Consider the following 57,671-nt stretch of genomic DNA (forward strand, 5'->3'; position numbering starts at 1 on the left):
AGCGTACATCTTTTTGAGACGTGCGTTTTCCTGCTGAAGCTTTTTAAGCTCGCGTTGAGTATCGTCTTCGTCAGTAGCTTTCTCCTTTTTCCAATTGTAAAGCGTAGCTGTACTGATCTGATACTCTCGACACAGGTCGTCGATTTTTGCCCCGGCATCCCATTTGGCCAGGACCTCAAGTTTCTGAGACTTTGTGAATTTACTTTTCCGCATGTTGGCGCGATTTAGAGGGTGAGTAAGATAAGGTTATCTTTCTACTAAATCGTGGTGGCGTCTAATGGGAAGCGTACACCACCGTGATTGTCATTTATGTCCTCCAGGAGTTGCTCCATTATTAGGTATAATTCCGGAGGGGCAGTGGTTGCAGTAACTTTATGTCGTGCATTTGTATAAACGGTGTCCCAGTCGATGTCGTTGAGCTTGAAATAAGCGTAGTGTTCCTTGATGGTGGCCGCCAGCACTTCGAAATTGAAGACTGGGTCTTCCTGTCTGGCCTTCGATAGAGGCTGTTGGCAAAGCTCCGGGATTTGGTTAATTCTCGTGTATTGGTACTTGCTGTAGCCACTCAGCAGAGTGAGCGTATCCCCCTTCAGTCTGTAATTGCCCTGGTAATCTGCAACGCTCCCTTCTTTAATTGGAATGCAGGAAACTTTGGTAATGTCGTACAGCTGAAAACTGTCGGCCGTGATGTGGATGATTCTTCCGTAGCCGAGTGACTCCCAGGAACCTTCAATGGATTTAGCCGGAGCTGATGACTGATGGCAAGAGTAGCAGAGTAAAAGAAGTACCGGGAGTAATCTTATGTCCAAAATCGTAGCTGTTTTGATGCACCGGTGGTTAACAGGTACGGGTGTTTACGAGTAACACGATTTCGGTGATGCAAAGGTTACAGCCTATGGACGGTAACTGGGTGTGCTAAGAAAGATTTGCACTATCGAAGAATTGATCGTCAAATTGGCACAACATATGGTGGGTGATCGATCCGATAATTTCAAGCCCATTATAGATGAGGGCTGGGTCTTCAACCAATGACCCATTCCAATCCTCAAAGTGTTTTGACAACATCAAATCACTTATTTTTTCTGATTTTGGGATCGAAATTCTTCTCTTATGATCGAAATAAAATCGTTCTTCTTTGCTCGGAGTAATTAGCCTGCCGTTAAATTCTTCTAGAAAGATGTTCAGTTCTTTCCCAGGATAGGAGTATAAAACGTTGAATTCTATCTCCTCTGCAAGGTGGAGCCCTTTTTTCAAGAGGCTGCACCATCGTTGATCTTGTTCTTTTAGTTCGATTAGTTGGTGACTCATTCAATTTTTTACTAGCCCAAGGTACTAGTTTGATGTGTTTTGTGGTATCCCTCCGCCTAGGGTTTTCCCAACTGCGACAACTCCCCCCCCTCTGTTCGACCCAACTTTAGCCAGCTCTTTCTTCCCTTGCTCCATTTATCCCTTTCTCTGCACCCGCGGCCCCGCCCCAAAAAGCAGCTGAGAAGGAAAGAATAGCTTCCGCCATTAGGTCATTCCCGCCTTCCTTGTATTTAGGTGGGTGAGTAAGCGCAGTGTCACGAACGGCATATGTGTAAGCTTTTCATTTATTCAGTTATTCTCTCATTCAATTATTCCCTACCTTTGCGGCTCCAAAAAAACGAAAAATATGTCCGCAACCGCAACCGCGACCAACTACAAAGTCAAAGACATCAAACTGGCCGCATGGGGCCGGAAGGAAATTCGCCTCGCCGAAGCTGAAATGCCCGGTCTGATGGCACTCCGCGAGGAGTTCGGGGCCTCCAAGCCACTGAAGGGCGCCCGCATCGCCGGCTGTCTTCACATGACCATCCAAACGGCCGTCCTCATCGAAACTCTCGTTGAGCTTGGTGCCGACGTTACCTGGTCCAGCTGTAATATCTTCTCTACCCAGGACCACGCCGCCGCCGCTATCGCCGCCGCCGGTGTGCCCGTTTTCGCCTGGAAAGGTATGAACGAAGAGGAGTTCAACTGGTGTATCGAGCAAACGCTCCACGCCTTCCCCGGTGGTGAGCCCCTGAACATGATCCTCGACGACGGTGGTGACCTCACCAACATGGTCTTCGACGATTTCCCGCACCTGGCGAAAGGCATCAAAGGCCTCTCTGAAGAGACTACTACCGGTGTACACCGCCTCTACGACCGGATGAAGAAAGGCACCCTGGTGATGCCCGCCATCAACGTGAACGACTCCGTTACCAAGTCGAAGTTCGACAACAAGTACGGCTGTCAGGAATCTGCGGTTGACGCTATCCGCCGCGCTACCGACGTAATGATGGCCGGTAAAGTTGCCATCGTCGCCGGCTACGGTGATGTGGGTAAAGGAACCGCTGCTTCCCTGCGTGGTGCCGGTGCCCGCGTGATCGTCACTGAGGCCGACCCCATCTGTGCCCTCCAGGCCGCTATGGACGGATTTGAGGTGAAGAAAATGATGACCGCCATCCACCGTGCCGATATCATCGTTACGGCAACCGGTAACTTCAACATTCTCACCGAGCAGCACTTCAAGGCGATGAACGATAAAGTCATCGTTTGTAACATTGGCCACTTCGACAATGAGATCGACATGGCGTGGCTCAACAAGAACTACGGTAACACGAAGGACCAGATCAAGCCGCAGGTTGACCTCTATAACGTTGACGGTAACGACATCATCATCTTGGCCGAAGGCCGCCTGGTGAACCTCGGTTGTGGTACCGGTCACCCCTCTTTTGTAATGTCCAACTCCTTCACCAACCAGGTGCTCGCGCAACTGGAACTGTGGGAAAACAGCGACAACTACGAAAATAAGGTTTACATGCTGCCTAAGCACCTGGACGAGAAAGTTGCCCGCCTGCACCTCTCCAAGATTGGTGTTGAACTCGAAGAACTGAGCCACGACCAGGCTGAGTACATCGACGTGCCGGTTAATGGCCCGTACAAGCCGGAGCACTACCGGTACTAGGCTTTTGGTATTATTGGTCTATTGGTCAGTTGGGCTGTTAGACCGAAAAATAGAAAGCGCCGATCCTCGTTTTGAGGGTCGGCGCTTTGTTTTTGATGATAACTTGGTTGAGGGTATCCTCACCCGAAATGCTTGGGATTTAAGTTCTTCGGCGGAGACACCCTCAAGCATTTACTCAATGTGCCCCCTGTTTCAACAAGTAAGCGACAATCTCATTATTTCCATTACGCATAGCAGCGTTCAATGGAGACCCTTGACCATTGTTGCGAATATTGACATCTGCCCCTTTAGCAACAAGTAATTTTACGACGTCCATCTGTCCATTGCGTGCGGCGGCATTCAGTGCAGAGCCCTGTCCATTTGTCTGAGCATCGACGTCGGCACCGGCATCGATTAGCAGTTGAACGATTTCCTTGTTTCCATTTCGGGCAGCGGCGTTGAGGGGGGATCCCTGACCATTATTATGCACGTTCAGGTCGGCACCTTTTTCGATTAAATATTTGACGACCGCTGCTTGCCCGTTGCGGGAAGCCGCATTGAGTGCAGACCCCTGACCGTTGGTTTGTACGTTCAGGTCCGCACCGGATGCGATCAGCAATTTTACGGTAGCCAGGTTTCCGTTTCTGGCAGCTGCGTTAAGGGCTGATCCCTGTCCGTTATTCTGGATGTCGAGATTGGCACCCCGGTCGGCAAGCAACTTGATTACCTCATTATGACCATTGCGGGCAGCGGCGTTGATGGCGGAGCCTTGTCCGTTGGTCTGGCTGTTGATGTCCGCACCTTTGTCTAGCAGCAAGGCTACGGTCTTGACGTGCCCGTTACGAGCTGCGGCATTAAGGGCTGATCCCTGGCCATTAGTTTGAGCGTTGATTTCCGATCCTGAGGCAAGGAGCACCTTCACCAATTCGTTGTGTCCCCCTCTGGCGGCAGCGTTCAACGCGGTGCCGTAACCATTGGAATTAGTAAGCACATCGGCTCCTTTTTTAAGCAGAAAGTTGACCATGTCCAGGTGGCCTTCTTCGGCCGCAGCATTTAAGGGTGGGGCATCCTGACTGGCATAATTGTCAATGCTTGCACCTGCATCGATGAGTTGGTTTATGATGTCTAGATTGCCAGTACGCGCTGCAGATACGATTGGCGTTCGGTCATGCGCTCGCCGCCAGGTAACTTCGCCATTGTCCTTGTTGATGGTTTCGTAGTCGGGGGTTGTGGTGACACAGTTGGCATCAACCGTTTTTAGCAGCGTTGAAATGTCTGCCATGTTTTCTTCCCGGATAGCTTTGTTTAATGCGGTACAGTCACTTTCTACTGTTGCTTCAGCCTCCAGTAGGGTAAGTGGTAGGGTAGCGGCATTTCCGAAAGCAGATGCAGGCCAAAAGAGATTTAGCAGACATAGCAGGGAGAAAGCTTTACTGGTGGTAGAGAGCATTGAAGCTGGAGGAGAGAAAGTTGTCATTGTAGTGGGCGTTTGGAGGAAAGAAGATGGTTTCTGATTAATTGTTATTAGGGGTACTTCCTTTTTTTAGAATGGTTACAGATGGGCCATGGGTTCTCTTTTATATCCACCGGGCGGTTAATCCTGGGACAGGTACTCAAATAAGTAGTGCAGGTTTTGAACCAACTCTTCTGAATGGTATATACTTTATTCGACAGCCTGTTACTCTCTGGCCGAAGGCAATAGAGTAAGGAACTAAAATTCAGAGAAGGGTGAAATACCCCACTCTCACCTGTCGTTTTCTCCACAAATACCTTATTCCCATGCGTACACTACTTACCCTTGTCGCCTTGTGTTGCGGCCTTTCTGTATCCGCCCAATTCGGCGTAATCGCTAACGCCAATTTTCACGAAACAAGATCCACCTTTCTTGATGGTTTGGAGGGCGCTGACCCACTGGAGCTGGAGAACGGCTGGGAAGTGGGCGTTAACTATTGGTTTCGTTTACCCCAAAAACGGGTAGAGTTTATGCCGACGGTTTACTACGGAACTACAAAATTTACGGGTAATCAGGACCAGGGTTTCTCAGAAGCAGGCTTCCAGTTCAAAGTGAACGTTTACCCTTTCGACTTTGGCGGCGATTGTGATTGCCCAACTTTCGGTAAGCAAGGCCCTCAGTTACAAAAAGGCTTTTTCGTCCAATTATCCCCAGGCTATGCCTTGTATATGCCAGAGGATAGTTTTGTGGAATATGAAAACAAGTCTGGCTTTACCATGGGCGGTGCCGTTGGTTTGGACATTGGCCTGAGTAACCTGGTAACGGTTACTCCTATGGTGGGCATTCGTTATGGCCTGAGCCCGTACGCTGATGTATTTTATACGGATGTCAATGGCCAGCCGCTTGGTATTGATGATCCATCACTGACGACCTTTCAGGCCGGTTTGCAAGTAAGCTTCCGGCTGGATCACCGCAAGTATTAACACGCTTTGCCGTCGTAATTTCCCGGCAACAGTGATTTGGATGCTCATCTCCTGATTGTACCTTAGTGGTGTTATAAGCATTAACTCATGTCGCAGTTGCTCTTTATTGTGGTTCTTATTGTACTGGTGGTGGTTCTACCCACCCCTTCCAGGAAAGCCGCATAGCTTAACGCAACCGACAAAAGCCGCTTTCCTCTACAGGGAAGCGGCTTTTTCTTTACCCCACCTTTTGGAAATTATGTCTCACAACCTAAACAAGTACAGCAAAAACGTTACCAGTAATCCGGAGCAACCAGCTGCCAGGGCCATGCTTTATGCCACTGGGATGGATGATGACGATATGGAGAAAGCGCAGATTGGCGTGGTTTCCACCGGCTGGGAAGGTAACCCTTGTAATATGCACCTGAACGGACTGGCCGAGGATGTGAAGCAGAGCATCAATGAGCAGCCGGACCTGATTGGTCTGATGTACCATACCATTGGGGTTAGTGACGGCATCAGCATGGGAACCGACGGCATGCGTTACAGCCTGCCCAGCCGCGACGTGATTGCCGATAGCGTAGAGACCGTAGCTGGTGCGCAATGGTACGATGGCCTGGTAACTGTAGTAGGCTGTGATAAGAATATGCCCGGCGCCATGATCGGCATTTCCCGGTTAAACCGGCCCGCCATCCTTATGTACGGCGGCACCATTAGCCCGGGGTGCTACGAAGACGAAAAACTGGACATTGTATCCGCCTTCGAAGTGCTGGGTAAATACCGGACTAACGAAGTTGACGAAAAGAAATATAAGGGCGTCATCCGTCATGCCTGCCCGGGCTCCGGGGCGTGTGGCGGGATGTACACAGCGAATACTATGGCTACGGCCATCGAGGCGATGGGTATGTCATTGCCTTACAACAGTTCTATCCCAGCCAACCATCCGGACAAAAACGCAGATTGCCGCCGGACCGGTGAATTCATGCGAAACCTGCTGGAGAAGGACATTAAGCCAAGCGACATCCTGACCCGGAAGTCCTTCGAAAATGCCATGGTAACGATCATCGCCCTTGGTGGCAGCACCAACGCAGTGCTGCACCTGCTGGCAATGGCCCATGCGGGAAATGTTGATATCACGATCGATGATTTTCAGAAAGTAAGCGACCGGGTGCCGTTCATTGCTGACCTCAAACCTAGTGGTAAGTACGTCATGGAAGACCTTTACCTGGTGGGCGGCGTGCCTGCGGTGATGAAGGAATTGCTCAAACACGGTTTGCTGCACGGTGATTGCCTTACCGTTACGGGTAAAACCCTGGCGGAAAACCTGGCGGAAGCCGAACCCCTGAAGGAGGGACAGGACATCATTAAGCCTTTCGATCAGCCGATTAAGGAAACAGGACACCTGCGCATTCTTTACGGAAATCTGGCCACCGAAGGCTCGGTAGCAAAGATCACGGGCAAGGAAGGATTGCACTTTATGGGCCCCGCTCGTGTTTTTAACTCGGAACTGGAGGCCAATACCGCCATCGGTAAGCGCGAAATCGTAGAAGGTGACGTAGTGGTTATCCGCTATTCCGGCCCGCAGGGCGGGCCCGGTATGCCGGAAATGCTGAAGCCAACGAGTGAAATTATGGGCCAGGGCCTCGGCAAAAAAGTAGCGCTCATCACCGATGGTCGTTTCAGCGGCGGCACCCACGGGTTCGTGGTGGGCCACATCAGTCCCGAAGCCATGGTTGGTGGGCTGATCGGCCTGTTGGAAGATGGAGACATCATCCGGATCGATGCGGAGCAAAACATATTAGAGGCGGAGCTCGATGAGGCCACGATCGCCGAACGGCGGGCAAAATGGACGGCACCCGAGCCACGGGCAAAATTCGGCGTCCTTAAGAAATACGCTAAGTCAGTTAGTAGCGCCTCCCTGGGGTGCGTTACCGACTTATAATTTATTGCGGCGCGAACGCAGGTGCATTATTAAGAATTTAAAGCAAGGTTTATGAGTACTACGGCAACCCTTACTTCTTCGAACGGCCAGGCGCCTACCACCACCCGGATGAACGGCGCTGCTGCCGTGTTGCAATGCCTGGTCAACGAAGGCGTCAACACCATCTTCGGCTACCCAGGCGGCGCCATTATGCCTATTTACGATGCGCTGATCGACTATGAAGACCGACTGCAGCACATCCTGCCCCGTCACGAACAGGGAGCAATCCATGCCGCCGAAGGCTACGCCCGGATCAAGCGCGAAACCGGCGTTTGTATGGCCACTTCGGGCCCCGGCGCCACCAACCTGATCACCGGCCTGTGCGACGCACAGCTGGATTCTCTTCCTTTGGTGGCCATTACCGGTCAGGTTCCCGGCTTTCTGCTGGGAAGCGATGCCTTTCAGGAGGTAGACGTCATCAACAGTACCATCCCCGTGACAAAGTGGAACTACCAAATTACCGATCCTAAAGACATCGGTTGGGTAATGCGGAAGGCTTTCTATGTGGCAAATACCGGACGGCCTGGCCCAGTGCTAATCGACATCACCAAGGACGCACAACTGGCGATGGTGGATTTTCATTATCCGGAACAGTTGCCCATCCGGAGCTACGTCCCGTACAATAAGCCTAAAACCAGCCAGCTGGAAGCTGCTGCAGCGCTGATTAATGGCGCGAAACAACCCATGATCCTGGCCGGACACGGCATCCATATTGCCCACGGCCAGAAAGCGTTCCTTGAATTCGTGAATAAGACCGGAATTCCGGTCGGTGTTACCTGCCATGGCCTGTCAACCATCCCTAATTCGCATCCGCTGTTTACGGGAATGCTGGGGATGCACGGCAATTATGGCCCCAACTTCCTCCAAAATGAGTCCGATGTAATTATTGCCATCGGTATGCGCTTCGATGACCGTGTGACGGGTAAGCTGTCGGAATACCTGCCAAACAGCAGAGTGATTCACATCGAGGTGGATCCGGCAGAGATCAACAAGAACGTGAAGACCGAGGCTCCAGTGCTTGGTGATGCTAAAGAGGTCTTGGAAAAATTACTTCCACTGGTGGATCAAAAAACTTACCCTGCCTGGGTTGCCCGCTTCAATGAATGTGAACGCATTGAGCATGAACGGGTGATTCACGAAGCGATCAGGCCAACCGAAGACGGACAAATCCGGATGGGGCAGGCGATTCGCGAAGTCAGTAACCAAACCGAAGGTAAAGCCATTGTTTGTACTGATGTAGGCCAGCACCAGATGATGGCCGCACGGTATTACCAGTACGAGGGCCACGACCAGTGGGTCAGTTCCGGCGGAGCCGGAACAATGGGCTACGGATTGCCCGCCGCCTTTGGTGCAAAGTACGCCGATCCCAGTCGCCAGACGGTTGCCTTTATCGGTGACGGCGGATTCCAAATGACCCTGCAGGAACTAGGCCTCTGTGCACAGTGGAACGTGGGGGTCAAAATCGTACTGTTAGACAACAACTTCCTCGGCATGGTTCGCCAATGGCAGGAGCTGTTTCACAATGAAAGGTACAGTTCGGTAGAACTGGTGAACCCCGATTTTGTCACCATTGCAAAAGGTTTCGGCGTCCCCGGCAAAACCATTCGGGACCCTAAAGACGTCAAATCTGCCATTGCGGAGATGCTGGGGCATGATGGCCCCTACCTGCTGCACGTTCACACGGTGAAACTGGATAATGTATTTCCGATGGTACCCAGCGGTAAGTCTGTTGCAGAGGTGATTCTGGGGCCGGAAGACCTCTAAGCATGCTACCGAATGATCGGCCAATTGTACAACTTTCTCCTTTTGCGTGCGCTGCGCGCACTGCATTCAGCGCGTGCTTTTTTAACCCTTCCCTGCACCTGCGCTCGCGCCAAAAAAAGATATAATGAGTACCGAAATAACTAATTACACCATTACTGTTTTTACAGAAGATCAGGCCGGATTGCTTTCCCGGGTGGTGGGCATTTTTAATCGCCGTAATCTCAGCATCGCCAGTCTGACCACCAGCCAGAGCAGTGATCCGACGATTCACCGGTTTACCATTGTGGTGAAGGTGACGGAGGAGATGGTGATTAAATTAGTGGCTCAACTCGACAAGCAGGTTGACGTACTAAAAGCTTTTTATTACGAGGATTCAGAAATCGTCCACCAGGAAATAGCCCTGTATAAAGTCCCCGTCGATGTTTTTAGTAATGGCAGTGAGGTCGAACAGCTGATCCGAAAGCACAACGCCCGGGTATTGCTCATCGAGCCAGAATACGTAGTGATCGAGAAAACCGGTCACGAGCAGGAAACGAATGCTTTGCTGGATGACCTGCGGCAATTTGGCATCTATGAATTCGTGCGTTCGGGCCGTGTAGCGATTGTGAAACCGATGGAACGGCTGAACAACTACCTGGCTACGATGGGTAAGGGGATTAGTTCTTCGTAAAGAAGTTCATAGGTGCTTCCACTGCAATCTGCTCGCTTCGCTCGTTATGCGCTGCAGGTTTAATTTATCTGAGGTGCAAAAGTAGACCTTAAAAGTAACCCGAGGGTCTTTTTTGGCAGCAGCTATGGGCGGTTCGACCCTTGAATTATGGACTATAAACAACGATCTGCGTATGTTTGCTCATAGAATCAACCTGATCACCTATGAAAAGCATTACCACCCTTCTAATCGCACTTTTCCTGATTTCGTCGGTGATGAGCTGCGGGAAAAAGGTGCAAACACTGGTCGATTCTGGTGATTACGACCAAACGATCGAACTGTCCATGCGTAAGCTGGTCGGGGACAAGAATAAAAGCCCGAAATACGTGAAGGCGCTGGAAACCGCCTTTAAGCGTGCCAATGCTGAAGACATCGATCGAGCCAACCGAATGAAGGGAAGTGCTACCGCCGACTGGGTCCGGATACACAGTATTTACCGGAAAATAAACGATCGCCAGCTTAATATAAAGCCACTGATTCCTCTCGTAGACAAAAACGGGTATGAGGCTGACCTGCGATTTGTCCGGGTAGGGCCCATGTTAAACGAAGCGGGAAACCAGGCAGCTGTTCAGCTCTATACCGAAGGGGAGCGCCTGCTGGCGCTCGGCAGGCAGGGGGATAAGGCTGCTGCCCGGCAGGCTTACGAGTCTTTTGAAAGCATTGCCTATTACCAGCGGGATTACCGCAATGCAAACAGCCTGATGCGGGAGGCAGAAGAACTTGGTCGGTTGTACATTACCGTCGAAATGATGAATGCAACGGGCGGCTACCTCCCGGCGGGATTTGAACAGGAATTACTCCGCATCAATGCCAGCGAAATGCAGGACCGGTGGCGAATTTTCGAAGCGGCCAAAAAGCCGGGCCGTCAGTACGATTACGTGGCACGGATTATAATGCGCAACATCGACGTAAGCCCGGAACGCTCCTCCGAACGGCAATACATCGATGAAAAGGAGATTATTGATGGAACAGAATACATACTCGACGAGCGGGGCAACGTAGCAAAAGATAGTCTGGGTAACGACCGGACCAAACCTAAAAAAGTCATCATTCGAGCCGATGTCTTTGAAGTTTTTCAGAATAAGACGGCTGTTGTCAGTGGTAGTTTCGAGCTCTATGACATCAATCAGCGCCGGGTGGTCGATCAGGGTGACCTGACGGCAGAGGCTGTTTTCGAGAACTATGCCAGCACCTTTCAGGGCGATCGCCGCGCGCTCTCTTCCCAAACCAGGCTCCGGATCGGTAACCGCCCGCAGCAATTCCCTTCCAACGAAGAGTTGATCCTCGATGCGGCAGAAGTGCTCAAGCCGATATTGGCGGAACGGATTGCTACTAGTTATAAGTTGATCTAGTTGTCGGGTGTCGAGTTTTCGAGGTGTCAAGTTTTCGGTGCGCGCTTTAGACAACCCGACACCCCGACAACTAGATTTTACACGTCCACCGACCGGTAAGCCTCAATAACCTTAAGCTCCCCTTCCTTCCCATCCACGGAATTGCCATGTTCCATGCCGTAAACGCCGGTAAAGCCTTTGCTGTGGATGTGGGACAACACATTTCCGTAGTTGATTTCGCCCGTGGTTGGTTCTTTGCGTCCGGGGTTGTCGCCGATTTGGTAGTAAGCGATCTCGTCCCAGGCAGCGTCGATGTTGGGGATGAGGTTACCTTCCTGGATCTGTTGGTGGTAGATGTCGAACAGGATTTTACAGCTTGGGCTGTCAACACCCTTACAAAGGGCGTAAGCCTGGGCGGCTTTTGTGAGGAACAGGCCGGGGTGATTTTGGTAGTTCAATGGTTCAAGTACGATAATTAGACCGTGCTCTTCGAGAATACCAGCCCCTTGTTTGAGGGTTTCCATTACATTGGCAAACTGGTACATCGGTTCCAGACGCATTTGTACGAAGCCAGGGACTACCGTCATCCATTTGGCGTTACAGCGTTTGGCTACTTCGACTGAGTTGCGGATGTCTTGCAGGAAAGCGTCGCGGTGCTCGCCCGCACCGTTAGTGAGGGTGGGTTCGCGCCAGTTGATCTTATTGGCGACAAAGACACCCATTGTCATGTTGTTTTTGGCGAGCAGGTCTCCGATTTTAGCCTGCATTTCCGGGGTCCGGTTGGGCATCCCATTATCTTCCCATGCGGTAAAGCCCTGGTCGGCTGCCCATTGAATTTGGTCCAGGATGTTGTCTCCGGCGTGGGATTTAAACATCCCACCGTGCGGTGCGAAGGCCAGGTTGTATTTTTCAGCGGAGGGTAGGGGAGTCGCCGCAGCCACCGTGGTGGCGCTTGCCGCAGCGCCGGCGGCAAGTAGAGGAAGGGAGGCGGTAAATTGAAGTGCTTTTCTGCGTTGCATGGATCGGTTGATTTTGGTGTTAAGATAGGATTTTGGGCGGGTACGCAGGTGCAAGGAAAAGGGATGAATGAGCAAAACCCCGATATTATTGCCAAAATCACTCCATGCGCTCCTTCTTTCTTTTACGGCTTTCCCTTTTTTTCTCCTTTTCCGTATCCGCCCAGAACTACATCGGGAAGCAAAAAGACATCGATCAGATTAAAGGCTGCAAAACAAGTCCTCCACTGACAAAGCTCATTTCCACAGCATCATACCAATAGCTACCTTTGTGTGGTCTGACAAAGACATTGTTCCCCGGCACTTGTGCCGGTAAAGAGTCGGCCGGCACAAGTACCGGGGAACAAGTTTCTACCTATCCAAACTTACCATGCTTAGATTAATAACACTTTTTTCCGTTGCGCTGTTTCTTTTCTCCTGTGGTGAGGATGTTAATCCTAACTTCCAGGAGGAGGTAGCCAAGCCAGAGTTTTACCACCGCTCGGTCAAGCAATTGACCGATGTGATTGTACACGACATCTTCAGTCCGCCAGTAGCGGGTCGAATCTATGCGTATTCCTCTATCGCAGGCTACGAGGCCATTGCTGCGGGGGATCCTGCGCTTCAGTCGCTGGCTGGCCAGATTCCTCACCTCAATGAACTCCCTTCGGCGCCAGCGGAGGTGGAGATCGCTTACCCGGTTGCTGCTGTCGCAGCGCAGCTAAAAGTGGGAAAAAGCCTCATCTTCAGCGAAGAAAAGATCGAAGCTTTTGAAATGGAAATCTTTAAGGAATTCGCTGAAATCGGCGTTCCAGAAGCAACGATGACCGCTTCTGTGGCCTTTGGCCACGCCATCGCCGACCACGTTATCGCCTGGTACGACGGTGATGTCTACAAGCAATCACGCACCTTCCCTAAATATTCCATCACCAACGATCCCAGTAAATGGCAACCCACGCCGCCCGATTATATGGACGGTATAGAACCAGCCTGGTCAAAAATCCGCACTTTCGCCCTGGATAGTGCCCAGCAGTTTAAGCCCTTGCCTCCCACCGAGTACAGTGAAGAAGAGGGCACCGCCTGGTGGGATGGTGTGTTGGAAGTTTACAATGTTTTCAACGGTGTGGAAGAAACGGAAATGGAAGAACGCAAAGCCATCGCTCAATTTTGGGACTGCAATCCTTACGTAAGCCATCATGTTGGCCACGTAATGTTTGCTACAAAGAAGATTACGCCTGGTGGCCACTGGGTCAATATTTCTGCCATCGCAGCACGTAAGGCAAAGGCGGACTTTGCCCAGACGGCCGAAGCCTACGCGATGGTTTCTATGGCTATGCACGATGCTTTCATCAGTTGCTGGGATGAGAAATACCGCTCTTCGCTCGTCCGTCCGGAAACCTTTATTAACCGTCACATTGATGAGGAATGGCGACCACTATTGCAAACGCCTCCGTTTCCGGAGCATACTTCGGGCCACTCGGTGGTCAGCCGGGCCTGCGCCATCGTGCTCACCGATATCTTTGGCGACAGCTTTGCCTTTGATGACGATTCGGAAGAGGAGTACGACCTGCCTACCCGCAGTTACGACAGCTTCCTGGCGGCAAGTGAAGAGGCTGCGGTCAGCCGCCTTTATGGCGGTATTCACTACCGGCCAGCCATCGACTACGGCATCACCCAGGGTGAAGCTGTTGGTAAGCATATGTTGAGCCGAATCCAGCCGCGGGCGGCGATTACGCAACGGGAGGAATAGCCAGTTCTCAAAATTCGGGGGCTCATCATCCAGCATTCAGGACACAGCATTTATTCAATTGAAAATCTCGAATTAATATGGTCAACTCCTCCTCTCGGCTTCTTCCTGTTTTTTTTAGCCTGATCCTGCTGACTTACTTTATCCTTCTGCAGTTGGCCATTCACTTTGAGCTGGATTACGTGTTGATCGGGGTCTTTGTGGAGCTATTAACCATTCCCGCACTTCTGGCCCTGGTGGCCTATTTGGGGTTTAACTTTTGGAAAGCAATAAGAGGGGAGAAAGTGCAACGACCTGTGCATTGGATTGCGGTAGGTCTGCTACTGGTCTGCGTGGGGATGCTGGTATGGGCTAGTTTGTAGTCTGCCTTTCTAACTTTGCTCCGTAATCTTTTTCTCTTGCACCTGCGTCCGCGCCTGAAAATTGAATGGGTGAATGCAAGAATGTGTGAGTCGCTGCCGCTGTGACCACTCACTGGGCTGCGCTTGTTTGCCATGGTGAGGGAGTGAGGCGATACGAACGGTACTTGCGGTTGCAACTCGCCACTCAGCAACTCGCTCATTCCCTCCATTCATTTTAAACTTTAAGACCACCTTAAGCATCACTCCTTGCTTCGATACGTTTACCGACAAAACAGCAACTTCCGTCATTGTTTTGACAGGATTGGCCGTCGAAAGCCCATCACGTAGAACCAAAACGCGGAAACATTGCTTTCTTTGCAGCAAACTACCAATCAAATATGAATAAGCTACTCTTTTTTGCCCTAATGCTATGTACGGCCGGGCTATTTGCTCAGACTGCCCCACAGAATTGGTGGGATCTTGACCGTACCGACGACACCTTCCCCGGCGTCAGTGCTCAGAAAGCCCACAACTACCTGAAGGGCAAAAAAGCTCAGGACGTTGTCGTGGCCGTAATTGACTCTGGCGTCGATATAGAGCATGAAGACCTCAAAGACATTATCTGGAATAACCCGGGGGAAATCGCTGGAAACGGCATCGATGACGATAACAATGGCTACGTAGACGACGTGCACGGCTGGAACTTCATCGGCGGTAAAGATGGCCGCAATGTCAACTACGAAAACCTGGAAGTGGTGCGCCTGTACAATACCTACAAGGCAAAATACAACAACCGCAACCGCGATGGCCTGAGTAAGGCGGAGAAAGCTGAATTCGACCTGTTTAAGGAGTACGAAAAAGTCATCGAAGACAAGAAGTCAGAAATGGGCCCGCAGGCAGGTCAGATTATTGGAATGATGAACATGATCGATGGTGTGGTTAAAGAAATCGGCAAGAAGCCGACGGATATTACTGCATCCGACATCGAAGCACTTACCTCCGATGACCAGGGAACAAATGCCGTAAAGCAAATGGTGGCAAGAGCGACCGCTCAAGGCGGTTCTTTTGCCGATTTCTATGACGGAATAGAAGGCTACGCCAGCTACCTGAAGCAAACGATCGAATACAACTACAACCCTGATTTTGACGCTCGCGATATCGTAGGCGATAACCCGGGCAACCTGGATGACCGTAACTACGGTAATAACGACGTAGAAGGACCTGATGCCATGCACGGTACCCACGTAGCTGGTATTATTGCTGCAGTTCGTGACAATAATGTTGGAATGAACGGCGTCGGTGGACCAAGCGTGAAAATCATGTCTATTCGTACAGTTCCTAACGGAGACGAACGGGATAAAGACGTTGCAAACGCCATTCGGTATGCCGTTGACAACGGTGCATCCGTAATCAATATGAGCTTTGGTAAAGGCCAGAGCCCCTACAAAAAGGCCGTGGATGCGGCGATGAAGTACGCCGAAAAGAACGATGTTCTTCTCGTACACGCTGCTGGTAACGATGGGAAAATGTTGACGTTGAAGAACCACTATCCAAACGATACCTACGAAGGCAAGAAGAAAACGGTTAAGACCTGGATTGAAGTTGGTGCTGCTACGCCCGATTACGGTGATGGATTGGCTGCTGGCTTCTCGAACTACAACAGTAAGTATGTTGATGTTTTTGCTCCGGGTGCGCAGATTTACTCCACGGTTCCCGACGACGGTTACAGTAACCTGCAGGGGACTTCAATGGCTGCTCCTATGGTAGCAGGTATTGCTGCCCTCCTTCGCAGCTACTTCCCTGATCTGAAAGCGACACAGGTCCGTGAGATCATTTTGGAATCCGCAATTCCGGCTAGTCTGATGGTAACCAAGCCGGGCTCTGAGGAAATGGTTGACTTCTCTGAACTGTCTACCACCGGTGGTCTGGCCAATGCTTACACTGCCGTGAAGCTTGCTGAGCTTACGAAAGGCAAGAAGAAAAAAGTGGCTAAACGTGACGAGTCGCTGATGATGTTTAAGTAAAAGGATTAAAGAAAAAGGGAGGAGAGGTCGTTTGGCCCTATTCCTGATTTCTTGAACGGGTGAAGGCTGTGATGGTCTTCGCCCGTTTTGTTTTGCAGCACCACGAATGGTGAATGATTGAATGGGAGAATAGCTGCCGAAATTTCCATTTGCTGCCCTTTGGGCACCCAGCCTGGTGAACAAGAGTAGCCAAGCGAGTGGAAACGGCGGTAGCTACTCAATCATTCTCTTATTCTCCCATTCTCTAATTCACTATCTTGTCGGAAATTTAACTTACACCAGATGAGACTACTACTTCCTTTCTTCGCCTTATTCTGTTTTTCCCTTTCAGCCCAGACTGGCCATCCAGAAACCGCCAAAGCGGCGGCCGCCATTGAAGGAAAGGTGATCGAGTGGCGTCACCATCTTCATGAGAATCCTGAACTCAGTAACCGGGAGTTTGAAACGGCTAAATACGTGGAAAAACATCTGCGTGGGCTGGGAATGGAAGTTCGGACTGGCATTGCACACACTGGTGTTGTTGGTATTCTCAAAGGGGGGAAGCCAGGGGGCGTGATCGCCCTTCGGGCAGATATGGACGGACTACCGGTAACGGAGATCGCCGATGTCCCCTTTGCCAGCAAGGCCAAAGCAATGTACGAAGGCAAAGAGGTTGGGGTGATGCACGCTTGCGGGCATGACACCCACGTAGCCATGCTAATGGGAGCTGCCGAGGTACTAAGCGCTCGGAAAAAAGATATTGAGGGCACCGTTATATTCATGTTTCAGCCCGCTGAGGAAGGAGCACCGGCAGGAGAGGAAGGCGGTGCAAAATTAATGGTTAAAGAGGGTGTACTCTCTGACTATGGGGTAGAGGTAGCTTTCGGCATTCACATTAATTCCCAAACGCCGGTTGGCCAGGTTAACTATAAGCCCGGCGGCGCAATGGCGTCGGTCAACAGTTTTAATATTGTGGTGAAGGGGAAGCAAGCACACGGTGCCCGGCCATGGGCCAGTGTCGATCCCATTGTTACCTCAGCACAAATTATCATGGGGCTGCAAACAATCGTTTCCCGCCAGCTAGACCTTACTAAAGAGGCTGCGGTAATTACTATTGGCAAAATCGACGGTGGCGTACGCTCCAACATCATTCCTGATGAAGTGACCATGGTAGGGACCATCCGGTCTTTGGATAACGATATGCGGAAGGAAATCTTTGCCCGAATCAAAACAACGGCTACCAATATCGCTGCCGCTGCCGGAGCCGAGGCAGAAGTTACCATCAATGAAGGGTACCCGATCACATTTAATGATCCGGAGATTACCCGTCGCCTTATGCCAATTGTTGCGGCCACCGCCGGCGAAGACAACATCAACCTGGTCCGAGCCATTACCGGCGCTGAAGACTTCAGTTTCTATGCTGAAAAAGTGCCCAGCCTCATCGTCTTCCTGGGAGGGATGGACCCGGCAAAGAATCGTGATGAAGTCGCAGGGCACCATACGCCGAACTTCCAAATTGACGATCGCGGACTAAAACTGGGTGTGGAAATATATACTAACATCGCGCTGGACTATTTGAACGGCAAAGCGCGTTAATGTACCTGAGTGTGAAGAGTGTTTCCTGGCTACGGCAGTATTTTTGCCGAAATAGTCAGGAGTCCGCTTAACTCCTGCACTTAGCGAACATCCCCCTTGTTTCCGCAATTCTATTTGTATGCATTCATGTTTTAGGAATCTGTTTTTTTGTTTAACTTTTCTTTTTTCTACCCCGCTTGCCGGGCAAATCGATACATCGTTCATTCAACTTTTTGATAATGATCAACGAATAAATACTGGTCTCAAGTTTCGAAATAAGTCAGTTGTTTTCGCAACATCTGCGGGTGAGGAATTTAAACTTGAAAGCCAGGGCCTGTCCTTTCGGATTGGTGGTAGGTACAAATGGGCGAGTTATACTTTTTCCATTCCGATTTCGGACCTTGGTACGGGGACAGATGAGGATATGGGGACGAGTTTTGGCCTTGGGGTCACGCTTTTTTTAAGGCAACAACTGCTACACGCGAGTTTTCGGAATACGAAAGGCTTTCGTTCAGAGATGCAGGGGGCTGGCTCGGAATTCCGGGATGATGTATCCTTATTTCAAGCAACTGTCTTTGGCTTTCAAGTCATGAATCCAAGCAGGTTCAGCCTGCGGTCCAGTTTCAAACAAAGAGACCGGCAATTGCAGAGCAATGGTTCTCTCCTCCTTGGAGGCTTGATTGACCGACAGCGAATGCGATCTGAGAACGGTATTAGTATTCCGTTGAACAATGGCAATCAGTCAGTAGTAGCTCGTTACGCCCAAACCAAACTTGGATTCGGGTTGGGTTACGGTTATACCTGGTTGTTTAAAGATCACTGGTTCATTACTCCGATGGCTATTGCCGGACCGGAGTTTCGTTTTGTCGCTTTTGATGAGCTGGACGAAGATCGTAAACGGGAGAAGATTCATACCAGCATGCGGGTACGTGGGCACCTGGGCATAGGTTGGAACGGAAATCCATTGGCAGTTGCGGTTACGGCCATTTATCTCCCCAGCCTTGATGTCACAGACAACCTGGAAACGCAAACCGATGACCTTACCCTTGAACTTCGGATTACCCGACGTTTTTAACGCTTGTCGGGAACTAAACTCCCCAACAAGCAATCAATTTTACTCATGCCCCTGCTCATTATTGGCTTCGCCGTTATTTTACTGCTCGCCGGCGTATACCACTTTGTAAACCCTGCCTTCTACCGGCCCTTTATGCCCGATTGGTTTCCCAAGCAGTTGGCTAATGCAGCTGGCGGGTTGGTCGAAATCCTGATTGGAATCGGCTTGTTGATCCCTGATTTGCGAGGATACGCACTTTGGGCAGCATGTGGACTAATGATTATCTTCCTGCCACTACACGTTATTGACCTGTTTAGGGCAAAGCCGGTCATCGGTCCGCATTGGGTCGCAGCGATAAGGCTTTTGGTTCAGCTGCTACTGATCTGGTGGCTTTGGCGGGAGGCAACTAACTTCGTAGATTAGCAAAGACAAGCACTTACTCAGTTAATGCTTTATTAAATTCGGGGGATTTCTGGTGAAACAGGTATTTCTTCGCACACTAATATGCAATCCCCGTTAGTTTTACATCAAGAAGCCAGAACCTAAAAGAATAAATTATGGACATTCAACTTTCAGAAGCAGAATTAGCCGGTGATCGCCGCGGTAAAGTAGCGGCAGGCATTGGCTTTATCTTATTCGTAGTTCTTTTGCTCATTCCACTCTTTTTTCACCTGAACCCGCCTCCGGGGCAACCGGGTATTGCGGTTCTTTTGGCTTTCGATGATGCCGGTAGCGGAGATGCACCAGCACCTCCCGCCAGCGCGCCTGCACCTGCGGAGCCAGAGCCGGTGAAACCACCCCCACCAACTCCGGAAGTTGAACCAGAACCAGAGCCGGTGAAACCACCGCCCACGCCAACCAAACCTGAGGTAAAACCAGAACGAGAGGTTATCCAGCAGGAAACTCCCGCTGAGATCGCTATCCGTAAACGGAAAGCACAGGAGGAAGCCCGGAAGCAGGAAGCTGAACGCATCCGTAAGCAGCAAGAAGCAGATGTGCGTCGTCGGGAAGAAGCGACGGCAACCGCCGCCCGCGAGCAAGCAGCCCGTGAGCAGCGCGAGCGCGAAGCCCGTGAAGCCGCCATTGCAGAAGCCCGGGCCAGAGAAGAAGCCGCCCGCCAACGCCGTGAAGCAGACGCTGCTCGTCTTCGGGACCAACTCGGTGGAAGCCTGAGTAATAACAGCGGATCTGGCTCTGGTGACAGTAATACACCCGGCACTCAGGGGGATCCAAACGGTGTGCCCGGTGGAGCCGTTACCGCTGGTTCTGGTAGTGGTCGGGTATCTGGCTTAGGTGGCCGAGGTCTCGTTTCCAGCCCCGCCGTTCGGGAAAGCTCCCAGGCCTCAGGTACGGTGGTCATCTCCGTTTGTATCAGTCCGGAGGGAAAGGTTACCAGCGCTAAGTTTTCCCAATCGGGTAGTAATACCTCCAACCCTTCCCTGATTAAAGCAGCAACCAATAACGCACTAACCTGGAAGTTTTCTCCCGACGGTGCTGCGCCACCTACCCAATGTGGTAAGATCACCTACACCTTTAAGGTGCAGTAATTAAGCCTCGGCTATCATGACCACTCTCTCGCCGGGAAGGCCGTAGGCCTGACTTGGGGGACGAGTGGTCATGATCGTCCCGAAGCGCTCGTTGGATAAACCCAACTCCTGCTTCAGTTTTGCCGCGCTGCTTCCTGCGGCGAACGGCAAACGAGTGATTCTATTTTGCGACGCTTTTTACAACTTAATTACCCTGGTTTCTTTTCCCTCAAGCTCGAGTCCCTGGATCATAACTTCCTTGATTCCACGGGAGATGTCCTCTCCGGTGCGATAACCAGCCAGCATCTCCTGGTAGGGCTGAAGATCTTCCAGCGTAACCGTTTTATCGTTGCCATTGAATAGTACCATTATTGTCTCGTCACCAGCCCGGCGGAAGTAAATGTACAGGCCATCTCTGGGCACAAATTGAGTAAAGGATCCTTCTGTGAGGGCTTTACTGTTTTTCCGGAATACGGCCATGCGCTGAATAAAATCATGCAACTCTTCACTGGTGCCGGTTCGCTTTTCATCGTCGAAAAGGTTGGTTTCATCTCCTGGGAATCCGCCCGGGAAGTCGACTCGACCTCCTTCCCCGAAGGCGCCTCCGGCGCCGGTGAGACCAACTTCTGTACCGTAATACAGCATGGGGATACCACGCATGGTCAGCAGCATACTTAGAGCGCTTTTTACCTTTGTCTTATCCTCGCCCAGGGTGGTGAAAATGCGGGCGATGTCGTGGTTGTCAAGGAAGACAACGTTTTTGGTCGGGTCCGCATAAAGGTAGTCTTTGGCCAACGTGTAGTAGATACGATTGACACCATTCGTCCATCCCGGAGTCTGACCAAGTGCCTCGTTGATGGCATAATAGAGTTGGAAGTCGGTTACGCCCGGTAAGTGGGTATCAAAATCCTGGTGAATGCCACGCCCACCAGTAAACCAAGCCTGGATGGCTGCGCCGTGTACCCAGGTCTCTCCGTAAATGCCCAGGTGAGGAATTTCCTGCTGCAGCCGACGGTTCCATTCTGCGGCAAACGCACCATCTGCATAGGCATAGGTATCGATTCTATAAGCGTCCTGATCACTGAAAAGGGTCCACCAAATGCTGTTCTGAATCAGGTAGTTGGCCAACTGTGGTTGCTGTTGGTTCAGGTCAGGCATGTGCTTATCAAACCAACCATCAGTCATCAATCTACGGTCATATTCACTTGCGTTGGGATCTAGCAGGGTAGGGGCCCGGTAGGTGGTTTTGGTGTACTCCGGCCATTGGTGGATCCAGTCGTTGTCCGGCAGGTCCCGCATCAGGTAATGCTCATCGCCTACGTGATTGAAGATCACGTCCATGATCACTTTAATGCCTTTGTCGTGCGCTTTTGCACAAAGTTCGCGGTATTTTTCGTTGGTCCCGAAACGGCGATCTATTCGATAATGATCAGTTGTGGCGTAGCCGTGGTAGCTGGCGTAGGGCTGGTCGTTTTCCAGTACGGGATTTAGCCAAAGAGCGGTTATGCCCAACTCCTCCAGGTAACCCAACCGGTCAATAATGCCCTGGAGGTCTCCCCCGTGGCGGAAGAAAAATTTGTTTCGATTCAGGAGCTGATCTTTGGTACCTTCCACAACGTCATTGGAGGGGTCTCCGTTAGCGAACCGGTCGGGCATAATCAGGTAAATCAGATCTTGCTGGCCAAGTTGCTCCCTGCCTTTCCACGTTTTTCTGGGGTGTGGAAGCAGGTTATAGCTGATTGTTTTTTTTGCGCGATCGCGGGCAGCAAGGTGAAGTTTTAAGGAGCCGGGTTGGGTCCCGGGTGCAATGTTCAGCCCTACAAATAAGTAGTTGGGGTTGGCTTGCCGTTTAACGTATTCCACCGTGATGCCTTGGTAATCGATGATGACCGAGCCATAGTCTGCTATTTCTTTCTCATAGATGAGAATCTCCAGTTTGGTGTTTTCCATATCGACCCACCAATTCGGTGGCTCAATTCGGGAGGCTACTTCTGCCAAACCAGTGGGTTGCCGAAGCTGATATTCTGATTCAGGAACATTCAGCGCGCGTTCCTGCATGGGATCATCGTTGTAAATGGCAGGGTCCTGGGCACGACAGGAAGCTGCTCCGAGCACCAGTGCACAGAACAGCAGGGTTTGCATTCTACTTTTCATGGGGGGGAAGATAATTAGTATTTTGGTCTATTGGTCTATTGACGCGAATCAAGCGCTAAAGTGAGTCTTTTTACTTTACAACTAGCTTGGGATTCAGCTAATAATTGAGTGAGAGAATGACTACCGATGTTACCACACTCTGCACTCCCTTTATTTGTAATGATGAGCAAACGAAGTGTCTGGAACTGTAGCTGCCGCATGGATTCACTCGTTCAACCATTGCTTGATTCAACCATTTTATTGCACCTGCGACCGCGCCTATTGATAAGATAGAAACTACGAGCTAAGGAACTGGTTCACTAGCTTCCAGTTCCTAGCTTCTAATTCCTATCTTCGCCAAATGACCCTTAACACCGGCCAAAAATTACTATTGCTAGCCCTGATTATTGGTGCGGCCTTGCGGATTCCCGGTTGGTTTACCGAGGAGGAAAATGCCCGGTGGCGGCTCTTTGAAGTAGACGAAGAGCAGCACGTTGCCATTGCTATGCATCGCTTCAATGAATTGAATCAGGGACGGGACACGATCTGGCATTTGTTCCGGGAGGCGTCCTATAACGTGCGTGGCTATGCCTACGTCAACGCTACCATTGCACACGTCTGGTACCGGATTTTCAAGCAGGCGCCAAACTTTGGTGATACTGTTTTGCTGGGCCGGCAAATGTCTACCCTATACGCCCTTTTACTGATCGTAGTAGTCTTTTACCTTGGTCGAGCGAGCGGACTTTCACCACCTTTTGCCGGCACCGCAGCTCTGCTGATGGCCGCTTGTGATGTCAATGCCACCTACAGCCATTATTGCCTGCCGGCCTCTGGTTACATCCTTTTTGCCTGGTTGGCCCTGCTCGGGGGCATTCGGCTTATACGCGGACCATCCTGGCGATCTTTAGGTTTACTCGCGCTGGGCGCTGCTGGCGCTGCTGTCTTTAAGTTCGATGTTTTTCCACTGGTTTGGGGTGGCTTGTTGCTTATCCTGCTCAGCCTGCGTGGTATTGGCGATGGTGATCTTCACCGGGTAGGCATTCCATGGTATTTCCTTCCAGCGGGCATAGGGTTACTTGCTTCTTTGTTGGTGATCCTGACGATCGGTTGGTCCTGGGAAGAAATCGTCTATTCCTTTGAAACCTTGCGTAAGGTGAACCGCGACGTCATCAGGTCAGAGGACCATTTCCGGGACAACCTCCTTACTTATCCTATGGGCGTACTTGCAGGAATAGGCTTGCCGGCCTTTTGTCTGGCTGCTTGGTCGGCACTGGGAATTATCCGCCGACGCGTAACTGATTTTGGGAAATTTTGGTCGTTCCACAACCTTGCCGTAGCCTACATTCTTGGTTACCTATTGACCGAGTTCCTGGTGCGCTGGTACATGGATACGACATTCATCCGGCGGGTTAATGTCTTTATGCCAGCCGTTGCTTTGCTTGCTGCATTCGGCCTGCAAAGGCTACGGGCGAAGCCCTGGCTGATAGCCGTGGTGATTGCCTGGTCACTAGGCTTGGGTATTGTGGGGCAGAGCCACCACTGGTTTGATACCCGGATAGCTATGCGGGATTGGGCTAACAAAGAACTTCCTAAACCGGCTAAAGTCGGCATTTCAGCTTCCATCAACATTGATGGACTGGAGAACTGGAGGTACTACCTGAATTATGACTGGGAGTACTTCATCATACACGAGGCATTTTACAGCCGTTACACCAAAAGTATGACTACTCCCTTCGGCATTCCTGAGTGCTGTAACGGAATCTACCATTGCGGTCCGGTTGATCAATGCATTGACTTTCAGACCATGCTACTCGGCCAGCGGGATGATCTGGTGCTGATCAAAGCTTTCCGAACCTGGGACGTATTTCCAGAACGCCTGCTTTACCACCACTTCTTCGGCTACTACGAAACCTTTCTTGGAGATGTTGAGGTATATCGGAGGGTAAAACCTAAAAAGGCGGAACGGAGCACCTCCTAGCGGGACAACGTGCTTATCGGGGTGCAATAGCTTTTATATCGCCTGCTTTACCGTGATCGGAAAGTTCCGGAAAGCTCCAGCGGAAAGGAATCGTCAAATGCTTCCGACAATTCAACCGTACCCTCAATGAGCCAGCTATTGTCCAATGTCAGCCGTTGTCCGGTGATCTGGCCTCCGGTAACCTGGCCTACCGGTTCATTCACTGTTCGTTCGCTGGTAAACGCGTAGGTCTTTATGCCTGACCAGTCTCCCTCATTGATGTCCAACGTTTGGAGATTATTTGGCAGGATAATATAAATGGTCTGGTTGCTTTCGTCTCCGCCTACTGCGATGTCGGGATCAACAGTCCGCGTTAGCTGGAGAATCATCGTGGAGTCTGTTCGCCTGAACTCAGTGAAGGTGTCTTCGCCAGGAATGATGTCAATATCCACGTCAAAATCGTAAATCACCAAGCGGGTGATGCCAATGTTGTTACCGGATAAAAAGGGCTGGTCATCGTTACAACCCGGAGAAAGCAGTACCAGGGCAAGTAGGGTGGACAGAAGGATTCGTTTCATGGCGCAAAATTAGTAAAATTGGAATGGGCCCGCGACATTATTGTCACGGGCCCATTCCAATTTAAAGGATAAATGCCTGGTGCTCTGTCAGGTCAATTCAGACAGTGGTAAGATTGGACTTACAGAGCATCAGTGGTATTTACATGCCTTTTTCTTTGTAGTAAGACTTTTCAATTGTCTCGCCAGCCTGAATTTTTTCAATCCGGGCTTTGAATTCATTGGAAACTTCGTACTCATCGTTGCGAGCAGCCATTTCCTTGAGGGCGATCAATGTATTGAGGTCGTTAGGGTCAGTCATTTCTGCCTTCTGGAAGTAGGGAAGCGCCTTGTCGAATTCCGCGTCAACGGTAGCTTTCAGGGCTTCGTACTTTTTCTGACCTTCCTTGCTGAAGTCGTTACCGAGTTCCACCAATTCCTGAGACATGGCAGCACCGCGGTTATAGATCATCGCGCCGAGGCTGTAGATGAGGCGGCTGGCTTCTGCATCCTTCGTCAGGCCTTCTTCGTACTTAGCCTTGGCCAGATCGAAGTATTTGGTCGCATCAGCTTCGTTTCCAGCTTCGTTTGCCTGGTTGTATAGCTGCTCGTATACCTGACCGAGGGTAGCGTATAGACTGGTGTTTTCCGGCTCCTTTGCGATGGCTTCGCTCAGCTTTTCAGTAAGCTCACTCAGGCGGCCCTGTGCAAGATAGAAGTTGATTTCAGTGAAGAGCAATTGGGTTTCTTCAGGAAAAGCAGCACGACCTTCAGAAAGGTACTTACCTGCAGCCTCCATATCACCTTTGGCTTCGTAGATCTTGTAGAGTCCGTCGTAAAGGCTGGCGTCGCTGTAATTGTTTTTATACAGGTCAAGGAACATTGGCTCAGCCACTTCAAAATTCTTCAGCAGAATGGCAGAAAGGCCAGCGTAGTACTTCTCATCGTTCAGTTTCTCAGCATCGAGGGCTGATTCCTCACCTTTGCTGGTGAGAAATTCGTGCGTCGCCACACTGGTTTTGAACGCAGCCATGCTCTCTTCGAAGTTCTTATCCTGAATGGCATAGATACCTTCATTAGAGATGTTGCCCTGTACAGCAGTTAAGCCTTTAATGGCTGCCTTAATGTACTTCTTGCCTTTCTTAGGGTCTGCGTTATTGATGGCAGCCATGTAGGCTTCAGCGGACTTAACGGCAGCGCCTTCCACCAGTTTCTCGGTAGAAGCTGGGTCGGTGAGATTGGTGGAACGTGCGATCACGTAGCTGTTGACGGCAGCGGCGTAGATGTCGCCGACTTCAACAAGTGCTTCAGCATCAGCCTTCGTAGCGGGGTCAGCCATTACTTTAGCTGCCATGTCTATTGCTTCGGTAAGCTTGGTGGCGTCATTGGTGAGGGAGTAGTTGTCAAATGCTTTTTTGGCATCTTTAAGTGCCTGCTCTCCCGACTGGGCCATGACGGCCGTTACGGAAAGGAGAAGAACAAGCATGCTAAGGAGTAATTTACGCATGATGGTAGTTTGTTGGTTTTTCGTAATTGTGTTACACCCCTGTAGACGTGTTGATCATAAAGAGGGGTAACATGGAAACGTTAATTGCTGGCGCAAAAGTCGTTAATAGTATCCTAAAATTAAAGGATTATTTCATATCAGTAAAAAAACCGCCACACGCGATATGTTCGGTGTGGCGGCGTTTATTCGCATCTGAGTGGTGGTAAAGAAAGAGATTATTCCTCTTCTGAACCTTCCTCTTCATCGCTGGCGGGCACAACGGCTACGTCTGCAATCGAATCTTTCTTCTCAAGTTTAATGAGCTTCACGCCCTGAGTTGAGCGTCCCATAACACGTAGCGCACTCATCTTCGTACGGATCAGAATACCCGAGCGATTGGTGATCATCAGGTCATTATCTTCCGTCACGGCTTTAAGCGCGACCAACTCGCCGGTCTTTTCGGTAATGTTCATGGTCTTCACACCTTTGCCTCCACGGTTGGTGACCCGGTATTCTCCCCAATCGGTTCGTTTACCCATACCCTGGGACGAAACGACCAGGATCGTCTTATCTGCATCCAGTTCATGATCGAGGGTAACCATACCAACGACCTCATCGTCGGCTCCATCCAAAGTGATTCCGCGAACACCGGCCGCATTGCGGCCCATATTGCGGACTTTCGCCTCTTCGAAGTGAATGGCTTGCCCTTTTTTAGTTGCCAGGAACACGGCGCTGCTTCCGTTGGTGAGTTTCACTTCCAGCAGTTGATCGCCTTCGTTGATTGTAATGGCATTGATGCCATTAGTACGTGGCCGACTGTAAGCCTCCAGGCTGGTTTTCTTAACCTGGCCTTTCTTCGTAGCGAAGATGATGGAGTGAGAGTTGAGGAACTCTTCGTCCGTCAGATCAGCTACGCTGATGTAGGCTTTTACGTTGTCTTCCTTCGGAATCGCGAGAATGTTTTGGATGACGCGGCCGGCAGATTGCTTGCTGGCTTCCGGAATTTCGTAGATGCGCAACCAGAAACAACGTCCCTGCTCGGTAAAGAGCATCAGGTAGTTGTGGTTACTGGCAATGAACATGTGTTCCACGAAGTCCTTGTCGCGGGTCTTGGAACCACGGCTGCCACGGCCACCACGACTTTGGGCGCGGTACTCTGCTACCGGCGTACGCTTAATGTAGCCCAGCTTACTAATGGTGACAACCACGTCCTCATCGGCGATCATGTCAGTGATCGAGATCTCCGAAGTGTCAAAGCTGATTTCCGAACGGCGCTCATCACCAAAACGGGCTTTAACTTCAGCTAGCTCTTCCTTAACGATGATCCGCTGACGCGGCTCGCTGGCGAGAATATCTTTCAAGTCATCAATGATGCCACGAATTTCAGCATATTCCTCCCGGATCTTATCCAGCTCCAGGCCGGTAAGCTTTTGGAGGCGCATGTCGAGAATGGCTTTCGCCTGCCACTCGGACAGGACATTGTCGCCTTCTACAACAAATTCACCGGTCTGGACTTCATCCACCAGGTCCCTGAACTTGGCCCAGAAAGCTTTCTTATCCTCGATGAAGTCACCCCTCATCAGGCCTTCCTTCGCATCTTCCGGGTTGGCGCTTGCACGGATCAGGGCGATCACTTCGTCGAGGTAATCGAGCGCGATCAGCAGACCAATGAGGATGTGCGCGCGAGCCAGGGCCTTATTCAGTTCGAATCGGGTCCGGCGTTGGATGACCTCAATACGGAAGAGAATGAACTCTTCGATCATGTCCTTGAGGTTCAGGGTCATTGGCCGGCCTCCTACGAGGCAGACGTTATTGACGCCGTAACTGTTCTGAAGCTGGGTGTACTTGTACAGGTAGCTGAGTACAATGGAGCCCATGGAGTCCCGCTTGATCTCTACTTCAATGCGGAGACCGTCGCGGTCGGAAAGGTCATTGACGTCACGGATGCCGGTCACTTTACCTTCATTCGCCAGTTCGGCGATTTTGGCAACGAGTACGGATTTGTTTACCTGGTAAGGGATCTCCGTAATGACAATGGTCTCCCGATCGTCGTCGTCGACCACCACTTCGGCGCGTCCACGAAGGATAACCCGGCCCCGGCCGGTACGGAAAGCTTCTTTTACCCCTTCGATACCAAAGATGATTCCTCCGGTAGGAAAGTCAGGTGCTTTCACGTGCTCCATCAACTCATCAATGGTAATCTCCGGATTATCAACGGTTGCGATGATTCCGTCTACAACCTCATTGAGGTTGTGGGGCATCATGTTGGTAGCCATACCCACGGCAATACCAGAGGCTCCGTTTACGAGGAGATTGGGTATTTTGGTGGGCAGCACCGTTGGCTCCTTCAGCGTATCGTCGAAGTTGAGTTGATGGTCAACGGTGTCTTTGTCAAGGTCCCCGAGGATGCTTTCAGAGATGCGGCGCATCCGGGCTTCGGTGTAACGCATGGCGGCGGGAGAGTCTCCGTCCATAGAACCGAAGTTGCCCTGTCCGTCTACCAGGGGGTAGCGGAGGGACCAGTCCTGGGCCATCCGTACCATAGTATCGTACACTGAGCTGTCACCGTGTGGGTGGTATTTACCGAGAACCTCACCGACAATACGGGCTGATTTCTTGTGCGAGTTGCGGTAGCTGAGGCTCAATTGCTCCATTCCAAAGAGGACGCGGCGGTGGACGGGTTTGAGGCCGTCGCGCACGTCCGGGAGGGCCCGGCTAACGATCACCGACATCGAGTAATCGATGTAGGCGGATTTCATCTGGTCTTCAATATTGACCGGAATGATCCTTTGTTTATCTGGCATATTCTTTTATCTGGTAAAATCGTAAGTCTCTAATACAAGGCACTTTTGGCGGGGCCGCAGGTGCAGGGGGAGTTGGACGGCAAGGCGGTGGGAACCGGTATTGAGCCGGTGCATTTCACCCTGCTCTTAAACTAATTCATTGCACCTGCGACCGCGCCCGAAATATCCCGAAAAGGGTCTATTGCGGACGGTCCGCGAAGATAAGAATTTTTACTGGTTTTTAGTAGGGTTTTGCTGCGCTTTCTCTCGCTTTTTCCGGCCCTTTTACTGCGATAATTTGACCCGCCGGCGCTTTGATCTCAAACGGCCTGGTTTAGGCCCGCAATCGCCTTCTATTTTAAGTGCTCTCAGACATTAAAAAGGCGGCCTTCGCGTTCAAATCATCGTAATCTTACGAACTTTCACTTTTTCCTGAAACCAAACTACGTCCTAATCGTTTCCCCTGCATGGCAACAACCGACCACAACGTAATTAAGCCTTACGGCGAAACTGATTCCAAGAAAGAGGAAGTTGGTAAGATGTTCGATAGCATCGCTCCTACCTACGATCTATTGAACCGTGGCACCTCCCTGGGTGTCGATACGCTCTGGCGGGCGAAAATGATCAGGCAACTCGACCCCACTGTCCATAAAAAAATCCTTGATGTGGCTACTGGAACGGCTGATGTGGCCATCCAGACCGTCAAGCGAGCAAACGTAGACCACGTTACCGGACTTGATCTGAGCGAAGGAATGCTGAAATACGGCCGTAAAAAGGTGGCTGCTGCTGGCCTGAAGGATCGGATCACGCTGGTGCAGGGAGACAGCGAGAGCCTGCCTTATCCCGACGGTTCCTTCGATGCCGTGACGGTTTCTTTTGGCGTTCGCAATTTCGAGAACCTGGAAAAAGGTCTTGCTGAAATGCACCGGGTACTTCGTCCGGGAGGAAAATTAGTGGTACTGGAGTTCAGCCGTATTACCTTTGCGCCGATCAGATGGGGTTTTAATTTCTACTTCGGTAAAATTATGCCGCTGATTGGTCGTTTACAGTCGAAAGACCCCCGAGCTTACGCCTATTTGTTCGAGAGTGTTCAGGCTTTCCCCAGTGGAAAGACCTTCACCGGCATCCTCGATAAGGTAGGTTACAAACAAACTGAATGCAAAGCATTAACTTTCGGAATTGCCTCCATCTATACGGCCGAGAAGTAGTACTCACCCTGCTCCTAACAGTATTCCTTTGCACCTGCGCCCGCGCCCAATTCACTGGCGGGAACAACTACAATTTCTACGACTTTCAGAACAAACAGTTCTACTTCGGTCTCACCCTTGGGTTTAACTCCAGCCGGTACACCCCGTTTCGTAGTGAGGACTTCATCTTCAGGGACACCATCATCGGCGTAAAAAGCCTTAATGGCCCCGGCTTTAACCTTAACATGATCGCTAACCTGAAAATCGGACAGTACTTCGACTTCAGGTTTTTACCCGGCTTCAGCTTCGCCGAACGTCGACTGAACTATACGCAGAATACCCGGATCACCAGAGAAACCCAGGAGTCCGTGCAATCTGTTTTCGTTGAGTTGCCTTTCCACTTTCGCTATAAATCAGCGCCTTACCGGGATAAGCGTTTGTTTCTGATCGGTGGTGTCAAATACAGTTTCGACGTAGCCAGTGAGAGTCGAACCAGACAAGCTGAGAACCTGGTCAGGATAAGTCCGCACGATTTTCATATAGAATACGGCGCAGGAATGCAGTTCTTCTTCGACTATTTCATCTTCTCTCCCGAGTTCAAGATCAGTCAGGGAATTGGTAATACCCTCCTCTTTAACCCTAACCTGCCTGAAAGTACGGTGCTGGAGAAGGTGCTGAGCCGGACGTTTACGTTGTCGTTCCACATTGAGGGGTAACTAAAGTTAGTTGATTGGTAGTGGAGTTTGGTCTCACCTTTGAGTCGTTAGCGAGCAGTATACAGCTTTTGCTAATAGCTTAAAGAACCTAACCCATATACCGATGCGCTACCCATTAATCCTGTTGTATTCGTCGATCATTTGTTTACTTCAATTTGGTTGTAACAACCCACCTGTCTTAACTGACGTGGTAAATACCACCGCTTATCCACGCCAGGTGCTGGGGGTTGATGGCAGCAATTTGCTTTTAGCCAGCGTAAAGTGGGATGCTGGCCTGGCCTCCGAAGAAAATGTAGCCTCTTCATTCATCTCTGCACGCTATTTTCAGGTGCCTGCCGGAAGTTCTGCAGGGAACCATCCGGTACGTTTAAGTAATTCTGTTGGCCTTTCGGCAAATACTATAAACGTGAATGTCCTGCCTCCTAGTGGAAGCTGGCCCCAGCCCCGAATTGAGGATATTGGTATCACTAACATGGCCACCCGTACCGATTCCGCCTCCTTCTGGTTAACCGTAGCGGTGGCCAATGGAGACATAGATGGTAAGGTCCTGGTTGACGGAGTCGAAATGACTACGGCTATGTATTCTGCTATTCCAACCGATGAGTTGGTTGCCCACACGCCTAGTACATATGGCTACCCAATCTACCATTACTGCTTATACTTTGCACTAGTGAAGCCGAGAGTCTACGGCAGCACTTTGAATGTGCAATTTCGCAATAATACCGGAGTTACGTCAGCGGGAAGATCGTATCAATTGCCAGCGACGTTGGCTGATTTGGACAGTGATGGAGACGGGCTTAAGGATACCTGGGAAACGAATGGTTATCCAGCCCCTTCTGGAGCGACCATTGACCTGGAAGCAATAGGTTGCGACCCGCACCGTAAGGATGTCCTAATCGAGGTGGATTGGATTGCCGCCGCTGTCCCACAAAACGGCATTTGGGCCAATATTGAAAATACTTTTGCTGCAGCACCCGTTCTAAATCCAGATGGTTCCCGGGGCATCAACGCGATCATTGATCGTGGGCAAGGCGGTGGACTGAACAATGGAGGTACGGTACTGGCGAATCATAGCAGCATGGATTTTGGGCCTGCTTCAGGGGTCGCCAACTATGTTGACTTTTTCACCTATAAGGCAAATGCCATTAATTTTAATCCTGATCGACTCAGGCTATTTCACTACGCAGCTATTGGGCGCGCAATGCCAGGTGGCTTCAGTGGACGTGGTGAAATTTTTGGTAACGATTTCATCATGACTTTTACCACTTTCCCGCAATGGGGAAATGAGTTGGCAGAGTCGGGCACCTTTCTACACGAGTTCGGACACAACCTGGGCTTGAGACATGGAGGCATCAACGACGGAGCCGTTGACGCTAATCGACATTATAAACCAAATTTTCACTCGCAAATGAATTATCGTTATCAATTCCCCGGCGTCTCTACTGATTGCGATGTCACGCCAGATGGTGGTCTTGATTTTTCCCAGGGAGTCTTTGCGAGTATCAGCGAAGCAACCGTTCGCGAAACCGACGGAATCTGTGATGGTACGAATATCGACTATAACTGCGACGGAGACACCAACGACACTGGCCCACTGGACATCAATAGTCGTCCTGGTTTATGTCCTAATGGCGGAGACGGCATCAATGGTACGAGCCATAGAGACTATGACCAGTGGGGAAACCTGCAACTCTCCTTTACTTCAGCCGGTAGTACCTGGGCTAATAATTGATTTAACGCTTAAATACAAGGTCATGCACCGCATAATACTACTTGTTTTTCTTCTTGTTCCGATGTTTTCCTGTGCACAGAGTGTGCGGGACCAGTTTCCGGGAACACCACCACCACCGCTAAATCGTCCGACCAAGCCCGTAAGGATTGATACCCGAAAGGATATTCAACGCATACCGGATAAAGGAGCTCACCCGGTGGCAATTTTTACAAGTAAGGAGCAGCCTTACCTGGGAGAATTTAAAGGAACGGCCAAAGGATTGATAACCGAAAACGGCCGGTGCCTGAACTTCGACCTCAAACGTGGAATATCAGTAGACGCTTGTTTTGCTTTACCCGATGGGTTTGCGTTTCCAAAGGAACTTCTTCCGACCTTGCAGGTAGACCTGCGCTCGTTCAGCGGATTAGAAGGTAAAAAGGAGCACCTGTATCTCCAGGCACCGGAGAGCAAGGAGTTTGGTATGAGCTATCACTTCGAACAAGCTGATGAGCCCCAGACCGTGAAGTTTGGTAAGCTCCCTGCTGTTTCTCAGCAAAAGGCTTCGGGGAATAATGAAAGCGACTATCAGGAAGCCGAAGCACAAATAGAGACGGATAACGGTCCGGAAACGTTGAAGGTAGGACAGCTAACGACCGTACGTTTCAACGGCGTCACTTACCGTGTTTACCTTCACAGCTCTACTTACCTCCGAAATGGAGGAAGCTGTGGTGAAGGCGGATACATTCTGAGACTGTTATTGCTTAGTGGTAGTGGGGCTTAGGATATCAACCAGGATATTCTCACAAGCATGAGACTTGTCATCCGTCTATCTTCGACGTTTACCGAGCCTTAATGATCGGGACAAAATTCTCCACAGAAAGACTAGCCCCCCCAACAAGCCCGCCATCAACGTCCTCCATACCAAACAGCTCCTCGGCATTGTCAGGTTTGACGGAGCCACCGTAAAGAATGGTAGTACTGTTCGCAATGGTATCGCCAAACTGGTTAGCGACCATCTGACGTATAAAAGAATGCATCTCCTGTGCCTGTTCGGGGCTGGCAGTAACACCAGTACCAATGGCCCAGACGGGTTCGTAGGCAATGACCACCTTTTCCATTTGCGCCGGATCGAGGCTGAAGAGTGCTTGCTCGATCTGCTTGCCAACGATCATTTCGTGGTTCCCTGCTTCCCGAATATCCAATTTTTCTCCACAACAGTAGATGGGGAGTAAGCCAGCATTAAGGGCTTTATTAATCTTTATGTTGACCAGTGAATCGTTTTCTCCGAAGTATTCGCGGCGCTCGCTGTGCCCCAGAATTACGTAGTCTACTCCAGCATCGGCAAGCATGGCAGCACTGAGCTCACCGGTGTACGCTCCGTTGTCTTTGTGGTGCATGTTCTGTGCCGCCACGAAGTAACCTTCGTGTTGGGCCGTTATTTCCTTGATGCTCATCAACTGAATGGCGGGCACGCCGAATACGACTTTAGTTGGCGGGGTACCTGCTGCTGCGATTATGTCTTCAGCCAAAGCCTTGCCCTGGGTTGGTGTGGTGTTCATTTTCCAGTTACCGGCGACCATTGTGCGTGATGTCATGTTTGTTGTAGGTAGTGCCGGGGACTTGCCTGGCGGTTTTCATTTTCCCGAATGGCGGACGCTTTGCGGCTTTACCGGGAGATTGATTGGATGAGCCCCTGCGGGGCTTAATGTTTGTTTTTTCCCGGATTCCGGCCGCTGCGCGGCCTTCATCCAGGGTTATTCTGGGTTGACCCCCTACGGGATCTGGTATTACTTGCGTTTCTCTTCGTTGCGTTCAATTTTATGGCCCGGACGAGACCATTTGATCCGCGTTTTTTCGCCAGGTGCGCCTGGATCTTCTTTGATCTCCGGCTTCTCCCCTTTAGCGTAGGCAGTAGCGGGTTTCAGACCAAGATTGTTGAACATTTCTAGGTCTTCAAAGGCTTCAGGATTGGGCGTGGTCAGCAGCCTGTCACCTGCGAAGATAGATCCAGCTCCTGCCAGGAAACAAAGAGCCTGACCCTCCGGGGTCATGCTGGTACGACCGGCGGAAAGACGTACGGTGGTCGTCGGCATCATGATCCGGGTAACGGCAATCATGCGGACCATCTCGAAGATCGGGACGGGACGCTGGTCTTCCAGTGGCGTACCTTCTACTGCGACTAATGCATTAATGGGAACCGACTCCGGTTGCGGCGTCAGGCTGGAGAGGGTGATCAGCATTTTTAGCCGGTCATCGATGGACTCACCCATGCCGATGATGCCGCCGGAGCAAACCGTCAGACCTGCATTCCGGGCGTTACCGATGGTTTCGATCCGGTCCTGGTACCCCCGGGTGGAGATTACTTCTTTATAATATTCCTCGGAGCTGTCAAGGTTGTGGTTATAGGCATACAGGCCAGCTGCTGCGAGTCGTTCCGCCTGGTTAGGTGTAAGCATGCCTAGCGTCGCGCAAACTTCCATATCCAGGCCGTTAACGGTGCGGACCAGATCCAGCACCTGCTCAAACTCTCCGTCATCCTTTACGTTTCGCCAGGCAGCGCCCATACAAAGCCGGCTACTGCCGATGCCTTTGGCCCGTTCAGCGGCAGTTTTTACCTGCTCTACGGTCATCAGGGCATTCTCTTCAATGTCCGTATGGTACCGGGCAGCCTGTGGGCAATAGCCACAATCTTCCGGGCAGCCGCCGGTTTTGATGCTCAGTAAGCTGCTCATCTGTACCTCGTTCGGATCGTGGTGCTCGCGGTGAACACCAGCGGCACGGAAGACAAGGTCCATCAAAGGGCTGTCGTGTAACTCACGCAGGGCTTCCAGGCTCCAGGCCTTGGTAATAGGTTCTGTTTTTGCGGTCATGTGGGTCGCGGTTTGGACGGCAAATATAGGCAAGTAGTCAAGCAGTAAAGTAGTCAGGCCGTCAAATAGTCGGGGAGCTAGGTAGTCCGGGAGCTCGGGAGTTGGATCGCTACGTTGTCAACCAGTCACCTAACTGCTTGATTATTTGACCATTTAACGATCATATATTTGGGCGCGACCGCAGGTGCAGTGGAAGGTTTTTTGAACAAGAGAAGAGTCTTACCAACGTTTTTAACCGTAATTCCGTCTTACGGGTAAAGCAATAACGTGCGTCTTATAAAATTTCTACCATTTGTGTTTTTGTTGGCCGGCTGCCAGGACGACGATGGTGTCCGAACTCCGGATGGATTCTTCGACTGCGAAAGCATAGCTAGTAGCTGGTCCGCGCAAAGTAACGCTTATCTCGTCTTTCATTACCCGCAGGATATCACCTTTATATCCGCTAATGATGCCGTTGCCGTTAGCAGATCAGGGCAAATTTCGCGGTCCTCGGATGGCGGGAGAACCTGGACGGTGACTGAAACTTACTGGAATGGTACCGTTGCAAATGAAAATGCCACTACCCGCGCCCGGTTATGGACAGTTCAGGCCATAAATGGAGACTTGATATATGCTGCCGGCGAAGATGAAGACGATCGTCGCTTTGATGGTGATATTGAAACAGATGCTGTCTTTCTAACTTCCGCCGATGGCGGGCGGTCCTGGGATAAAAGGTACGCTACCGGACTAAGCGGCATATCGGATATTCGATTCATTGACGCCGATCAAGGATTTGCCTTGGGGGCTCCCAACGAAAATCCGGCGGATCAGCGCATCTGGTTGTTCGCCACTGAAGACGGCGGAGAAAGCTGGAACCCGACAACTCTGGCCTACGACCGGTTGGCTTCTCCTAAGTTTCTGGATCGTCCCGAAGCAGTTAGTCACGTCGTTAAAATAAATACACAGGATGAATATGCCTTACTTACTCTAAACACTTTGGACGGTACGTGGGCCGAGAGCCCGCTTCCAGACAACGCTCAATATACCGTCCGATTCGTAACGCGTGATTTTGGAACAGCGGTCAACCACGAAGGCCTTTGGGTTACCGAAGACGGTGGAACAACCTGGACTTTGCGACAGCAAGAGGTGGTTAGTGCTGGCACCCTGCTGTACCTTTCGGATGAGGAGAATTGGCTGGCAATCAATCGAATCACCAAGATAGAAACGGGTGGAGGGGAAGCCTGGGAGGTGCTGTTGTATTATGAAGTGTCCGAGACAAAAGACGGAGGAACAACCTGGGAAACCCGGAAAGTAGCAAAAGACTGCGATTACGTAAACTCTTTCAATGGCCTGGTCGTACGCACCCCCGATAACGGATTTCTTACCGTTGCTTCACGGTCTAACCTGATTCGCTTCATGAATTAAATTCCCCTTATAGTAGACGGGGCTACCGATTAGAATAACTGGTTGGCCATCAAGGAAATAACCCTTTGGTACGACAATCGCCTTGAGGGAGCAACTGAATTACTTCATTACGAAGTCTTAACAACAACCGACGGCGGTACCACCTGGACAAGCAGGAAAGTCGACAAGGATTGCAATTATGATCTGCCTTACCAGGTAAACCCAACGCGGACCCCTAATGGAGGCTTTCTGACGGTGACCTCGAGGGCCAACCTGATTACTTTCGACAATTAAGCAGACGTCAAAGGCCTCAATCCTTGCTTTTAAAACCTTTCCCCTGCACCGGCGGCCGCGCCCTGAAGAGGGAATAAGATAATTGTTGAATTAATAATTTCCGCATTGACTAATCATGCACCCGCCCCTTAATCTCTCCGCCTTGAACGGCTTTGTCTAAAGTGTCAGACTTAGCGTAAATGATGGGATCGGGAGACAGCCTGTTGAGGTCGGGCTGCCCGGCGTCTACCCAGCAGGTGTACCAAACGCTGCCGATGCTTAGGATGGCTGCACGGAAACGCTCTTCGACCATGCCCTGCATTTCCTTGTCCCAGGCCGCGGCAAATTCTGCACATTGTGTCTTGATGGTCCGGCCGGAGCGCTCGTCGAAGCACATCTGCTGATCGATGGGGTAGGTATCCCGTAAGCGCTGCTCGGTACGCAAAACACTGTCCACCAGGGAGTGGCTTTTCAGGACAATGCCCCAGTAATAGTCTCGTGGATTTTCGATGTACCTGGCCTTGCCAACAAAATAGTCGTAGGTGTCGTCAGCAAATAACTCAGGAATTCTGCTTTCCCAAAAGCCATGAATACCCGTTTGTCCGGTCATCTGCCCATTGTAATTTTCGGTGGTATGCAAGGGCACGTGAGCGTCCCCTACGTAGTGTCCCATCTCTGCACATAGCCGGAGGATTTTATCGGTGTCTTCATCGACAAAGGCTTGGGTTATACGCTTATGCATTGACTCCAGGTGGTAGGGAAGGATGCCAAATTCGGAGAAGTGCTCCCTTACATAAATCTCTTTTGGGTTTTCCCCAGGAAGGGGGAAACCAATGGCCCGCAAGCTGTCGGGCGAAAGGACGATGCGGTCTTCGTAGAACTGTGGCCAGACGTTGTTGAACCAAAAATCCCGGTAGCTGGCTAACTGAAGTTCCAACCTTTTGCCCTTAGAACTGCTCATTTGTACTCTGCTGTCGGGGTAGAAACGCCGTTCAGGCGCGGGATGGGTGATCTCCTGCACCTTCCAGAAGGTGGTATCTCTGCCTTTTTCAACGATCACCAACTCTGCCTTCCATATTTGTGCGTCGGTGTAAGTCCGAGGCACATCCGGAAAGGTCTTGCTTTCGCCCCAATGGTCAAGGTCAATATAGTGCCTGACCGCCTCGAATTTCGAGGCGTAGCGACGCTTGTCGGGGTCAACGGCATGGTCCGTTAACCACTCGATATTGGCCCGGAAGAAGGGCATCATCTCCTGATCCAGGGTGAAGACTGCCAGCCGGTTAATGCGGCGGTGGCCGAAGAAACCCCATTGTGGATCGTCCAGGGGGAGGGTGGCGGAGGTCAGAATTAAACATGCGACACCGGCGAGGAGAAAATGAAAAGGCTTCATCGGGCTGATTTACTGCGAAGGGGAAGATACGGTGGATATGTAGCTACGTGGCTGGTAGCTGCCAACTTCAAGCTTAACGGACCACTAGAAAGCACTGTATCCCACCATTAGCGGTTGAATCGTCTCAATGTTTAGCAGCACCCAATCCTCGTCATTATTAATGAAAGCGGTATAAGCCTCCAGGCCGCCGCCTTCCAGCACCTCACCACTTTTCAGGTCGTGCTGAAAGGTACGCCCTGCATACCTGGCGTACACTTTCATGATCTGTTCTTCCTGCCCTTCCTGTTTTACCCTTATGGTGGCGAAAGGCAAAATCTCTTTGGCTTTAGCGATGGTTTCTAAGTCTTTGTTCTCAAACCTGTTGACGTAGTACTTCTCATACCTGGCCAGGACGCCTTCCGCTCTTCCATAGGGAATGGTTCTGGTCTGCTGGCCAGTTTCATAAAAAGGGGAAAGGCGGAAATCGGTGCCAATTCTAGTTAAGGTAAAACTCTGATTACGTTGGGTAGGGTACTCGATGCTGAGGTATTCCACCTTTTCCGGGTCTACCCGAAAGTAGACTTTGTCGCGCCATTCATCGTCCCAGTGAGTGACCCGCATACGTACGTTGCCCGTAAAGTGGGGAAGGTGAACAACGTAAGGGTTTTCCTTGCCTTCAACAATGGCGTTAGTCCCTGTTTCATCGTAGGTGCCTCCACCAAGATAATAGCCTCGGATTTTCTGATCGTTTTTATCAAATACCTGGACAAGAATACCGTGGGAGGCAATGTCATCGATCATGTGTTTCTTAGCACCTTCGGTAGGCAGGCTTTTGATGTCGAGGTTCGTGATGACGTCCTGAAGATTGGCCATCATGTTCTCATTAGCGGGAACGCCGTTGGCTAACCATCCGGTAATTCCTCCGCGTGTCAGGGTGGTGTTGTGTCCGTCGCGGTCGGCAATCAGGATACGATGAACCTCGTCGAATTCAGCAATGCCGAAACGGCGCTCTTCGGCGCGTTCCTCGGCGGTAGCGGGCTTGGAGCTGGTGGTGGCCCACCAGGCAATCCCCCCTAGCAGGAGGACGGAGAGGAGAAGGATAAGCGTTCTGTTCATTTGGTCAGTTCGGGATGAGCACAATATTGGAAGTAGGTAAGCCGGAGCTTTACGTCGTGTGTTTTCTGGCATATCGTCGCCGACGTAGCCAGTTAAAGACCAGGCCGAAGCCAGCAAGTAAAAGCATTGGTACTCCCAGGTTGAGGGCTCGCCAATAGCCTGCATCAGCCCGAGCGGCCTCTTGATCGGTCAGGCGCAATTTCACGTCTTTGCCCCTTGCGGCAATAACACCGTCAGGATTGAGCAGATACTCGATGGCATTCAGCAGGAGCACTTTGTTTGCGTAGGTAAACTTTTCCCAAATGTTGTATCCGGTGGGGTAAGTTTCTCCTTTAATTACGGGATTTGACAACACATCGCCGTCAGCAATCACGATCATGCTGGTGGTGACGGATACGCCACGAAAATCTATCCCATTCTCCTGAAGCAACTGTTCATTTGCCTGGGTAAGCCGGTTAGCATAAGGGCTGTTAAAAGTGCCTTCCAGCAGGTAAGCAAAAGGTAGCCCCTCTTCATTAAAGCGGTCAAGGTCCAGCTTGTATTTCTGTGCGTCCAAATCAATTGGTGCAGGAAGCCGTTTTCTGCGGGACCGGTTGCTGGATTGAAGTAAAACGGTCTTTTTTACGCCAGGGTCTTCATCATTGACGGTTTCAATTACGGTGGGAAACCGCAAATCAACGGGGTCAAGGTTCTTAACGATGGGGTGTTCAGAAACCGGGATGGCCCGAACGTGATAGGGGAAAGGCGTGAATGATACGTTCGGGCGCCCACCGGTTGAGCCAGTGACTATTGGGATACTAGTGCTTTGAAGGTCAAGCCCCAATACGGGTGACATGCGAAATCCGTATTTGAAAAAGAGGTTTTCGAGACCCAACTCTCGTGGGTTTGGGTAGAATTCGTTGCGGGTCAACAGCGAATCATAGTCCATGCCAACGGCGTCAATGGCCCATAGTACCTTGCCCCCATTCATCACGTACTGATCGAGCTTGAAGGCTTCGTAATCAGAAAATGGCTTGTTCGGTTTAGCAACGATCAGCAGCTTTACATCTTGCGGTATAAAAGCAAAACTGTCGAGGTGTACCGGCCCAACTTCGTAGTCTTTTACGAGTGTACTGAAAAGGTCTCCGGTATTCTGCGGTGGGAGTTCGCCGTGCCCGAAAGTAATGCCAATCAGGGGCTTGTCGTTATCGGTTAGTCCCTGAATCGCTCGCGTGAAATTATACTCAAGCAGTGATTCCGCCTTGTTGATCTGACGGGCTTCGCTGAAACCACGTGGTGCCGGTTGCAGCAACGGTGCGATGCGGGTGCGGCCACCGTAGTAAAAGATGGCGTAGGGGTAAACGAGATTGGATGAACGTTCGGAGGCGCTTGCTGCGGAGTAAACCGTGACCGGAAAAATACCCTCTTCCGCCAGGTTTCGCTGCCTTTCCTGTACCTGGTCTTTATCTCCGGCTAAGGGATCTGCGAACTCGTACTCCAGTAGTGAATTGTTGCCCGAAAAATCAATGAGCATTTCCTCCACTTTCTCGGAAAGTCGTTGATAGTTAGCGGGTAGGTCGCCGGTGAGCAGGATGCGGACAAACAACGGTTCTTCCAATTGCCGGAGTTGCTCCACGGTGTTGTCCGTAAGGGTGAAACGTTTGTCCTCCGTCAGGTCCAATGCGCCGTGTAAGGGTAGCCCACCGATGCGGGCGTTGGCGAGTACATTGATGATGATCAATAGCGCAACCGCCAGCACGAACTGAATGAGGGATTGCGTTTTGTGTTTACGTTCTAATTGAGCCATATGCAGAATGAGAACGCGAAGATAACATTAGGGATTACACTGCCGGCCCTGTATTGGGGTTTTGACGTTTGGATGGCAGTGATTGAGTGAGTTGGCGAGTCACTGAGTAGCTGCCGCTAGTACCGTTCGCATCCTTAGGGTACTCACCCTGGGCGAACGAGCGCAGCGAATTGAGTGGAAACAGCGGCAGCAACTCAGCGACTCGCCAACTCACATACTCACTCAATAATCTCGACCCGCATCCTCTCCATAGAAACCCGTGCCTTCAGGCCAACCGGCAGCGTACACATATCCTTGATGTGACCAACTGGAAAACCGTAGGCTACGGGTATCCCCAGGTCTTCGAATCTTCCGGTAAGCGTTTCCCGTAAGGTGAGAGAACGGTCGTCGGGGTCAGCCTCACATCCCTTGAACACTCCAAGCAGGATACCTGCAGTACTGCCCAGGTCCCAGCTTTGCCGCAACTGAGTCAGCATCCGGTCAAGCTTGTAGGGATCTTCGCCGATGTCCTCGATAAACAGCAGGCTTCCTTTAATGGGGGGAACATAGTCAGTCCCGGAAGCGGCCGCTAGCAAACTGAGGTTGCCGCCCCAGAGCCTTCCTTCTGCTGTCCCTGCCCGGATGACATAGGATTCGTAAACAGTTTCCTCCGGACTAACCGGTGGCCGCTCAATGGCCGCCCAGGAATTCCCTTCCATTAGTGCAGCTTTAAGATGCTTGGTGGTATAGTCGGTAAAATCAGAAGATCCAACCGGGCCATGGAACGTCACCAGGCCCGTTTGGCGGGTTATGGCGTTCGTTAAGGCTGTGATGTCACTATACCCAATGAGAATTTTCGGGTTGCGTTTGATCATCTTATAGTCCAGTTGCGGTAAAAGCCGACCACATCCATAGCCTCCTCTTACACACCAAACTGCCTTCACCGCTGGATCGGCAAACATAGCGTGGAGATCGTCGAGTCGCTGGCGATCGGATCCGGCAAGGAAACCCTTGATCGCACGAATGTTTTTACCTGGCCTTACTTTTAATCCCAGGCTTTCGATCTGCCGGATAGCTTTTGAAATACCCTCTTCGCTAATTGAACTTCCGGGGGCGATGAGCCCAACGGTATCACCGGGGCGTAGCCGGGCAGGAATAATAAGCCGTTTATCTTCTCCGGCCATGGAAGTAAAAAATGGCAGTGCGAGGCTGGTGCCGAGGAAAGTTCGTCTTTGCATGATGCCGACATTAGAGCTGGTTAGGAAATCCGATTTCTGATTGTGAACGAGCCATTTTGTGGCAGGTTGAGGTCAAAAAATGGACTCATTGCTGGTTAATAGTACACTTTTATGGATGCAGAGCAGGCCGAAGGGGGACGTTCGCAGGTCGGAGACCTATTTTCTGGTGCGCGCATTGAATGGGTAAGATATTGTACTTTGTGGAGGAACGGACAAGGTGCCGTAAACTATCTTAAATGAATTACCTTCAACAATACCACGTCCTATTCAGTGGGGTGGCTGTCTTTCTGCTATTGGGAGGATTTACCAGCCTGTTTTCTTCCGAGGCGAAGCAAATGACTGAGTTATGTGCCAATGCGATTGATGATGACAATGATGGTCTCATTGACCTGAACGATCCGGATTGCATCTGTGAGGTCATTGAACCAGTGTCCCTGATTCCTAACCCTTCTTTTGAAGATTTGAATTGCTGCCCCAGCAGTCGGAGCCAGCTTAACTGTGCGGATGTCTGGATTCAGGCTTCTGCTCCGACCACTGACCTGATTCATCAGTGTGGTTGGCCCGGATGGCCCGATTATGCTCCGCCTCTGCCATTTCCCGATGGTGAAGGCGTATTGGGGTTCAGGGATGGCCGCCCTTCCTTTATGTTGGAGGCTGCGAACCCCAATTGGAAAGAGTATGCAGGAGCTTGCTTATTAAGTCCGTTAGTGACGGGCAACCGATACCGGTTCGAATTTGAGGTCGGTTTTGTCAACCGGACTTTTTCTCCGCCAATAAACATTACTTTTTTCGGAACAAGGAATTGTGATAACCTTCCATTTGGGGGCAATGACGATCGTTTTGGCTGCCCGACCAATGGCCCCGACTGGATTAACCTTGGGTCAACGATGGTTAATGGTGGATCAGGTAATCAATGGGTGAAGGCTGTGATTGATATGGAGGCTACCGCTGATATAGAAGCGATCGCTATCGGCCCTGGTTGTCCGGAAATAGTGGCAGATGTAGGCTTGTATTATTATTTTGACAACCTGGTACTGGATGACTTCGAGTCTTTTACCTTTAAGATTAGCGGTACCGTTCATCCCTGTAGTGATGCCTATCGACTTTCCGTACCTGATCGGGATAACGCAAATTTTCAATGGTACTTCAATGGGGTCGCGATTCTGGGTGAAACGAGCGCTAATCTTGGCCGGCTCCCAATTGACGGCAAATACATCGTAGTGATTGATGATGGAAGCGGCTGTCGCACTTCATCAGAGTTTGAATACATCAGGCCCGTCATCGAAATGCCGGCCTCAGTAGTTATTTGCCCGGAGGATGTTTATCCTTTTGGTGATCTTCAACTCGGCACGACAGGAGCCTATCTCGATACTTTCCGCTCAATTAATAATTGTGACAGTATTGTACCACTTCAACTAACGGTTCTGGGGGAATCAGTAGACACTGTGGATGTCAGCATATTCGAGGGGGAATCCTACGAAATCGGAGCATTTAACATCCGGAAGGAGGGAGAATTCTACGTCACACTTTCCTCCAGCCTTAACTGTGACAGCCTGGTACTTGTCCGGCTCGATTATTACAACGTGTATTTCCCCACTGCATTCTCGCCCAATAGCGACGGTGTTAATGACTTTTTTACGGTGCAGGGAGGAGACGACTTGGTGGAAGTACTGGAACTGAAAGTGTTCGATCGCTGGGGGAATGAACTGTCGGCGGATAAATCATGGGATGGAAGCAGGGCGGGAGAACCTCTAAACCCGGGGGTCTACGTCTACCGGGCGAGACTGTTGATGGACGATGGGGAGGAAAGGGCCTTTTCGGGCGCGGTGTCGTTGTTAAGGTGATCATTCAGGAAGGGGGTTGCTATCTCCGGGCGGGGCCGCAGGTGCAATAAAAGTGATGGAAAAGCAGGGTAGTGGCCGGGGTGGAGTGACTGTGTCGCGACGTAATGCATACTATTCGCTGCACAGTCGCTCTAACCTGATACGAGACAATCGCCATATGAATCAACCGTCATTTATCTCGTCGGCGGTTATAGTATATCTTTGCGTCTTCTAAAACAATAGGTCTCGAAATGACAGAAGAAGGTAACGTAATCATCACCGTAGTTGACCGCGTGGGCGAAGCCCACGAACTGGAGGCTCCCACCGACATGAACATGAACCTAATGGAGGTTTGTAAGGCCTACGAACTACCCGTACAGGGAACCTGTGGTGGGATGGCACTGTGTAGCACCTGTCATTGTTACATACTATCGGAAACTGAATTGCCGGAGCTGGGCGATGCTGAAGAGGATATGCTCGACCAGGCTTTCTTCGTAGAAGACAATTCCCGCCTGGGGTGCCAGTTACGCATCACAGAAGCACTCGACGGATTGAAGGTTCAGCTTGCTCCGGAAGCGGAAGGCTGATGCCGCTGAAAATAAATTTACCGAAACTGACAGAAAACTTTTGCAGTGTCAGAATTGTATATATCTTTGCGGTCCCTTAACGTAGGGAGCTAAGTAATTAGCACATAAAAATGGTAACATCGCGGGGTGGAGCAGTTGGTAGCTCGTCGGGCTCATAACCCGAAGGTCATAGGTTCGAGTCCTATCCCCGCTACAAGTTAGAGCCGTTGTCGACTTAGGTTGACAACGGCTTTTTTTATTGAAAAGGGAAATCAAAACAGCCAGAGATCAAACGTCAAAGGACTTAGCACTTAGCGGTTATTTACGGTGATTCCCAGGCTTTCCGGGCCACAAACACAAGTGTTTTGGCCTGCTTTTCCTACCGTTTCCTTCACCAGCGGCCCCGCCCCTTAAATCATCCTGCCAGAGGAATTAATAAGGATGACACAATCCGGTCCAAATAGACTCAACTAATACTGCTGCTCACGCATTTGAATAGCAACGTTAAACTTACCCCTGACCAATATGGCCACCGTAAAATTCACTTTTGAAGATAAGAGCATCGCACCGAAAACGGTCGAGAACGTCCCCGTCGACGTAAGTATTCTGGAAGTGACAGAAGATAATGGTATCCACCTGAACCACAACTGCGGAGAAGTCTGCGCCTGCAGTACATGCCATATCTACGTTAATAAAGGCGAAGATGCGCTGGAAGAGATCAGCGATAAAGAAGAAGACTTCATCGACCGTGCCATCAACCCGCGAATTGAAAGCAGGCTTGGCTGTCAGGCCGTTATCCTTGACGAAGACGCGGTGATTGAGGTGGAAATTCCAGATCAAAAACAGATCATCGGACACGAACACTAGTTGGCCTATTGGTCTGTTGGTACTATTGGTCTAAAAGTCCGGTAGTCAAATGGACCAATAGCACCAACGGACCAATAATATTAAAATACCAACCTGTGAGTTTTAAGGATTTTGACGACTTCCCCTTCGGCTGGGCCGATCATGAAGATATTGCCATGGCACTGTACGAGCGCTTTGGAGATGAGTTTGACCAGGGAAAAATTTACCGGATCCGCTTTACCAGCTTGCTGGAGTGGATTCTTGAAATCCCCAGTTTTACCGGAACGAAAGAAGGTTCTACCGAAGAACACCTGGAACAGATTCAGGCCAAGTGGGTGTACGAATGGCGGGATAATCAGTAGTAAATAGTAGCCAGGAACCGGTTCTCGGCTATTAGTTCCTATCTGCTGGCAACCAGCCTCTAATCATGAATGAGCTCGAACGGTTTGAAAATATTAACACCTTCATCTTCGATGTTGATGGTGTACTTACCAATTCACACCTCTTGGTGCTGGAAAACGGTAAGCTGTTACGGCAGATGAACGTTCGTGATGGCTATGCCATCAAACGCGCGGTAAACATGGGCTATAAAGTAGCCATTATCACCGGCGGGAAAAGTATGGGCGTAGTGAAACGGCTGCAAGCGCTTGGGGTCGTCGATATTTACTACGGTATCAGCGATAAAGTAGAGGCATACCGGGAATTTATGTACCTCTACGACGACGAAATTTCCGACGAGAACGTGCTTTATATGGGAGACGATGTGCCTGATTATGAGGTGATGCGGCTGGTAGGTTTTCCTACCTGCCCACGGGATGCTTGTCCGGAAATTCTTTCGATATCGAGCTACGTAAGCGCCGCTAATGGCGGCGGCGGTGCCGTCCGTGACGTTATTGAAAGGACCTTGCGTTTGAACGGACACTGGATGCCGGCGGAAGACGAGGATCTTCCCACAAGCGTTTAATCAGTAACAATTTTATTCAAGTCTGTACACCAAAACTGGCTGATCGTGCATTACCGGGAGAAACCCCTCTACGCATGATGCGCAATTCCCTGTTTTCTCTGCTCTTTTTAGGCACTATTATTAGCTCGTGTGCTTCTGATGAAATTGCTGTTTCAAAAACTGCCAGCGAATGGGTGGTGATCGGTAATGACCTGGGCTTCCGGAATGAGTTCATCGATATGGCTAATGTGGTCAGGTTGTCCGACAGCATCCTTACTGTTCACTCAGTTGCTTATCCGGATGTAGCCTTGAAATTTCCCATCAGGGACAGTACGGTAATTGGTAGCCAGGATAAGCATTGGCAACTGACCACCGTAGGGCCTGATACCTTGCTGCTGCTCGATACCGTTCAGGATAATCGATATCATTTATTAAGGTTGAAGGACTACAAACCAAAAGCTGATATCTGGGCAATGCTTACGGGAAGTCGTTTTGTCGACCGTCAGTACTACAATGAACAGACGTTGGTTTTCGAAGGAAGTGATACCACCGGGAAGAATTGTTATGTGCATCACCGTATTCAAACCTGGAGAGGGGAACGTCGTTCGGCTAGGATGAAGGATGGTTTCTGGCGGCTGGACCAGCGTTTCAGTCAGCCAATTCTGCTATATACTTTAGGGCAGGGAGAACACTATGTAACCCTGATCGACTCAGTCGCTCAGGAGTCCGGTTTACAAGGACAGCTCCTCATCAACAGCCGGCCCAATCCCCAAATACATCAACGGGATACGCTGCGACCGATCCGGGATACGATAGATATGGCACAGGTGAGGCAGGATATTGTTAAGTTAGACTATGCTAGGGCGGAGGTAAACCCCGCCATTGATCCAGAAAAAGATAGTCGCTGGCGTGTATCCTGGAACGGATCTGAGCTGAAAGAGGTGCTTAGTGTGAATGATTTTGAGGTTAGCGATCTGAGGCTTTTTTTGTCGGGAGACAATTATGCGTTGACGACCTTAGGTGGGGAACTTGCGTCCGGCAAATTCACCATTCATCCAAAGTATCCGTATCTGATCCTGGACGGAAACTGTGCCAACGATTTCTACCTGCCCTTGGCTTACAACTCAGACAATGAGTTGGAAGTAACACTACCTATCCGCATTCGGTTACCGGACCAGGAGATCAAACCTATGGAAATTGGGCCAGAACAACCCAATCGGGTGGCCTATTCCGAAAATACGGTTGTTTTTACCATTCCATTTTTTAGAGAGCGCATTAATTAAACTTGATATTGAGCATCTGGCAGATAGTATTTGAGCTCTCATCGAACCGTATAGTAGTTTTTTACCGCCACCCACCAACATTTCTCCGGGAGACTCCGTCTGACAGGATAAGACGTACCGTTCCAAAAATATAGCCTTATGCGATTACTCATCCTGCTTTTTCTTATTTTGCCTTCTTCAGTATTTGCTTGCTCTTGCTTCTGGACGGAGGATTTCTGTGAATACACCGCCAACTACTTCGAATGGACTGAGGGCAAAGTCGTTGTTGCTCGGGCAAAATTCATTGAATTTCGTTCCCCGACGGTGGATGGTTTTGCTCCTCTATTCGACTTCGAAATTCTTGAGGTCCTGGTTGGTGAATTAACGGAGAATCATGTAACCCTTTGGGGGCAGGATGGCGCTAACTGTAACGGACCGGTTATCGAAATGGATGAGGGGCAGGAATACATGGTGATGTTTCCTTCTACTGAAGGCTATTCCAGTGCTTACGGTTCTTTGTCCGGAGGGATTCCGAACCGATATCCTATTTACGATTACCCGGGCTGCGGACCGGCAACACTTGTAGTTCAAGGAGAAAGGGTGAGTGGGCCAATTGCTGAGGGGGTTAACGCGATGTTTAAGCCTGCTTTCTATGATCAATTGGCGGAATGTGTAGGGGAAGAAAATATGAACGCTGAAGGGCCGACGGTGCGTTATAAAACCTATGAGGCAATCGTACGGCCCAACCCCGCATCGGATCACTTTATCGTTGAATTTGAAACTGAAGTTCCGGTATTTGCAGTAAGTCTCTATGATGTACTTGGCCGCTTAGTCTCACGTGATCAATTGGGTGGGGTAGGGACTACAAGCCACGAGGTAAACGTCTCAGGCTTACCTGCAGGAGTTTATATCCTTGTCGTGGAAACGGATGGAATAAGGGTTAAAAGGCGTATTGTCGTAAATGGATAATGATTAGTTATTGGGGGGTGGTTGAATATTTGCGACCTATCAGGGGCCGGTCCGCGCAGAACAATTCAATAAGACCCCTAATCAGGAATCAGGAATCAGTTGTCAGGGATCAGTTAATAGCTTTCAGTATTCAGCCTTCAACGCCTTGAACGCTGAATACTGAAAGCTGATCCCTGAACCCTGCCCCCTAAACCTTAGGCTTCCACCCTTTTTCATACTCCCGCCCCCATAGTTTCATGGCTTCAGGATTATTGATTGGTCGTCCGTCCTTGGGGTCAAGGTGAAGCGTTCCGGTAGTGCGTTGGGCAATGTTACCCAGGTGGCACATGGTGACGCTAGGGTTGGCGTCATCGATTGGACTGTTGAGCTGCTCTCCGCTATTGATGGCGGAAATGAAGTTGGCGGCGTGGCCGTCCGTCAGACTTCCACCTCCCGAAGTGCCCATGCTAACGTTATTTCCGGCCTCTTTTTCGCTGCGGATCTCTTTCCCCTTAAGATCATAAACCCAGTAGCCTGCGCGATCCATGATCACGGTACCTTCTGTACCATAAATGATAGAGCCTCTGCCACGATCATACTTTGGCATTCCGTTGCAACTACGACCGTGCCAGGAGATCATTTTGTTTTCTGGGAATTCGAAACCAACGTCCTGGGTGTCATAGGCCTCCCAGTCGTCATCGAAATGGAACCGTCCACCAGTACTGGTGATCTTATTTGGATAGCGAACGCCTAGCGCCCAACGGCACATATCTATTTCGTGGGTACCGTTGTTCAGGAGTTCACCGGTACCGTAATCCCAATCCCAGTGCCAATTGTAGTGTACAATGTTGGTTGCGTATTTACGGCGCGGCGCTGGTCCTTGCCAAAGCTCCCAATCCAGCCATTCTGGGCGGTACGTTGGCTCCCGCCGACCAATACCGGCACGGGTGTTGGCGTACCAGGCGTTGCCCGCGTAGGCTCTGCCGATTACGGATTCTTCCTGAATTTCCTTCACGATTTTATTTAGAGTCACCGAGCTGCGGGTCTGGTTTCCCATCTGCACCAATTTGCCGGTTTGCTTTTGTTTGGCGACCAGCCATTCTCCCTCCTGCGGGTTGTGGCTACACGGTTTTTCTACGTAGACGTGTTTGCCCGCTTCCAGGGCCATAATGGCCATTGGTGCATGCCAGTGATCCGGGGTGGCGATGACTACGGCGTCAACGTCCCGGTCATCTAGGAAACGACGGAAATCCTGGTTACCACGAGGACGCTCCCGGGTAATTTCGTAGATGGCCTTTTGCGTTTTCGCTACCGCACGGGTATCTACATCACCGATGCCCAGCACAAAAGAGTCTTTTGCTTTGGCAAAGGTCCGGGCAAGTTCATTCCCCCGACCATTGGTGCCGAAAACGGCCACGTTGAGCCGGCGGTTAGCTCCGGGGATATTTTTGCCAATGGCTGGCATCCCGACGGTTAATCCGGCCCCGGTTAAGGCGGCGGTTTTGATGAATTTTCTTCTGGTTGACATGTCTAATTAAGTTTTGATGAAGTCTTCCGTCCATTATTTCAGACAAGATATGCTTCGGGATTATGCACAAACGCACAGTGTTTTTTAAATCCTCCCCGTGGGGAGGGGGGGCTTAGGGTATTAAAATTCCCGCACTTTCACCGAGCGAAAACTGACCTTGTCTCCATGGTCCTGCAACAGAATTGGCCCGGCCGGCCACTGGCCGAAGTTCTCCCAGTCTTTGTATTTACTGTAGGCAACTAAAGCCCGGAACATCTGACTGAAGCGATCGTACTCAATAACCTTGTAACCGTTTAACCAGTGCTCTACGTGGCCTCCTTTAACCACGATCCGGCCCCGGTTCCAATCATTGATATTTGTCTCCGCATTTCTGGATACGTCGATGGGCTTAGCGGTAATCAGGTCGTAGAGGGAACCAGCGGTACGGTTTCCGGCCACCCCCATTTTTGCGTCTGGATGCACTTTATTATCCAGGATCTGAAATTCAAGGCCGATGGCGGAACCAGTTCCTTTATTCAGGGTAGGGTCTACAAAATACTTGACGCCACTATTGGCACCGGTCGTCGGCTTAAATTCGAAACTGAGTTCGAAATCACTGAAGTGATCAATGGTAATAATATCGCCTCCGTTGGTGCTTTCACCACCGTCACTTTTTTCAACGGTTAGCTCTCCATTACTCATGGTCCAGCCTTTTTCAGGGAACCCGTCGAGTTTGGCACCGCGCCAGCCGGCGGTTGTTTTACCATCCCAAAGCAGGCGCCAGCCCAACCGTTTTTCTTGTTCGGAAATGGTGTTAGGTACAAGGTTGACCGGCATGCCGAGATTGGCCGCAGGCAGGCGGTCAGCTTTTGTCGCATTTTCCTTGATCCGGATATTACGCCATTTGACCTGTTTTCCCTCCAGAGCATTATTAACGCTGTGGACCTGCAGACAAATCATCCCCGAAGCATCAAAATCATCGATGAGGTTAGCGGCAGGAACGCCGTTGATGTAGGTCCGCATTTCTGTTCCGATCGCTTCGATACGAGCCTTGTTCCAGCCAATATGCTGGTAAGCGGATCGGGCAGGAAGATTGTAGTGCAACGGATAAATCCACCCCCTGCGCGCTTCATCGTATATGCCACCGGTGTAAGCCCTTGGGGCCGGATCAATCTCCATTTGGTAACCGAACACCCGGCGAATATCATCTTGTTGGCGCCATTGGGCCCGAAACATAACGCCAGAATTCAGGGTCGGGTCATCATGGAATTCAAACTCCAGGATGAAATCACCGTAGGGGCGATCCGTACAAAGGAAGGAGTTGGGGGTTTTAATAACGGCAGTACCGACAAGCTCTTCATTGACGGCAGCGTAAGTCGCCTTGCCCCCGTATTGCTCCCAGCCGTTCAGATTTTTGCCGTTGAATAGCGGCTTGAAACCATCATCTTGCGCAAAGAGCGTCGCAGACAAAAAAAGGAGCAACCAAAAGGTATTTCGCATAATCTTTTATTTTGGCAGAAGGTAAGCAACCCAATGAATACAGACCAAGTCTTTTTTAGTGTTAAAGTACAAGTTATGCGCATATTCGTACTAATACTGATTTGGGCGGGGACGCAGGTGCAGGCAAATGCTCAGGAAGAGCAAGGGTTTGTTCTGCAGACGGATGAAGACGGTGTTTTCGTCTGGGTTAGGCCAGAGTCCAACGATGACCTCACCGTCCGCGTTGCTATAACCGCCCGGGCTTCGGTCTCAGAGGTGCGCAAGGTCATCGACCATGCCTCAGCCTACCCGCGTTGGGTACATCGTTGTGAAGAAGCCTACGTTCTGCCCGGTGGTACACCTAAGGCTTATTCTTACTACTCCCGGGTAAATTTGCCCTTTCCCTTTAGTGACCGGGAAGTCGTAGGGGCGATTACCCAATCTGTTGACGTAAACACCGGCGTTTTTACCCGAATCATCAAAAGCACCCCAACGGCTCTGCCAATGAATAAGGGGATACAACGGGTAGAAACTTATGACTCCACCTGGAAGGTGGAACCTTTGTCTGACAATAAAGTGGCCATCACGTGTACCGTCAGGACTGCCGCAGGTTCAGGCTTGCCTAATTGGCTGCGGCACGAGATCATGACCGGAGGACCGGTCAAAACGATGAAGGGCTTAGTCGAAGAGTTAGAAAAAGACTAATCGGACTTGGCGTAAGCGATTTGCAATCGCAACTACCGAATAATAGCGGAACAATCCAACGTCGGCGCTTCTTCCCAGGGTAACATAGCATTCATGAGGCGTAGCTTTCCGAAACTATCCAGGTCGCGTGCCCGGATGACGATGGGGCGAATTACGCCAAGCTCAAGCAACTGTTCCCGTCGGGTGCCTCTCAACATGGGCCAGGCGGGGGTGTACCAGTGCTGACCGTCAAATAAGGCAATGTTGGCGTAGCTCGCATCGGTAAGGTGGCCTTTTTGTACCATAAGGATGTCATCACAATGCCCCTTCTTTTCCAAGCACTTTCTAATGCCGCTGCGATCGGTGAACTTTTTGCCGTAGGCGAAGTTTTCCGCCTCCACCAATTTAAGGCTATTGATGGTACGCGCAGTATAGGGTACAAGCTCCTGTTTTAATACCTCGGTACCGTATTCGATTCGTAGTTTGTAGAGGCCTGAAAGGGGCAAATCGATCTCAGATAAAATCTTGTCCAATTTCAGCGCAGGAGGCTTACCGAACAGTGCTCGACGGGATCGGTCAACCCTTCGCTGGTGATAAGGCAGCAGGTCCGCATGTCCATTCTTTATCCGAATGGACTCCAGCAAAACAGCTCCGGATGATTTTGTCTTATGTCCCAATTGGCTATTCTCTAAGCTAATGTAACGAAAAAGAGTTAACACTCAGCGGAATTCTTACTTTAGCTTTAAGTTCTTCGAACTCTTCCTGCCAATTGCTGCGGGCGGTAATCCCTCCGCCGGACCTGAAATGGAAGGTGCCGTCTGTTCGTTTTTCGATCAACCTGATGAGCACACAGGTGTCGAGTTGCTGACCGTCAAAGTATCCGCCAATGCCACAATAATAGCCTCTTGGTTGCCCTTCTGCCCGGCGAATGATGTCTAGCGTAGCCGGCTTTGGCGCACCGCTGATGGAGCCTGCCGGCAGCAGACGATTCAGTATTTCCCCAAGGTTCTCTCGCCAGTTCTCAGGTAATTGGCCACCGATATTGCTGCTGGTTTGGACCAGGCCACGTCGGCTCGTGGCAATCTTATGGAAGTAACGATAATTGGTTACCCGGACTTTTCTGGCCACCTGGCTAAGGTCATTCCGGATAAGGTCCACAATCGTTGCGTGTTCCGCTACCTCTTTTTTACTTTGTAACAGAGCTTGCCGGGCTTTAGGGGTGTCCAGAGCGGTCCCCTTCATTGGCCGGCTTTCGATATAGCCCGCCGGAGAGACAGTGACAAAGGTTTCCGGACTAAAGCATACGAAATGATCAGGCCACACAATACGATACTTTGCCTCACTTTGCCAGTATATCTCTTCTAAGGAGCCAGTAAGATCAACGGGTACAGGGAAAGTCAGGTTGGTGAGGAAACTATCTCCCCGTTGTAGACCGGTCTGTACCACTTCAAAGGCATTCCGGAAAGCCGATTCACTAATGTGGTGAGCAAAAAGCTTTGGTGGCAACATCCCACTGGGCGGAAGGTCTTCTTCCTCGTAACCCCGAAAGGAGAACCTTGGCTGATCTGCATCCGCTTCGCTCGCTGACCAAACCCGAGGTTTTTCCTGTTCGAAATCGACCAGGAAGAAACATGGCTCCTGCTTGGCACCCAGGCGATTGAGCTCCAAGGCCCACTGGTCCATATTTTGTGGTTGTTGCTTCATTTAAAATAAAGACGATTATCGAAGAGAAAAGTTACGGCATCAACGGAATAACTCTCCATTACCCTCCCAATCTGTTTATAGTTGTTATCGTATATCTGATTCGGGGCAAATGCTTAATCGTTCAAATTTTTTTATTCTTTTTACACTTATCCTTCCGATAGCCAAGCATTTTTTAAGCCCGTTTATAAACTCATGTCTGGACGATCTTTTCGTCCTAATAAAGGTTTAACTTTCATGCTTCCACTACAGAAAATAACCTACTCCCTGGCATTGGCCTGTCTTTTCATTTGCCTGATGGTTTTTGGTAAGGTCTTGCTTGTTCCCGTCGTCCTGGCCTTTGTACTTTGGTACCTTATTAACGCCGTTGATCAGGTGATGCGTAAGTTGCCACGTATCGGCCCCGCAAGTCCTCGTGGGATTAGCTTGTCGGTTGCCGCCGTGATGGTGCTGGGCATAATCATCCTGGTTGGCAACCTGGTAGGACAACAGATCAACGACATGATTGATACCGCTCCCGAATACTGGATCAACCTGGAGTTGCAGTTTGCCCGTGTCATGACTCGGTTTGGATACGACGAGGCTGTCACGCTCAAAACGATTTCCGAAGGGTTCGATGTAAATGGCTACCTGCTCGGCCTACTTACCTATTTTACCTCCGCCACCCGCCAGTTCCTGCTCGTTTTACTTTACACCCTTTTTCTGTTGGTGGAGCAGCACACCTTCCCGCGTAAGCTGGCAGCTCTGGATCTTCCCCGTCATCGTAGGAATCAGTTGATGCAGGTGCTAGGTAAGCTTAACCTTGCCATCCGTGCTTATGTAGGCGTTAAGTTCGCCGCCTCCTTCGCAACGGGGCTGCTCAGCTATTTCGTCATCGAATACGCTGGTGTTGATTTTGCTGTCCTCTGGGCCTTCTCCATTTTTGCGCTCAATTTTATACCCACCATCGGCTCTATCGCAGCTACGATCCTTCCAAGTTTGATGGCGCTGGTCCAGTTTGATTACCTGACCCCTTTCCTCATTGTCGTTATTGGCGTAGGGCTGATTCAGCTCAGCATCGGGGGATTATTAGAGCCTAAGCTTTACGGAGATGCGCTCAACATCAGCCCTTTCGTAATCATCTTCTCGCTTATCCTTTGGGGCTTGCTTTGGGGCGTAGTGGGTATGCTCCTTTGCGTGCCGATAACCTTTACGTTGATCACTTTCTTAGCGCAATTCCGGGGTACCCGGCCAGTAGCGGTGTTACTCTCACGACGGGGGCGGGTCTGATTTTGCTCCTTAGTTAAACCCCGTACTGCACCTGCGGCCGCGCCCTGAATAACTTCGGGAAAAAGAAAATTGAAAAAAGTTTGCTCTTGCTGTCACACTTAGCCAGGCACCCGGCTATAAGTCAGTAACAAGCTTACCAAAATCACTTTTTTTGATCTGCTGATCCTGCCCCGGGCCCATGGGAGGAGGAAGATCTACTCGATAATTCAACCTAATGAAAAAGCAACTATTTTCTCTTCAGGGCTTCCTGCTGCTATCGCTAATTGCCATCTTCACTTCTTGTGGACTGCTGGACAGCGACGAAATTGAAATCCTGCCGGTATTCGATTGCCCAAGAATAGAAGCCATGATTGGCGATTCCTGTTTAAATGCTGCCGGCGTCATTGGCACCGTGAACGCCGATTGTGCCTGTGAAGGCTTCGGTAATGCCTTTGACTGCCCTGACCTGCAACTCAATTTCCGGGACTCCTGTACCACCGCAACTGGACTGACCGGCCTGGTATCTGGCGATTGTGCCTGTTTTATCACCACCGATACGACCTCTTTCGATTGTGACAACCTGATGCTTAATATTGGCGATGACTGCCGGACCGGTTCTGGCGGAGGCTACGTCGATGAGAACTGTGGTTGTACGCCCTACAACGATTTCGATTGTCCTGGTCTTCAACTTAATTACCGGGATACCTGCATTAATGCTGTAGGGAACCCGGGCCTAGTGTCTGGAGACTGTGAATGTATTGGCGGCACCGAGTTTGACTGCCCTGACCTACAATTAAACTACGAATGGGACTGTATGTTGGCCGATAGCACCTACGGCTACGTAAATCCGAATTGCAACTGTGTTCCTTACAACAATGACTTCGACTGCCCCGATCAGCAAGCGAATTACCGCGATGATTGCCAGACCGCTGATGGTGAAGAAGGATTCATAAATCAGGACTGTGGCTGCGAGCCTTACAACAACGATTTTGATTGCCCCGATCTTCAGCTGAATTTCCGGGACACTTGTGTAAGCGCTACTGGAATTCTTGGTGTCATATCCGGAGATTGTGAATGCATCACTGGCAGCACTGAGTTTGATTGCCCGGACTTACAAGCCAACTTCCGCGACGTTTGCCGGACCGGTGACGGCCAAGCTGGAACGGTCAGTCAGGATTGTAACTGTGAACCGAATAACAATACTTTTGATTGCCCGGACTTACAAGCCAACTTCCGCGACGTTTGCCGGACCGGTGACGGCCAAGCCGGAACGGTTAGTCAGGATTGTAACTGTGAACCGAATAACAATACTTTTGATTGCCCGGACCTCCGCCTTGATTTTGGGGCTGTCTGCCTGACTGCCGACAGTACTGCCGGTAGAATCAACCAAGAGTGTCTTTGTATCGCAACGCAAACCTTCGATTGCCCTCAACTACAGGCCAATGTTGGTGACAACTGCCGGACCCCCGGCGGCGGCAGTGGAACCGTTACTGCCAACTGTAATTGTGAATAGAACGATAGGGACTGCGGAGAGGTGTTTTTAAGCCTCTCCGCAGTCTACCTTTACCAATCAACTTTATGAGTCGTAAGGTCGACATCCAACTAATTGCCAGGTGCCTCGCGAATAATCGTGCGGCACAACGGCACTTGTATGACCTCTGCCTCCCTTACCTGAATTTGAGTTGTCGTCGATACCTGATCAATGAGGCGGACCTGAAAGATGCTCTCCAGGATA

50 protein-coding genes and 1 tRNA gene (1 of these 51 running past the window's edge) are annotated in these 57,671 nt (G+C 50.6%); 32 read left to right on the plus strand and 19 right to left on the minus strand.

Annotation, left to right across the window (positions count from 1 at the left end; all coding sequences use genetic code 11):
* The 3 genes from B036_RS0116640 to B036_RS0116650 form a co-directional block, all read right to left on the minus strand.
* The coding region (locus B036_RS0116640; RefSeq protein ID WP_020568836.1) for a transposase at positions 1–213 on the minus strand (213 nt) is incomplete at its 3' end.
* A 44-nt stretch (positions 214–257) separates the two neighbouring features.
* The gene (locus B036_RS0116645) at positions 258–809 is read right to left on the minus strand and encodes a S41 family peptidase (protein WP_020569865.1); all 552 of its coding nucleotides are present in this window, start codon (positions 807–809) and stop codon (positions 258–260) included.
* A 106-nt stretch (positions 810–915) separates the two neighbouring features.
* The gene (locus B036_RS0116650) at positions 916–1,308 is read right to left on the minus strand and encodes a hypothetical protein (protein ID WP_020569866.1); all 393 of its coding nucleotides are present in this window, start codon (positions 1,306–1,308) and stop codon (positions 916–918) included.
* A 346-nt stretch (positions 1,309–1,654) separates the two neighbouring features.
* Here B036_RS0116650 and ahcY point away from each other — a divergent pair, with 346 nt between their 5' ends.
* On the plus strand, positions 1,655–2,968 hold the full coding sequence (gene ahcY / locus B036_RS0116655; RefSeq protein ID WP_020569867.1) for an adenosylhomocysteinase: 1,314 nt from the start codon (positions 1,655–1,657) through the stop codon (positions 2,966–2,968).
* 175 nt (positions 2,969–3,143) lie between these two features.
* Here the strand turns inward: ahcY and B036_RS0116660 are convergent, their stop codons facing one another.
* A complete protein-coding gene (locus tag B036_RS0116660; RefSeq protein WP_083926239.1) occupies positions 3,144–4,424 on the minus strand; it encodes an ankyrin repeat domain-containing protein in 1,281 nt (426 codons plus the stop codon).
* A 302-nt stretch (positions 4,425–4,726) separates the two neighbouring features.
* Here B036_RS0116660 and B036_RS0116665 point away from each other — a divergent pair, with 302 nt between their 5' ends.
* The 5 genes from B036_RS0116665 (at position 4,727) to B036_RS0116685 (ending at position 11,168) form a co-directional block, all read left to right on the plus strand.
* Complete coding sequence (locus B036_RS0116665) at positions 4,727–5,383, plus strand: hypothetical protein (RefSeq protein WP_020569869.1); 657 nt, start codon at positions 4,727–4,729, stop codon at positions 5,381–5,383.
* 238 nt (positions 5,384–5,621) lie between these two features.
* Positions 5,622–7,304 carry a dihydroxy-acid dehydratase gene (gene ilvD, locus B036_RS0116670; protein ID WP_020569870.1) on the plus strand — a complete coding sequence of 561 codons (1,683 nt, stop codon included), beginning with the start codon at positions 5,622–5,624 and terminating at the stop codon, positions 7,302–7,304.
* Between the two features lie 51 nt (positions 7,305–7,355).
* Positions 7,356–9,107: a biosynthetic-type acetolactate synthase large subunit gene (gene ilvB, locus B036_RS0116675; RefSeq protein ID WP_020569871.1), complete on the plus strand. Its 1,752-nt coding sequence runs from the start codon at positions 7,356–7,358 to the stop codon at positions 9,105–9,107.
* A 124-nt stretch (positions 9,108–9,231) separates the two neighbouring features.
* On the plus strand, positions 9,232–9,777 hold the full coding sequence (gene ilvN, locus B036_RS0116680; protein ID WP_020569872.1) for an acetolactate synthase small subunit: 546 nt from the start codon (positions 9,232–9,234) through the stop codon (positions 9,775–9,777).
* A gap of 203 nt (positions 9,778–9,980) precedes the next feature.
* Positions 9,981–11,168: a hypothetical protein gene (locus B036_RS0116685; protein ID WP_020569873.1), complete on the plus strand. Its 1,188-nt coding sequence runs from the start codon at positions 9,981–9,983 to the stop codon at positions 11,166–11,168.
* Between the two features lie 77 nt (positions 11,169–11,245).
* Here the strand turns inward: B036_RS0116685 and B036_RS0116690 are convergent, their stop codons facing one another.
* Entirely contained in the window at positions 11,246–12,166 is a 921-nt protein-coding gene (locus B036_RS0116690) for a hydroxypyruvate isomerase family protein (RefSeq protein ID WP_026232060.1), read from the minus strand.
* A 367-nt stretch (positions 12,167–12,533) separates the two neighbouring features.
* On the opposite strand from B036_RS0116690, the gene B036_RS29775 reads away from it, so the two are divergent.
* From B036_RS29775 to B036_RS0116735, 7 genes are all read left to right on the plus strand, one after another.
* On the plus strand, positions 12,534–13,892 hold the full coding sequence (locus tag B036_RS29775) for a vanadium-dependent haloperoxidase (RefSeq protein ID WP_020569875.1): 1,359 nt from the start codon (positions 12,534–12,536) through the stop codon (positions 13,890–13,892).
* 77 nt (positions 13,893–13,969) lie between these two features.
* A complete protein-coding gene (locus B036_RS0116705; protein WP_020569876.1) occupies positions 13,970–14,251 on the plus strand; it encodes a hypothetical protein in 282 nt (93 codons plus the stop codon).
* Between the two features lie 377 nt (positions 14,252–14,628).
* Entirely contained in the window at positions 14,629–16,254 is a 1,626-nt protein-coding gene (locus B036_RS29780) for a S8 family peptidase (RefSeq protein WP_020569878.1), read from the plus strand.
* A 282-nt stretch (positions 16,255–16,536) separates the two neighbouring features.
* Entirely contained in the window at positions 16,537–17,829 is a 1,293-nt protein-coding gene (locus tag B036_RS0116720; RefSeq protein WP_020569879.1) for an amidohydrolase, read from the plus strand.
* A 118-nt stretch (positions 17,830–17,947) separates the two neighbouring features.
* Entirely contained in the window at positions 17,948–18,883 is a 936-nt protein-coding gene (locus B036_RS0116725) for a DUF4421 family protein (protein ID WP_020569880.1), read from the plus strand.
* A 45-nt stretch (positions 18,884–18,928) separates the two neighbouring features.
* Entirely contained in the window at positions 18,929–19,285 is a 357-nt protein-coding gene (locus tag B036_RS0116730; protein WP_020569881.1) for a DoxX family protein, read from the plus strand.
* Between the two features lie 134 nt (positions 19,286–19,419).
* A complete protein-coding gene (locus B036_RS0116735) occupies positions 19,420–20,409 on the plus strand; it encodes an energy transducer TonB (RefSeq protein WP_020569882.1) in 990 nt (329 codons plus the stop codon).
* Positions 20,410–20,586: 177 nt separating this feature from the next.
* Here the strand turns inward: B036_RS0116735 and B036_RS0116745 are convergent, their stop codons facing one another.
* Positions 20,587–22,542, minus strand: coding sequence for a glycoside hydrolase family 13 protein (locus tag B036_RS0116745; protein WP_026232062.1), 1,956 nt, complete (start codon positions 22,540–22,542; stop codon positions 20,587–20,589).
* Between the two features lie 340 nt (positions 22,543–22,882).
* Between B036_RS0116745 and B036_RS0116750 the strand changes: the two genes are divergently transcribed.
* The gene (locus tag B036_RS0116750) at positions 22,883–24,499 is read left to right on the plus strand and encodes a hypothetical protein (protein ID WP_020569885.1); all 1,617 of its coding nucleotides are present in this window, start codon (positions 22,883–22,885) and stop codon (positions 24,497–24,499) included.
* Positions 24,500–24,546: 47 nt separating this feature from the next.
* Here the strand turns inward: B036_RS0116750 and B036_RS0116755 are convergent, their stop codons facing one another.
* From B036_RS0116755 to gyrA, 3 genes are all read right to left on the minus strand, one after another.
* On the minus strand, positions 24,547–25,056 hold the full coding sequence (locus tag B036_RS0116755) for a hypothetical protein (RefSeq protein ID WP_020569886.1): 510 nt from the start codon (positions 25,054–25,056) through the stop codon (positions 24,547–24,549).
* A gap of 139 nt (positions 25,057–25,195) precedes the next feature.
* On the minus strand, positions 25,196–26,539 hold the full coding sequence (locus B036_RS0116760) for a tetratricopeptide repeat protein (protein WP_020569887.1): 1,344 nt from the start codon (positions 26,537–26,539) through the stop codon (positions 25,196–25,198).
* Between the two features lie 215 nt (positions 26,540–26,754).
* Entirely contained in the window at positions 26,755–29,322 is a 2,568-nt protein-coding gene (gyrA, locus tag B036_RS29785; protein ID WP_020569888.1) for a DNA gyrase subunit A, read from the minus strand.
* A gap of 446 nt (positions 29,323–29,768) precedes the next feature.
* On the opposite strand from gyrA, the gene ubiE reads away from it, so the two are divergent.
* The 4 genes from ubiE (at position 29,769) to B036_RS0116785 (ending at position 33,696) form a co-directional block, all read left to right on the plus strand.
* Positions 29,769–30,509: a bifunctional demethylmenaquinone methyltransferase/2-methoxy-6-polyprenyl-1,4-benzoquinol methylase UbiE gene (gene ubiE / locus B036_RS0116770; RefSeq protein ID WP_020569889.1), complete on the plus strand. Its 741-nt coding sequence runs from the start codon at positions 29,769–29,771 to the stop codon at positions 30,507–30,509.
* Positions 30,458–31,204 carry a type IX secretion/gliding motility protein PorT/SprT gene (porT, locus tag B036_RS0116775; protein WP_020569890.1) on the plus strand — a complete coding sequence of 249 codons (747 nt, stop codon included), beginning with the start codon at positions 30,458–30,460 and terminating at the stop codon, positions 31,202–31,204. Before ubiE ends, porT begins: the two co-directional genes overlap by 52 nt.
* A 103-nt stretch (positions 31,205–31,307) precedes the next feature.
* The gene (locus B036_RS0116780; protein ID WP_020569891.1) at positions 31,308–32,936 is read left to right on the plus strand and encodes a zinc metalloprotease; all 1,629 of its coding nucleotides are present in this window, start codon (positions 31,308–31,310) and stop codon (positions 32,934–32,936) included.
* Positions 32,937–32,958: 22 nt separating this feature from the next.
* Positions 32,959–33,696, plus strand: a complete 738-nt coding sequence (locus B036_RS0116785; RefSeq protein ID WP_026232064.1) for a hypothetical protein — start codon at positions 32,959–32,961, stop codon at positions 33,694–33,696.
* Between the two features lie 58 nt (positions 33,697–33,754).
* Here B036_RS0116785 and tpiA read toward each other — a convergent pair whose 3' ends face one another.
* Complete coding sequence (gene tpiA / locus B036_RS0116790; RefSeq protein ID WP_026232065.1) at positions 33,755–34,510, minus strand: triose-phosphate isomerase; 756 nt, start codon at positions 34,508–34,510, stop codon at positions 33,755–33,757.
* A gap of 192 nt (positions 34,511–34,702) precedes the next feature.
* A complete protein-coding gene (gene bioB / locus B036_RS0116795; protein WP_020569894.1) occupies positions 34,703–35,785 on the minus strand; it encodes a biotin synthase BioB in 1,083 nt (360 codons plus the stop codon).
* Between the two features lie 267 nt (positions 35,786–36,052).
* Here bioB and B036_RS0116800 point away from each other — a divergent pair, with 267 nt between their 5' ends.
* Both B036_RS0116800 and B036_RS0116805 read left to right on the plus strand, forming a co-directional pair.
* Positions 36,053–37,189 (plus strand): WD40/YVTN/BNR-like repeat-containing protein, encoded by a 1,137-nt coding sequence (locus B036_RS0116800; RefSeq protein ID WP_157472192.1) that lies wholly within the window; start codon positions 36,053–36,055, stop codon positions 37,187–37,189.
* A 42-nt stretch (positions 37,190–37,231) separates the two neighbouring features.
* Positions 37,232–37,462: a hypothetical protein gene (locus tag B036_RS0116805; protein WP_020569896.1), complete on the plus strand. Its 231-nt coding sequence runs from the start codon at positions 37,232–37,234 to the stop codon at positions 37,460–37,462.
* Positions 37,463–37,571: 109 nt separating this feature from the next.
* Here the strand turns inward: B036_RS0116805 and B036_RS0116810 are convergent, their stop codons facing one another.
* The 4 genes from B036_RS0116810 to B036_RS0116825 all read right to left on the minus strand — a co-directional run bounded on the left by B036_RS0116810 (position 37,572) and on the right by B036_RS0116825 (position 42,929).
* Positions 37,572–38,831 carry a zinc dependent phospholipase C family protein gene (locus tag B036_RS0116810; protein WP_020569897.1) on the minus strand — a complete coding sequence of 420 codons (1,260 nt, stop codon included), beginning with the start codon at positions 38,829–38,831 and terminating at the stop codon, positions 37,572–37,574.
* A gap of 84 nt (positions 38,832–38,915) precedes the next feature.
* Positions 38,916–39,926: a hypothetical protein gene (locus B036_RS0116815; RefSeq protein ID WP_020569898.1), complete on the minus strand. Its 1,011-nt coding sequence runs from the start codon at positions 39,924–39,926 to the stop codon at positions 38,916–38,918.
* A gap of 49 nt (positions 39,927–39,975) precedes the next feature.
* Entirely contained in the window at positions 39,976–41,712 is a 1,737-nt protein-coding gene (gldG, locus tag B036_RS0116820) for a gliding motility-associated ABC transporter substrate-binding protein GldG (protein WP_020569899.1), read from the minus strand.
* A gap of 218 nt (positions 41,713–41,930) precedes the next feature.
* A complete protein-coding gene (locus B036_RS0116825; protein WP_020569901.1) occupies positions 41,931–42,929 on the minus strand; it encodes a S66 peptidase family protein in 999 nt (332 codons plus the stop codon).
* Between the two features lie 236 nt (positions 42,930–43,165).
* Between B036_RS0116825 and B036_RS0116830 the strand changes: the two genes are divergently transcribed.
* From B036_RS0116830 to B036_RS0116865, 8 genes are all read left to right on the plus strand, one after another.
* Entirely contained in the window at positions 43,166–44,773 is a 1,608-nt protein-coding gene (locus B036_RS0116830; RefSeq protein ID WP_020569902.1) for a T9SS C-terminal target domain-containing protein, read from the plus strand.
* A gap of 230 nt (positions 44,774–45,003) precedes the next feature.
* Complete coding sequence (locus B036_RS0116835) at positions 45,004–45,339, plus strand: 2Fe-2S iron-sulfur cluster-binding protein (RefSeq protein ID WP_020569903.1); 336 nt, start codon at positions 45,004–45,006, stop codon at positions 45,337–45,339.
* A 120-nt stretch (positions 45,340–45,459) separates the two neighbouring features.
* A tRNA-Met gene (locus B036_RS0116840) sits at positions 45,460–45,532 on the plus strand.
* Between the two features lie 311 nt (positions 45,533–45,843).
* Positions 45,844–46,185 carry a 2Fe-2S iron-sulfur cluster-binding protein gene (locus B036_RS0116845; protein WP_020569904.1) on the plus strand — a complete coding sequence of 114 codons (342 nt, stop codon included), beginning with the start codon at positions 45,844–45,846 and terminating at the stop codon, positions 46,183–46,185.
* A gap of 95 nt (positions 46,186–46,280) precedes the next feature.
* Positions 46,281–46,526, plus strand: coding sequence for a Fe-S cluster assembly protein IscX (gene iscX / locus B036_RS29790; protein WP_020569905.1), 246 nt, complete (start codon positions 46,281–46,283; stop codon positions 46,524–46,526).
* 65 nt (positions 46,527–46,591) lie between these two features.
* Positions 46,592–47,128 (plus strand): KdsC family phosphatase, encoded by a 537-nt coding sequence (locus B036_RS0116855; protein WP_020569906.1) that lies wholly within the window; start codon positions 46,592–46,594, stop codon positions 47,126–47,128.
* A 74-nt stretch (positions 47,129–47,202) separates the two neighbouring features.
* Entirely contained in the window at positions 47,203–48,390 is a 1,188-nt protein-coding gene (locus tag B036_RS0116860) for a hypothetical protein (RefSeq protein ID WP_020569907.1), read from the plus strand.
* A gap of 138 nt (positions 48,391–48,528) precedes the next feature.
* Positions 48,529–49,338, plus strand: a complete 810-nt coding sequence (locus B036_RS0116865) for a T9SS type A sorting domain-containing protein (protein ID WP_020569908.1) — start codon at positions 48,529–48,531, stop codon at positions 49,336–49,338.
* 187 nt (positions 49,339–49,525) lie between these two features.
* Here the strand turns inward: B036_RS0116865 and B036_RS0116870 are convergent, their stop codons facing one another.
* On the minus strand, positions 49,526–50,845 hold the full coding sequence (locus B036_RS0116870; RefSeq protein ID WP_020569909.1) for a Gfo/Idh/MocA family protein: 1,320 nt from the start codon (positions 50,843–50,845) through the stop codon (positions 49,526–49,528).
* Between the two features lie 120 nt (positions 50,846–50,965).
* A complete protein-coding gene (locus B036_RS0116875; protein WP_020569910.1) occupies positions 50,966–52,324 on the minus strand; it encodes a 3-keto-disaccharide hydrolase in 1,359 nt (452 codons plus the stop codon).
* A gap of 75 nt (positions 52,325–52,399) precedes the next feature.
* Between B036_RS0116875 and B036_RS0116880 the strand changes: the two genes are divergently transcribed.
* Positions 52,400–53,008, plus strand: coding sequence for an SRPBCC family protein (locus B036_RS0116880; RefSeq protein ID WP_026232066.1), 609 nt, complete (start codon positions 52,400–52,402; stop codon positions 53,006–53,008).
* Positions 53,009–53,040: 32 nt separating this feature from the next.
* On the opposite strand, the gene B036_RS0116885 is transcribed toward B036_RS0116880, so the two are convergent.
* Positions 53,041–53,706 (minus strand): aminotransferase class IV, encoded by a 666-nt coding sequence (locus tag B036_RS0116885; protein WP_157472193.1) that lies wholly within the window; start codon positions 53,704–53,706, stop codon positions 53,041–53,043.
* On the minus strand, positions 53,681–54,670 hold the full coding sequence (locus tag B036_RS0116890; RefSeq protein ID WP_026232068.1) for an aminodeoxychorismate synthase component I: 990 nt from the start codon (positions 54,668–54,670) through the stop codon (positions 53,681–53,683). The genes B036_RS0116885 and B036_RS0116890 overlap by 26 nt, the downstream gene beginning before the upstream one ends.
* Before the next feature lie 255 nt (positions 54,671–54,925).
* On the opposite strand from B036_RS0116890, the gene B036_RS0116895 reads away from it, so the two are divergent.
* The 3 genes from B036_RS0116895 to B036_RS0116905 form a co-directional block, all read left to right on the plus strand.
* Entirely contained in the window at positions 54,926–55,957 is a 1,032-nt protein-coding gene (locus B036_RS0116895; RefSeq protein WP_020569914.1) for an AI-2E family transporter, read from the plus strand.
* 214 nt (positions 55,958–56,171) lie between these two features.
* Positions 56,172–57,449, plus strand: coding sequence for a hypothetical protein (locus B036_RS0116900; RefSeq protein ID WP_020569915.1), 1,278 nt, complete (start codon positions 56,172–56,174; stop codon positions 57,447–57,449).
* A 65-nt stretch (positions 57,450–57,514) separates the two neighbouring features.
* Positions 57,515–57,671, plus strand: partial view of an RNA polymerase sigma factor gene (locus B036_RS0116905; protein ID WP_020569916.1) — the 5' end (the start) only. It continues 467 nt past the right edge of the window; only the first 157 of its 624 coding nucleotides appear in the window; its start codon is at positions 57,515–57,517; its stop codon lies off the right edge, out of view.

The organism is Neolewinella persica DSM 23188 (genome assembly GCF_000373105.1).
Classification (GTDB): Bacteria; Bacteroidota; Bacteroidia; order Chitinophagales; family Saprospiraceae; genus Neolewinella; species Neolewinella persica.

Coding starts and splice junctions, on each gene's coding strand:
- B036_RS0116650 (WP_020569866.1), bottom strand. CDS start 1,308: ATGAGTCACCAACTAATCGAACTAAAAGAACAAGATCAACGATGGTGC.
- ahcY (WP_020569867.1), top strand. CDS start 1,655: ATGTCCGCAACCGCAACCGCGACCAACTACAAAGTCAAAGACATCAAA.
- B036_RS0116660 (WP_083926239.1), bottom strand. CDS start 4,424: ATGACAACTTTCTCTCCTCCAGCTTCAATGCTCTCTACCACCAGTAAA.
- B036_RS0116665 (WP_020569869.1), top strand. CDS start 4,727: ATGCGTACACTACTTACCCTTGTCGCCTTGTGTTGCGGCCTTTCTGTA.
- ilvD (WP_020569870.1), top strand. CDS start 5,622: ATGTCTCACAACCTAAACAAGTACAGCAAAAACGTTACCAGTAATCCG.
- ilvB (WP_020569871.1), top strand. CDS start 7,356: ATGAGTACTACGGCAACCCTTACTTCTTCGAACGGCCAGGCGCCTACC.
- ilvN (WP_020569872.1), top strand. CDS start 9,232: ATGAGTACCGAAATAACTAATTACACCATTACTGTTTTTACAGAAGAT.
- B036_RS0116685 (WP_020569873.1), top strand. CDS start 9,981: ATGAAAAGCATTACCACCCTTCTAATCGCACTTTTCCTGATTTCGTCG.
- B036_RS0116690 (WP_026232060.1), bottom strand. CDS start 12,166: ATGCAACGCAGAAAAGCACTTCAATTTACCGCCTCCCTTCCTCTACTT.
- B036_RS29775 (WP_020569875.1), top strand. CDS start 12,534: ATGCTTAGATTAATAACACTTTTTTCCGTTGCGCTGTTTCTTTTCTCC.
- B036_RS0116705 (WP_020569876.1), top strand. CDS start 13,970: ATGGTCAACTCCTCCTCTCGGCTTCTTCCTGTTTTTTTTAGCCTGATC.
- B036_RS29780 (WP_020569878.1), top strand. CDS start 14,629: ATGAATAAGCTACTCTTTTTTGCCCTAATGCTATGTACGGCCGGGCTA.
- B036_RS0116720 (WP_020569879.1), top strand. CDS start 16,537: ATGAGACTACTACTTCCTTTCTTCGCCTTATTCTGTTTTTCCCTTTCA.
- B036_RS0116725 (WP_020569880.1), top strand. CDS start 17,948: ATGCATTCATGTTTTAGGAATCTGTTTTTTTGTTTAACTTTTCTTTTT.
- B036_RS0116730 (WP_020569881.1), top strand. CDS start 18,929: ATGCCCCTGCTCATTATTGGCTTCGCCGTTATTTTACTGCTCGCCGGC.
- B036_RS0116735 (WP_020569882.1), top strand. CDS start 19,420: ATGGACATTCAACTTTCAGAAGCAGAATTAGCCGGTGATCGCCGCGGT.
- B036_RS0116745 (WP_026232062.1), bottom strand. CDS start 22,542: ATGAAAAGTAGAATGCAAACCCTGCTGTTCTGTGCACTGGTGCTCGGA.
- B036_RS0116750 (WP_020569885.1), top strand. CDS start 22,883: ATGACCCTTAACACCGGCCAAAAATTACTATTGCTAGCCCTGATTATT.
- B036_RS0116755 (WP_020569886.1), bottom strand. CDS start 25,056: ATGAAACGAATCCTTCTGTCCACCCTACTTGCCCTGGTACTGCTTTCT.
- B036_RS0116760 (WP_020569887.1), bottom strand. CDS start 26,539: ATGCGTAAATTACTCCTTAGCATGCTTGTTCTTCTCCTTTCCGTAACG.
- gyrA (WP_020569888.1), bottom strand. CDS start 29,322: ATGCCAGATAAACAAAGGATCATTCCGGTCAATATTGAAGACCAGATG.
- ubiE (WP_020569889.1), top strand. CDS start 29,769: ATGGCAACAACCGACCACAACGTAATTAAGCCTTACGGCGAAACTGAT.
- porT (WP_020569890.1), top strand. CDS start 30,458: ATGCAAAGCATTAACTTTCGGAATTGCCTCCATCTATACGGCCGAGAA.
- B036_RS0116780 (WP_020569891.1), top strand. CDS start 31,308: ATGCGCTACCCATTAATCCTGTTGTATTCGTCGATCATTTGTTTACTT.
- B036_RS0116785 (WP_026232064.1), top strand. CDS start 32,959: ATGCACCGCATAATACTACTTGTTTTTCTTCTTGTTCCGATGTTTTCC.
- tpiA (WP_026232065.1), bottom strand. CDS start 34,510: ATGACATCACGCACAATGGTCGCCGGTAACTGGAAAATGAACACCACA.
- bioB (WP_020569894.1), bottom strand. CDS start 35,785: ATGACCGCAAAAACAGAACCTATTACCAAGGCCTGGAGCCTGGAAGCC.
- B036_RS0116810 (WP_020569897.1), bottom strand. CDS start 38,831: ATGAAGCCTTTTCATTTTCTCCTCGCCGGTGTCGCATGTTTAATTCTG.
- B036_RS0116815 (WP_020569898.1), bottom strand. CDS start 39,926: ATGAACAGAACGCTTATCCTTCTCCTCTCCGTCCTCCTGCTAGGGGGG.
- gldG (WP_020569899.1), bottom strand. CDS start 41,712: ATGGCTCAATTAGAACGTAAACACAAAACGCAATCCCTCATTCAGTTC.
- B036_RS0116825 (WP_020569901.1), bottom strand. CDS start 42,929: ATGCAAAGACGAACTTTCCTCGGCACCAGCCTCGCACTGCCATTTTTT.
- B036_RS0116830 (WP_020569902.1), top strand. CDS start 43,166: ATGAATTACCTTCAACAATACCACGTCCTATTCAGTGGGGTGGCTGTC.
- B036_RS0116835 (WP_020569903.1), top strand. CDS start 45,004: ATGACAGAAGAAGGTAACGTAATCATCACCGTAGTTGACCGCGTGGGC.
- B036_RS0116845 (WP_020569904.1), top strand. CDS start 45,844: ATGGCCACCGTAAAATTCACTTTTGAAGATAAGAGCATCGCACCGAAA.
- B036_RS0116855 (WP_020569906.1), top strand. CDS start 46,592: ATGAATGAGCTCGAACGGTTTGAAAATATTAACACCTTCATCTTCGAT.
- B036_RS0116860 (WP_020569907.1), top strand. CDS start 47,203: ATGATGCGCAATTCCCTGTTTTCTCTGCTCTTTTTAGGCACTATTATT.
- B036_RS0116865 (WP_020569908.1), top strand. CDS start 48,529: ATGCGATTACTCATCCTGCTTTTTCTTATTTTGCCTTCTTCAGTATTT.
- B036_RS0116870 (WP_020569909.1), bottom strand. CDS start 50,845: ATGTCAACCAGAAGAAAATTCATCAAAACCGCCGCCTTAACCGGGGCC.
- B036_RS0116875 (WP_020569910.1), bottom strand. CDS start 52,324: ATGCGAAATACCTTTTGGTTGCTCCTTTTTTTGTCTGCGACGCTCTTT.
- B036_RS0116880 (WP_026232066.1), top strand. CDS start 52,400: ATGCGCATATTCGTACTAATACTGATTTGGGCGGGGACGCAGGTGCAG.
- B036_RS0116890 (WP_026232068.1), bottom strand. CDS start 54,670: ATGGACCAGTGGGCCTTGGAGCTCAATCGCCTGGGTGCCAAGCAGGAG.
- B036_RS0116895 (WP_020569914.1), top strand. CDS start 54,926: ATGCTTCCACTACAGAAAATAACCTACTCCCTGGCATTGGCCTGTCTT.
- B036_RS0116900 (WP_020569915.1), top strand. CDS start 56,172: ATGAAAAAGCAACTATTTTCTCTTCAGGGCTTCCTGCTGCTATCGCTA.